The organism is Kitasatospora sp. LaBMicrA B282 (assembly GCF_050325825.1).
Lineage (GTDB): Bacteria > Actinomycetota > Actinomycetes > Streptomycetales > Streptomycetaceae > Kitasatospora.
On the sequence record NZ_JBNQTI010000027.1, the window covers coordinates 1 to 57,671 of the forward strand.

Consider the following 57,671-nt stretch of genomic DNA (forward strand, 5'->3'; position numbering starts at 1 on the left):
CGCGCCGCCGAGCAGGTCCGCGATGCCCTGGTGGACACCGTGCGGACCCTGCCCACCCACCTGGTCCGGTCGCTGACCTGGGACCAGGGCGCCGAGATGGCCGCCCACGGCTCGTTCACCGTCGCCACCGGCATTCCGGTCTACTTCTGCGACCCGGCCAGCCCATGGCAGCGCGGGTCCAACGAGAACACCAACGGCCTGCTACGGCAGTACTTCCCCAAGGGCACCGACCTGTCCGCCCACGGCCCGGAACACCTCGCGGCTGTCGCCGCCGAGCTCAACGGCCGCCCACGCAAAACGCTCGGCTGGGAAACCCCAGCCGAGCGCCTGCATAAACTGCTCGCAGCTTGATCAACCAGCCACGTGTTGCAACGACCCCTGGAAACCACCACCCGGTCACGGGGGCGTCGGCGTTCCCGCTCCCTGGCGGTCCGTCTGCTCTGCCCGTTTCCGCAGGTCGGAGTCGTATAGCTGCCGCATAGGCCTCGGATAGGGGCTGCCCCGACGCTGGGTCGAGGCAAGTCTCCCGCCCCCGGGAGCCGATGAAGGGAGCAGACCGATGGACGCTGGCGACCGGCGAGCGGTCTTCGACGCCGGCGTCACGCATGTCTGGCACGGCACCACCGGCGGCCCGCTGGGCGCCGACGACCTCGCGGTGCTCTCGGCGGCCGAGCGGGACCGGGCCCGGCAGATGGCGGAGCAGCCCGGCCGGTACTACGCGGGCGCGCACGTCGCCGTCCGCCGGATCCTGGCCGGCTACCTGGACACCGAGCCCGCCGGACTGCGGATGGGGCGGCTGCGCTGCCCCGAGTGCGGCGGCACCGACCACGGTGCGCCCTGCGTGGTGTGGCCGCAGAGCGAGTTGAGCTACAGCCTCTCCCGCTCCGGCCCGCACTGGCTGCTGGGGATCACGCTGGGCCGCCAGCTCGGCGTGGACCTGGAGGCCGCCCTGACCTTCGTGGACGCCGAGCAGGTGGCGCCCATGGTGCTCTCCGCGAGCGAACTCGCGCACCTGCGCGCCCAGCCCGACGAGGACCGCCGGTTCGGTGAGTTCCTGCGCTGCTGGACCCGCAAGGAGGCCGTGCTCAAGGCCAGCGGCATCGGCCTGATGGCCGACGTGAGCGCGGTCGACGTGCAGCCGGCCCAGCCCGGCCCCGTGCTGGTCCGGCACTCCGCCGTGACCGGCCCCGGGGTCTGGGCGGTTACGGACCTGCAGATCGGCGGCGGCCGTTGGGCCGCCATCGCCCGCGAGCCCGCGGGCGCCGGCGAACTGGTGGTGCGCGCCTACACCCAGGGCGCCGCCACCGCGACCGCCGCCACCCCGAGCGGCCGCACCCCGGCCGGCCGCACCCCGAACGACCCGACAGCAGACGCGCACCCGGCGGCCCGGCGGACGCCCGTGCGCGCATCGTGACAACCGACCCGACCCACCAGATCTCTGAGTGAGCAGCACCGGAGAAGAGGAGATGGCCGTGCCGACCCCCGTCGAACGGACTGACCGTCATGCCCGACCCCACCACAGGCCGCCGCTGATCGAGCGGGTGACCGGCTGGTCCGCCAGGCACAGAAAAACCGCCCTGTTCGGCTGGCTCGCCTTCGTCGTGCTGGCGCTCGCCGTCGGCTCGGTGCTGGGCGGCAAGGGCCCGAAGAGCTACGACCCGGGCGAGTCCGGGGTGGCCCAGCGGATGATCGACCAGGCCGGCCCCAACTCCCGTCCCCCGGCGGAGAGCGTGCTGATCCAGGCCGGCGCGGGCAGTGCGGGCTTCGCCTCCGACACCGCGATGCGCGCGGCCGCCGGCGAGGTCGCCGCCGCGCTGCGGGCGCTGCCCGCCGACACCCTGACCAACGTCCAGGACCCGACCGAGCCGGCGAACAAGGGCCTGATCGCGGCCGACGGCCGTTCGGTGCTGGTCACCTTCCAGCTGGCCGGTTCGGGCTACGGCTGGGACAACGCGGACACCACGGTCGCGCAGGCCGAGCAGGCGGTGGCCAAGGTGGCCGCCGCGCACCCGCAGGTGAAGATCGTCGAGGCCGGTGACGCGAGCGTCAACCAGGCCGTCTCCAAGGCCACCGCGAAGGACTTCGCGCAGGCCGAGCAGACCTCGGTGCCGCTGACCCTGCTGGTGCTGCTGGTGGTCTTCGGTGCGCTGGTCGCGGCCGGCATCCCGGTGGTGCTGTCGATCACCGCGGTGGCGGCGGCGCTCGGGCTGATGCACCTGGCCGGCCGCTGGGTGCCGGTCAACAACTCGGCCGCCTCGGTGGTGCTGCTGGTCGGCATGGCCGTCGGCGTCGACTACTCGCTCTTCTACCTGCGCCGGGTCCGGGAGGAGCGGCTCGCCGGCCGCAGCCCGGAGCAGGCGCTGCGGATCACCGCGGCCACCTCGGGCCGGGCGGTGGCGGTCTCCGGCCTGACCGTGATGGTCTCGATGGCCGGGCTGCTGTTCACCGGGATCGACACCTTCACCGGGATGACGCTGGGCACCATCATGGTGGTGCTGCTGGCCGTGGTCGGCTCGCTGACCGCGCTGCCCGCCCTGCTCTCGATGCTCGGCAAGCGGATGGACGCCGGCCGGCTGCCCTGGCTGGGCCGTCGCCGGGCCGCCGCCCGCGACTCGCGGATGTGGGCCTCGCTGGTCGGTCAGGTCGTCAAGCGGCCGCTGGCCTGGGGCGGTGCGGTGCTGGCGCTGCTGCTGGTCGCCGCCGTGCCGGCACTGAACATGCGGCTGGCCGACCCGAGCCTGCAGGACGAACTGCCGCGCAGCGTCCCGGAGATCGCCAACATGGTGGCCATCCAGGACGCCTTCCCCGGCAGCCCCGCGCCGGCCATCGTGGTGGCCCGCGGCGCCGTGATCCACACCCCGCAGTTCGACCAGGCGGTCGCCGCCCTGCACCAGCAGGTCGCCGCCAGCGGCGGCGCGCTGCACGAGCCGGTGGCCGTGACGCCGGTCGGCGAGCCCGGCAACAACACCGTGGTGATCTACGTGCCGCTGGCCGGCAACACCAGTGACGCGCCAGCCGTGGCGGCCCTGAACACGCTGCGCCAGCAGGCCCTGCCGGCCAGCCTCGGCAAGGTCTCCGGCCTGAAGTACGCGGTGACCGGCGAGACCGCCGTCTCGGACTTCGCCGGTGCGGTGCGCAGCAGCATCCCGGTGGTCTTCGCCTTCGTGCTCGGCTTCGCCTTCCTGCTGCTGGTCGCGGCCTTCCGCTCGCTGGCGGTGCCGCTGGTCTCGATCCTGCTCAACCTGGTCTCGATCGGCGCCGCGTACGGCGTCATGACCTGGATCTTCCAGGACGGGCACGGCAGTTCGCTGATCGGCTTCCACCCCTACGGCGGCGTGATCAGCTGGCTCCCGCTCTTCATGTTCGTGATCCTCTTCGGCCTCTCGATGGACTACCACGTCTTCATCCTGAGCCGGATCCGCGAGCTGCACCTGCGCGGCGCGGACGGCCGACTGGCCGTCACCAAGGGCATCTCCGGCAGCGCGGGCGTGGTGACCAGCGCGGCGGTGGTCATGATCGCGGTCTTCTCGATCTTCGGCACGCTGTCGCTGGCCGACTACAAGATGCTCGGCGTCGGTATGGCCGTCGCGGTGCTGATCGACGCCACGCTGGTCCGCGGCATCCTGCTGCCCTCGGCGCTCGCGCTGCTCGGCGAGCGGGCCTGGACGCTGCCCGGCTGGCTGGCCTGGATGCCGAGCCTGTCGGTGGAGGGCGAGGTGGACGCCGAGGACCTCGCCGACGCCCCGGCCGCGGACGACACCGCGGACACCGCCACGGACACCGACCCGGACACCGCCGAGGAGTTCGCCGTGCCGGAGTACGACATCGCGGTCCTCGAGACCCAGCACGAGCCCGCTCGGGTCTGAGCCCCGAGCCCGGACATACCCCAAGGGCCCGCCGTGGCTGCCCCAGGCAGGCGGCGGGCCCTGCCGCTGATCCCGACCGGTTCCCGACCGATCCCCCCACCCTCCGCCGACCGCCCCGTTTGGACGAACCCTCAGGAGCACGCCGTGGCCGCACGCCACCTCATCTCTCTCGACGACCTCACCGATGCCGACCTGCACTCCGTGGTGGCCCGGGGGGCCGCCTTCGCGGACGGGCGGGGCGGGCCGGCGCGTCCGCTCGACGGGGCGGTCACCGGGATCTACTTCCGCAAGACCTCGACCCGGACCCGGACGGCCTTCTCCGCCGGGGCGCTGCGCCTGGGCGGGGCGATCGTCGGCTACGGCCCGGACGACCTCCAGCTGAACACCGGCGAGACCACCCAGGACACCGGGCAGGTCTTCTCCCGGATGCTGGACGTCCTGGTCGCCCGGACCGCGGGCGAGACCGCCGAACTGCGGGCCTGGGCCGACCAGGACCGGATGTCGGTGGTCAACGCGATGAGCGCCGACGAGCACCCCACCCAGGGCCTGACCGACCTGACCACGCTGCTGCGTCGGTTCGGGCGGATCGAGGGCCTGCGGGTGCTGTACGTCGGCGAGGGCAACAACACCGCGGCGGCCCTGGCGCTCGGCCTGATGCGGTTCGCCCGGGTCGAGTTGGAGCTGCGCACCCCGCCCGGGTTCGGCCTCGCCGAGGAGATCCGGGCCACGGCGCTGGCGCACGCGGCGCGGACCGGCGCCACCCTGGTCGAGCGGCACGACATGGCCGAACTGCCGCAGGACGTGGACGCCGTCTACACCTCGCGCTGGCAGACCACCGGCACCTCGAAGGGCGACCCGAACTGGCGCGAGGCGTTCGCGCCGTTCCAGGTCACCGCCGCGCTCTGGGAGCGGAGCCCGAAGGCCGCCTTCCTGCACGACCTGCCCGCCCACCGCGGCGAGGAGGTCACCGCCGAGGTGCTGGACGGTCCGGCCAGCATCGCCTTCGACCAGGCGGCCAACAAGATGTACAGCGCCATGGCGGTGCTGGAGTGGTGCCGCACCGGCGCGCTCTGCGACCTGAACGGGGAGGCGCTGCGATGACCACCGCCACGGTCGTGGCCCCGCCCGCGGCGCCGGCCGAACCGCTGCGCCGCAACCGGGACTTCCTGCTGCTCTGGATCGGCGCCGGTGTCTCGATGCTGGGCCTGCGGGCCGGCACCGTCGCCTACCCCCTGCTGGTCGTCTGGCAGGGCGGCTCGCCGGTCACCGCCGGTCTGGTGGGCTTCGCCGCCGTGCTGCCGCAGCTGCTGGTGCAGCTGCCGGCCGGGGTGGCGGTGGACCGCTTCGACCGGCGCCGGGTGATGCTGGGCTGCGACCTGGTCGGCCTGCTGGCCATGGGCTCGGTGGCCGCGATGGTGCTGCACGGCGGGCTCTGGCTGCCGCTGCTGATGGTGGCGGCCTTCGCCGAGGGCAGCGCGGCGCTGGTCTACCGGCTGGCCGAGCGGGCGGCGGTGCGCAACCTCGTCCCGCCGGACCAGCTCTCCTCCGCACTCGGCCAGAACGAGGCCCGCGGGCAGGCCGCCGGCCTGGTCGGTGGGCCGGCCGGCAGCGGGCTGTTCACCCTGGCGGGCTGGGCGCCGTTCGGCGTCGCGGCGCTGGCGCACCTGGTGGCGCTGGTGACCCTGATGCTGATCCGCAAGGACCTCCAGGAGACCCGGACCGTCGAGCCGCGGCGGCTGCGCACCGAGGTCGGCGAGGGGCTGGCCTGGGTCTGGCAGCAGCGGTTCATGCGGGCCGCGGTGGTGCTGATCGCGGGCAGCAACCTGCTCTTCCAGGTGCTGGCGCTGGCGCTGGTCCTGGTGGTGCGCCGGCACGGCGGCTCGCCGCTGACCATCGGGCTGGTCGGCATGGCCTCCGGCGTGGGCGGGGTGGCCGGGGCGCTGGCCGGGCCGCGGTGCATGCGCCGGGTGCCGATGTCGGTGCTGATCTGCGGCACCCTGGTGGCCTGGGCGCTGCTGGTGCTGCCGGTCGCCTTCACCAGTGCGCCGGTGCTGCTGGGCGCGCTCTTCGCGGGCATGAGCTTCGCGGGCGCGCTGGTCAACGTGGTGGCCGGGGTGCACCAGGTCCAGGTCACCCCCGACCAGTTGCAGGGGCGGGTGACCAGCGTCTTCGCGCTGGCGAGCTCGGGGATGAACTCGGCCGGGGCGCTGGCCGGCGGCGTGCTGCTGGCGGCGCTCGGCACCCGGACCACCGTGCTGGGGGTGGCGGCGGCGATGGCGGTGATGGCCGTCGCGGCGGTGCTCACCCCGGCGGTCAGGAGCAGCGGCACCGCGGCCTGACCGGAGGACGACCGGAGTCGGTCGAAGAGCTGACGGGCGGCCCGTCGGAGACGTCGAGGAGACGTGCTCCGGCGGGCCGTCGTCGTATGTCCGGGTCGTAGCGGTCGAAGAGCTTCCGTATAGACCCGCCCCCGAGGCTGGTCGCAACGCAGAGACCGGCCGGGGCCGCAGCGCCCTGCACCGGACCAGAACACGACTCGTGAAGTCTGAGGAGAACCCCATGTCCAGTGCACAGACCGCCACCGCGCCGTCCTTCCACGTGGTGCTCAACGACGAGGAGCAGTACTCGATCTGGTCCGCGGACCGCGAGCTGCCCGCCGGCTGGCGCGCCGAGGGCTTCACCGGCACCCGTGAGGAGTGCCTGGCGCACATCGCCGAGGTGTGGACCGACATGCGCCCGCTGAGCCTGCGCCGGCGGATGGAGCAGACCGCCGCCGCTGCCTGACCCACCCGGCACCACCCACCCGACACCACCCACCGGGCACCACCCACCCCCACCTCCCCACCACCCAGCACCTCGACCCCGCCCATCGGCAGCTGCCGACCGTATGAGGAGTACCTATGAAGTCCGAGTCGTGGTCGAACGGCTCAACCGGCGAGTTCACCCCCGTCCACGAGCTGGTCGCCCGCCAGGCGGCCGCCACGCCGGACCGGGTCGCCGTGGTCGACGGGCGGGTCGAGCTCAGCTACGCCCAGCTCGACGCGCGGGCCAACCGGCTCGCCCACTTCCTGCGGGCCGAGGGCGTGGGACCGGACCGGGTGGTCGGGATCTGCCTGCGCCGCAGCGCCGACCTGGTGGTCGCGCTGCTCGCGGTCTGGCGGGCGGGCGGTGCCTACCTGCCGCTCGACCCCGACCAGCCGTTCGCCCGGCTCGACTGGATCGTCAAGGACGGCGGCGCCTCGCTGGTGCTGACCGAGGACGCGGTGGCCGGGGTGTTCGCCAACGCGGGCGTGCCCGCGGTGGCGATCAGCGGCCTGGCCGAGCGGGTCGCCGACCTGCCCGCCACCGCCCCCGTCGCCGTGGCGGACCCCGCGGCGATCGCCTACGTCATCTACACCTCCGGCTCGACCGGCACGCCCAAGGGCGTCGTGGTCACCCAGGCCGGCATCGGCAACCGGGTCGGCTGGCTGCTCAGCGGTCCGGGCCTCGGCGCGGACGACCGGGTGCTGCAGAAGACCGCGCTGACCTTCGACGCGCACTGCTGGGAGGTCTTCGCCCCGCTGATCGCCGGTGGTGCGGTCGTGCTGGCCCCGGCCGGGGCCGAGCGCGACCCGGCCGTGCTGCTGCGGGCGGCGGCCGAGTACGGGGTCACCGTGCTCCAGGTGGTGCCCTCGGTGCTGCGGCTGCTGGTCGAGGAGCCGGGCTGGGCGGAGTGCGGCTCGCTGCGGCTGCTCTTCTCGGCCGGCGAGGCGCTGCACGCCGAGCTGGTGCAGCGGGTGCTGGGCCTGGTGGACGTCGAGGTGTGGAACACCTACGGCCCGACCGAGTGCTCCATCGACGTCACCGCGCACCGCTTCGACCGCGCCCAGCTGACCGGCCCGGTGCCGATCGGCCGGCCGCTGGAGAACATGCGGGTGCTGGTGGCCGACGCCAACGGCCGCCCGGTGCCGATCGGGGTCGCCGGCGAGCTGTGCGCCGGTGGCGTCGGCGTCGCCCGCGGCTACCTGGGTCGCCCGGACCTCACCGCCGACCGCTTCGTGCCGGACGCCTTCGCCAAGGACGGCTCCCGGCTCTACCGCACCGGCGACCGGGTGCGCTGGCGCAAGGACGGGGTGCTGGAGTACCTGGGTCGCGCCGACGACCAGGCCAAGGTCAACGGCGTGCGGATCGAGCCCGGCGAGGTCGAGTGCGCGCTGGTCGCCCACCCGGGCGTCGGCGGCGCCATCGTCACCACCTTCACCGCCCCCGACGGCGGCCTGCGCCTGGCGGCGTACGTGCAGACCCGGGGCGGCGACATCCTCGGCGAGCTGCGCGGCTTCCTGCGCGAGCGGCTGCCCGAGACCCACGTCCCGGCCACCTTCATCGAGGTCGAGGAGTTCCCGCTGACCTCCAGCGGCAAGGTCGACCGCAAGGCGCTGCCGGCCCCCGGCCTGGACGCCGGCGGCACCCGCACCGCCTACCGGGCGCCGCGCACCGAGACCGAGCAGCGGATCGCCGAGGTCTGGCAGGAGCTGCTGAAGGTCGAGCAGGTGGGCCTGGACAACGACTTCTTCCACCTCGGCGGCACCTCGCTGCAGCTGACCCGGCTCGCCAACCGGCTCGGCCGGCTCTTCGGCTGCGAGGTCAAGCTGCGGGCCCTGCTGGCCGCCAGCACCGTCGAGGCGCAGGCCCAGCTGATCGCCCCCGCGCGCACCGGTGCCACCGCCGCGATCGAGCCGGTCGCCGACCGCACCGCCGGCCTGCCGCTCTCCTTCGGCCAGCAGCGGCTCTGGTTCATGGACCGGATGAACCCGCAGAGCGCCGAGTGGGTCGCCGGCATGTTCCTGCGGCTGCCCGCGGACACCCCGGCCGCCCGGGTGGGCGGCGCGGTGGACGCGCTGGTCGCCCGGCACGAGGTGCTGCGCACCCGGTACGCGGTGGTCGACGGCGAGTCGCTCCAGTTCGTCCGGCCGCCCTTCCCGGTGGAGCTGCGCGAGCTGGACGTGGACCGGGCGGAGCTGACCGAGCTGCTCAGCGCGGAGTTCGCCCGCGGCTTCGACCTGGAGCACGGTCCGCTGCTGCGCGCCCTGCTGGCCCGGCTGCCCGGCGAGGAGCAGGTGCTGGTGCTGACGATGCACCACATCGTCACCGACGGCTGGTCCTCCGCGATCCTGGAGCGCGAGCTCACCGAGCTGCTCGCGGCCGCCGCCGAGGGGCGCGAGCCGCAGCTGCCTGAGCTGGCCGTCCAGTACGCCGACTACGCGAGCTGGCAGCGCGCGCAGCTCTCCGAGGAGCTGCTGGGGGGCGAACTCGCCCACTGGCGCGAGGTGCTGGCCGACCTCACCCCGCTGGCCCTGCCGACCGACCGGCCGCGCGCCGCGGTCCGCGACGGCCGGGGCTCGGCGGTCTTCTTCACCATCCCCGAGCAGACCGTCAGCCGGCTCACCTCGCTCGGCCGCGCGCACGGCGCGACCCCGTTCGCCACGCTGCTGACCGGCTTCGCCACGCTGCTCGCCCGCCAGGGCAACCAGTGGGACGTGCCGATCGGCACCCCGGTCGCCGGCCGGGACCGCGCCGAGGTGGAGAACGTCGTCGGCTTCTTCCTGAACAGCCTGGTGCTGCGCTGCGCGCTGGACGGCGGCCTCGGCTTCGCCGACGCGCTGGACCGGGTCAAGGCGGTCTGCCAGGACGCCTTCGGCCACCAGGACCTGCCCTTCGAGCGCCTGGTCGACGAGCTGGCGCCGGTCCGCGACCTCTCCCGCACCCCGCTCTACCAGGTCGCCTTCGACCTGCACGACGAGGAGTTCAACGGCGCCACCGAGCGGGCCGAGGACCAGGACACGCTGGCCGCCCTCTGGGGCCTGGCCCACACCGACCTCACCCTCTACCTGCGCCGCAGCGCCGACGGCACGATGTCCGGCCAGCTGGAGTACGCCACCGCGCTCTTCGACCAGGCCACCATCCAGGCGCTGGCCGACCGCTTCGTCCGGCTGCTCACCGCGGTCGCCGCGGACCCGCAGCTGGCGCTCGGCGAGATCGACCTGCTGCCCGCCGCGGAGCGCGCCACGCTGCTCGAGGAGTTCGCCGTCAACCCGGGCGACCCGGTCGAGCTGACCACCCTCCAGCGCTTCGAGCAGCAGGCCGCCCGCACCCCCGAGCGGGTCGCGGTGGCCGAGGACGGCCGGCAGACCAGCTACGCCGAACTGGACGCCCGGGCCAACCGCCTGGCGCACCACCTGCGCGGGCTCGGGGTCGTCGAGGAGTCCGAGGTCGGCGTGCTGCTGGACCGGGGTGCGGACCTGCTGGTCGCGCTGCTCGCGGTCTGGAAGGCCGGCGCCGCGTACGTGCCGATGGACCCGAGCTGGCCGGCCGGTCGCGTCGCGACCATGGCCACCGACGCCCAGGCGCCCGTGGTGCTCACCCGGACCGACTACGCCGATCGCTTCGCGAGCCGTTTCGCCGGCCCGGTGGTGCGCATCGACGCCGTGGCCGAGCAGCTGGCCCTGCTGCCCGCCACCGCCCCGCAGCTGACGGCCGACCTGGACCGCCTGGCCTACGTGATCTACACCTCCGGTTCGACCGGCAAGCCCAAGGGCGTCGCCGTGCCGCACCGCGGCCTGGCCAACCACCTGCAGTGGGCGGTCGCCGAGCTGGCCGCGCGGGGCACCGGCGGTGGCGCGGTCTTCTCCTCCGTCGCCTTCGACCTGGTGGTGCCCAACCTGTGGGCGCCGCTGCTCTGCGGCCAGCGGGTGACCATGCTGCCGCAGGACCTGGACCTCTCCGAGCTCGGTGCGCGCCTGGTCGCCGCCGGACCGTTCAGCTTCCTCAAGCTGACCCCCGGGCACCTGGAGATCCTCTCCCGCCAGGTGACGCCGGAGCAGGCCGCCGCGCTGGCCGGTGTGGTGGTCGTCGCCGGCGAGGCCCTGTCGGGCACGCTGGCCGAGCAGTGGGCCCAGTGGCTGGGCGACGGCCGGCTGGTCAACGAGTACGGACCGACCGAGGCCTCCGTCGGCACCTCGATCCACCCGGTGCACCGCGGTCGCGGAGCGGGCGTCGTGCCGATCGGCAGCCCGCTGCCCAACCTGACCATGTACGTCCTCGACCAGGGCCTGCGCCCGCTGCCCGTCGGCGCGATCGGCGAGCTGTACGTCGGCGGCATCAGCGTCGCCCGCGGCTACGCCGACCAGCCGCGGCTGACGGCCGAGCGCTTCCTGCCCGACTCGTTCGGCACCCCGGGCAGCCGGCTCTACCGCACCGGCGACCTGGCCCGCTGGCTGCCCGAAGGGGCGGTCGAGTTCCTCGGCCGGATCGACAACCAGGTGAAGATCCGCGGCTACCGGATCGAGCCCGGCGAGGCGCAGGCCGCGCTGGTCCGCCACCCGGACGTCGCCGAGGCCGTGGTCGTCGCCCTGGTCACCGAGACCGCGGGCCAGGCGGCCGACGCCCGACTGGCCGCCTACGTCGTCCCCGCGGCCGGTGCCACGGTCACCGCCGCCGAACTGTCGGCGCACTGCGCCGAGTACCTGCCCGGCTACCTGGTGCCGAGCAGCTTCACCCCGCTGGCCGCCCTGCCGCTGAACGCCAACGGCAAGGTCGACCGGGCCGCGCTGCCGGCGCCGGAGGAGGTGCGCGAGGAGGAGCGGACCGCCCCGCGCAACGTCGTGGAGGAGCGGATCGCCGAGATCTGGCTCGACCTGCTCGGCACCGAGCTGGGCGTGCACGACGACTTCTTCAAGTCCGGTGGCAACTCGATCATGGCGATCAAGCTGATCGCCCAGATCCAGGCCGAGTACGAGATCTCGCTGCCCGTCCGGGCCATCTTCGAGGGCCCCACGATCGCCGAGATGGCCGAGGCCGTCGAGGCCGCGATCACCGCCGAGATCGACCAGCTGACCGACTCCGAGCTGATGGAGGAGCAGAGCGCATGAGCACCGCCGAGAACGAGACCGTGAACGCCGCCGCCGCGGCCGCCGCCCGCCGCGCCGAGCTGCTGCGCAGCCGCCTGGCCGGCCGCAAGGGCGCCGGCAAGGCGCCCGCCGGGATCGGCCGCGCCGACCGCAGCGGTGCCCTGGCCCTGTCCGCCGGACAGCAGCAGATGTGGTTCCTGAACCGCCTCGACCCCGAGAGCGCCGAGTACCTGGTGCCGCTGGTGCTGCGGCTGCGCGGCACGCTGGACGCGGCCGCCCTGGAGCGGGCCTGGAACGGGGTGCTGGAGAGACACGAGATCCTGCGCACCCGGTACGCCCTGCAGGGCACCGAGCCGGTCCAGCTGATCGACGAGGCCGCCCCGGTCGAGCTGCCGCTGGTCGACCTGAGCGGCACGGCCGACGCCGAGTCGCAGGTCACCGCGCTGGTCGAGCAGGAGGCCCGCACCCCCTTCGACCTCGCCACCGACCGCCCGGTCCGGGCCCGCCTGTTCCGGCTGGCCGACGACCACCACGTGCTGGCCGTGGTCTTCCACCACATCGCCTGCGACGCCTGGTCGGTGAAGGTCTTCGGCGGCGAGCTCGGCGCCCTTTACACCGCCGCGGTGCAGGGCGGCCCCGCCCCGCTCGCCCCGCTGGAGCTGCAGTACGCCGACTACGCCGCCTGGCAGCGCGAGCAGCTCGCCGGGACCGGTCTGGAGCGCCAGCTCGGCTACTGGCGCGAGCGGCTGAGCGGCAGCCTGCCCACCGAGCTGCCCACCGACCGCCCCCGCCCCGAGCACCGCGACCCGGCCGGCGCCGAGGTCCCGCTGGCCTTCTCGGCCGACCTCGCCGCCCGGGTGCGCGAGCTGGCCACCGCCCACGGCACCACGCCGTTCGCGGTGCTGCTGACCGCCTTCCAGGTGCTGATCGCCCGCTACAGCGGCCGGCCGGACGTCAACGTCGGCACGGTGGTCTCCGGACGCACCCGTCCCGAGCTCCAGCAGCTCATCGGCTACGGCATCAACACCCTGGTGCTGCGCGCCGCCTGGGCCGGCGACCCGGGCTTCGGCGCGCTGCTCGACCAGGCCCGCACCACCGTGCTGGACGCCTTCGACCACCAGGAGGTGCCCTTCGCCCGCCTGGTCGACGAGCTCCAGCCCGAGCGCGACCCCTCCCGCACCCCGCTGCACCAGGTCGCGCTGACCTGGCACGAGGAGCGCCACGACGCGATCTCGCTGCCCGGCGTCCGGGTCGAGACCTTCGAGTGGCAGGACACCATCGCCAAGTACGACCTGCTGCTGCAGGTCGAGGAGCGCACCGACGGCACCCTCGGCGGCCGCCTGCAGTACGCCACCGCGCTGTTCGACGCGAGCACCGCGACCCGGCTGGCGGCCCACCTGGCGGCCCTGCTGGAGCACGCCACCACGGACCCGGCGCTGCCGGTCTCCCGGCTGGAGATCCTCGGCGCCGCCGAGCTCGGCGTGCTGACCGGCGCCCTCGACGGGCACCGCGCCACTGCGCCGGTGCAGCAGACGCTGCACCAGGTCTTCGAGGAGTGGGCGGCCCGCACCCCGCAGGCCGTCGCGGTGGTCGCGGACGGCCGGCAGCTCACCTTCGCCGAGGTCAACGAGCAGGCCAACCGGCTGGCGCACCACCTGCGCAGCCTGGGGGTCGGCCCGGAGAGCCTGGTCGGCGTCTGCCTGGAGCGCGGCCCGGAGCTGGTGCCGATGCTGCTCGGCGTGCTCAAGTCCGGCGCAGGCTACCTGCCGCTGGACCCGGCCAACCCGAGCGACCGGCTCGGCTACGTGCTGGCGGACTCCGGCGCCGCGGTCGCCGTGGTGCACGCCGCCACCCGCCCGCTGCTGGCGGAGGTCTTCACCGGCGAACTGCTGGACGCCGCCCGCTTCACCGAGGCCGGCGAGTCCACCGACGGCACCGGCGCCGACCCGGTCACCAACCCCGAGCCGCTGGCCGGCCCGCAGAACACCGTCTACGTCATCTACACCTCCGGCTCCACCGGCAAGCCCAAGGGCGTGGTGCTCTCGCACGCCAACGTGCTGCGGCTGTTCGACACCACCCGCCCGCAGTTCGGCTTCGGCCCGGCGGACGTGTGGACGATGTTCCACAGCTACGCCTTCGACTTCTCGGTCTGGGAGATCTGGGGCGCCGTGCTGCACGGCGGCCGGGTGGTCATCGTGCCGAGCCTGACCGCGCGGGACCCGGAGCTCTTCCTGGACCTGCTGGTCGAGCAGGGCGTCACGGTGCTGAACCAGACGCCCTCCGCCTTCGCCCAGCTGATCCGGGTCGACGGCCTGCGCCCCGAGCCCGCCGCGCTGTCGCTGCGCACCGTGGTCTTCGGCGGCGAGGCGCTGGACTTCGCCGCGCTGCGCGAGTGGGTCGCGCGCCGCGGACTGGACACGCCCGAGCTGATCAACATGTACGGGATCACCGAGACCACCGTGCACACGACCCACCACCGGGTCGGCGCGGCGGACCTGGCGGCCGGCGCGGGCAACGCGATCGGCCACCCGCTCGGCGACCTCGGCAGCTACCTGCTCGACGAGCACGGCCAGTTGGCCCCGATCGGGGTGCCCGGCGAGATCCACGTCGCCGGCCCCGGCGTGGCGCGCGGCTACCTGAACCGTCCGGAGCTGACCGCCGAGCGCTTCGTGCCCGACCCGTGGGGCCCGGCCGGCTCCCGCCTGTACCGCAGCGGCGACCTGGCCCGGCGCCGCCCCGACGGCAGCCTGGAGTTCCTCGGCCGGATCGACTCCCAGGTGAAGATCCGCGGCTACCGGATCGAGCTCGGCGAGATCGCCAAGGTGCTCCAGGAGCACCCGGGCGTCGCCGACGCGGTGGTGGTCGCCCGCCAGGACACCCCCGGCGACAAGCGCCTGGTGGCCTACCTGGTGCCGGCCGGCGAGGCGCTGCCCACCGGTGGCGAGCTGGCCGGCCACTGCGCCGCCGTGCTGCCCGGCTACATGGTCCCGGCCGCCTTCGTCGCGCTGGACCGCATCCCGCTCACCGTCAACGGCAAGCTCGACCAGCGCGCCCTGCCGGCCCCCGACCAGGAGGCCCTGGGCACCGCCGCGGCCTACGTCGCGCCGCGCACCCCGGTCGAGGAGCAGGTCGCCGCGGTCTGGCGCGAGGTGCTCGCGGTCGAGCGGGTCGGCGTCGAGGACGGCTTCTTCGAGCTCGGCGGCGACTCCATCAAGGCCGTCGCCCTGGTCGGGGCGCTCCGCGAGAGCGGCTTCGACCTGGCCGTGCGCGACGTCTTCGAGCACCGCACCGTGGCCGGGCTGAGCGAGCTGATCACCGGCCGTCCGGTCACCGACCGGGTCCTGGCCACCGTCGAGCCGTTCGCGCTGATCTCCGCGGAGGACCGCGCCCTGCTGCCGGCGGGCGTCACCGACGCCTACCCGCTCTCCCAGGTGCAGCTCGGCATGGTGGTCGAGATGCTGGCCGACGAGGGCCAGAACAACTACCACAACGTCAGCACCGGCCGGATCAAGGACGAGCAGCCCTTCGACCACGCGGCCTTCGAGGCGGCCGTCCGCTTCGTCACCGCGCGGCACGAGATGCTGCGCACCTCGATCCACCTGGGCGGCTACTCCCGCCCGATGCAGCTGGTGCACGCCGCCGCCGAGGTCTCGGCCGGCTGCAGCGACCTGCGGGGCCTGGCCCCCGAGCAGGTGCTGGCCGAGCTGCGCGCCTTCACCACCCGCGAGCGCGCCAACCTGTTCGACCTGACCGTGCCCTCGCTGATGCGCTTCCACGCCCACGTCACCGACCACGGCTGGTGGATCTCGGTCACCGAGTGCCACCCGATCATGGAGGGCTGGAGCCAGCACTCCCTGCTGATGGAGATCCTGCGCGGCTACGGCCGGATCCGCGACGGCCTCGCGCCGCAGTGCCCCGAGGCCCCCGACGCCCGGTTCGCCGACTTCATCGCGGGCGAGCTGGAGTCGCTGGCCGACGAGGACGACCGCGGCTACTGGCGGGGCATCGTGCAGGGCCGCGCCCGGTTCATGCTCCCCACCGGCTGGGGCGAGGCCGACCCGGTCCGCCACACCGTGCAGGCCGGCACCGACCTGCGCGACCTGGAGCCGGCGCTGCGGGCGCTCGCGACCAAGGCGAAGGCCTCCTTCAAGAGCGTGGTCATCGCCGCGCACCTGAAGGTGCTCAGCCAGCTCACCGAGGAGCAGAGCTTCCACACCGGCCTGGTCTGCGACGCCCGCCCCGAACTGCTCGGCGCCGACCGCGTGCTCGGCATGTACCTCAACACGCTGCCGTTCGCGATGGACCGCACCGCGCGCACCTGGCGCGAGCTGGTCGCGCAGACCTTCGCCCACGAGGTCGGCCTGTGGCCGCACCGGCGCTACCCGCTGCCCGCGATCCAGCGCGAGTTCGGCGGCGCCGAGCGGCTGATGGAGGTCTACTTCAACTACCAGGACTTCCACCAGATCGACGGCGACCTGCTCGACCAGGAGACCGAGGCGATCGACGACAGCCCGACCGAGTTCCCGCTCACCGTCGCCTCCCGGGCCGGCCACATCATCCTCACCGCCAACCCGCGCTGCATCAGCCCCGCCAACCTGGAGCGGATGGCCGGGATGTACCGGGCCGTGCTGGAGGCGATGGTCGCCGACCCCGAGGGCGACGCCACCGCGATCCTGCTGCCGCCCGCCGAGCACGCGCTGCTCACCGGCACCGCCGCCGAGCCGGCGACCCCGGTCGAGGCCTGCGTCCACCAGCTCTTCGAGCAGCAGGTCGCCCGCACCCCCGACGCGATCGCGGTCACCGCGGGCGCGGTCTCGCTCAGCTACGCCGAGGTCAACGAGCGGGCCAACCGCCTGGCGCACCACCTGCGCGAGCTCGGGGTCGGCCCCGAGGACCTGGTCGGCATGTGCCTGGAGCGCGGCGAGCTGCTGCTGCCGACGCTGCTGGGCATCCTCAAGTCCGGTGCGGGCTACCTGCCGCTGGACCCGGCGCACCCGAGCGACCGGCTCGGCTACGCGCTGGCCGACTCCGGCGCCAAGGTCGCGGTGGTCTCGGCGAGCACCATGCCGGTGCTGGCGGACGTCTACGCCGGCACCTTCGTGGAGCTCGACCGCGACGCCGAGCGGATCGCCGCCCGCCCGGCGGTGAACCCGGAGCCGGTCTCCACCCCCGACGACGTGATCTACGTGATCTACACCTCGGGCTCCACCGGCAAGCCCAAGGGCTGCGTGCTCACCCACACCAACGTGGTCCGCCTGATGACCACGGCCCACGAGCACTACGCCTTCGACGAGCGGGACGTCTTCTCGATGTTCCACTCCTACGCCTTCGACGTCTCGGTCTTCGAGATGTGGGGCGCGCTGCTCTTCGGCGGCCGGGTGGTCGTGGTGCCGCAGGCCGTCACCCGCTCGCCGGAGGACTTCCTGGACCTGCTGGTCGCCGAGGGCGTCACCGTCCTGTCGCAGACCCCGACGGCCTTCCGCTCGCTGGTCTCCTTCGCGGTCGAGCGGGACGCGCGGCTGGGCAAGCTGGAGCTGCGCGCGGTGGTCTTCGCGGGCGAGAAGCTGGAGGTGCCCGAACTGCGGCCGTGGGTCGACCTGATGGGCCTGGACCGGCCCCAGCTGATCAACATGTACGGCATCACCGAGACGACCGTGCACTCGACCTTCTACCGCATCGAGGAGGCGGACCTTGACCCGCTGGCGGGCAATCGGGTGGGTCGCCCGCTCAGTGATCTTCGCATCCATCTGCTGGACCGCGCGGGCCACTTGGTGCCGATCGGGGTCCCGGGCGAGATCCACGTCGCGGGCCCGGGCGTGGCGCGGCTCTACCTCGGCCGCCCGGAGCTGACCGCCGAGCGCTTCGTGCCGGACCCGTGGGGCCCGGCCGGCTCCCGCCTCTACAGGAGCGGTGACCTGGCCCGGCGCCGGCCGGACGGCGAGCTGGAGTTCCTCGGCCGGATCGACACCCAGGTGAAGATCCGCGGCTACCGGATCGAGCTCGGCGAGATCGCCGGCGTCATGCTGGAGCACCCGGGCATCCGCCAGGCCGTCGTGGTGGTCCACGACGAGCGCCTGGTCGGCTACCTGGTGCCGGTCGGCGACCAGGCCCCGTCGGTGACCGAGCTGCGGGCGCTGCTGGCCCGCTCGCTGCCCGAGTACATGGTCCCGGCCGCCTTCGTCACCCTGGAGGCGATGCCGCTGACCGTCAACGGCAAGTTCGACAAGGCCGCGCTGCCCGCCCCCGACCGGAGCGCGCAGCGGGCGGAGTCCGAGTACGTCGCCCCGCGCACGCCCGTCGAGGAGCAGATCGCCGCGATCTGGCGGCAGGAGCTCGGGGTCGAGCGGGTCGGCGTCGAGGACGGCTTCTTCGAGCTCGACGGCGACTCGATCCGGGCCGTCGCGCTGGTCGGCGCGCTGCGCAAGGCCGGTTTCGACCTCACCGTGCAGGACGTCTTCGCCCGGCGCACCGTCGCCGGCCTGAGCGAGCTGATCACCGGCCGCCCGGCCCCCGCCGAGCCGGTCACCGGGGTCGCGCCGTTCGCCCTGATCGACGCGGCGGACCGGGCCAAGGTCCCGGCGGACGTGGTCGACGCCTACCCGGCGACCCAGGTGCAGCTCGGCATGCTGGTCGAGATGCTCTCCGGCAGCGACGCCGCCTACCACCAGTGCGTCTCCTACGCGGTCCGCGACGAGCAGCCGTTCGACGAGGGCGCGCTGCGCGCCGCCGTCGCCGAGCTGACCCGCCGCCACGAGACCCTGCGCACCTCCTTCGACCTGGTCGGCTACAGCACCCCGCTGCAGCTGGTGCACGCCGAGCTGACCGTGCCGGTCACCGTGCACGACCTGCGCCCGCTGGACGAGGCGGGGCGCCGCCGGGCGATGGAGGACTTCTTCGCCGCCGAGCGCGCCGAGCTCTTCGACCCGGCCACCCCGCCGCTGCTGCGCGTCGCGGTGCACCTGGCGGAGCCCGGCGGCTGGCGCCTGGCCTTCACCCAGCCGCACGCGCTGACCCAGGGCTGGGGCCAGTTCGCCCTGCTCACCGAGCTGGTCGAGGTGTACCGCAGCCACCGCGCCGGCGAGCGGCCGGCCGAGCACCAGGCACCCGCGGTGCGGTTCGCCGACTTTGTCGCCGGCGAGCTGGAGTCGCTCGACTCCGAGGCGGACCGCGGCTACTGGCGCGGCATCGTGGAGCAGCACGCCGCGGTCACCGTGCCGGCGGGCTGGGGCGAGGCCGGGCCGGGCCGGCTGCACGTCAGCCAGGTGCCGCTGGGCGACCTGGAGCAGCCGCTGCGCGCCTTCGCGGCCAAGGCCAAGGTCTCGGTGAAGAGCGTGCTGCTGGCCGCCCACCTCAAGGTGATGGGCCAGCTGACCGAGGACGCCGACTTCCACGTCGGCCTGGTCTGCGACTCGCGCCCCGAGGCGGTGGGCGCCGACCGGGTGCAGGGCATGTACCTCAACACCCTGCCGTTCGCGGCCGGCCGGACCGCGCGGACCTGGCGCGAGCTGGTCGAGCAGGTCTTCGCCCGCGAGGTCGAGCTCTGGTCGCACCGCCGCTACCCGCTGCAGGCGATCCAGCGCGAGGTGGCCGGCGGCCGCCGGCTGATCGACGTGATCTTCAACTACCACGACTTCCGCGGCTTCGACAGCGCGGACATCGACGCGGCGGCCTCCGTCGGCGAGGGCAGCACCGAGTTCGCGCTCAGCGTCGCCACCGGCGGCGCCGGGCTCAACCTCACCGCCGACACCCGGGTGCTCAGCCCGGCCAACGGCGCCCGGCTGGCCGCGATGTACCGGGCCGTGCTGGAGGCGATGGCCGCCGACCCGCAGGGCGACGCCCGTGCCGCCCGGCTGGCGCCGCAGGACGAGCAGCTGCTGGCCGCCTGGACCGCCACCGAGCGGGAGCAGAGCTGGCTGATGGCGGAGGCCGAGTTCGAGCGGCACGCCGCGCTGACCCCGGACCGGGTGGCGATCACCGCCGACGGGGTGCGGCTGAGCTACCGCGAGGTCAACGAGCGGGCCAACCGGCTCGCCCACCACCTGCGCGAGCTGGGCGTCGGGCCGGACACCCTGGTCGGCATCTGCGCCGACCGCTCGCCGGCCACCGTCACCGCGGTGCTGGCCGTGCTCAAGGCGGGCGGCGCCTACCTGCCGCTCGACCCGGAGTACCCGGCCGAGCGCCTGGGCTACATGGCCCAGGACGCGGAGATCGCCGTCCTGCTGACCGAGACCCACCGGATGGCGCCGCTGCTGGCCGCCGCCCCGGGCCTGGCCGCGGTGCCGGTGCTGCTGGACCGCCCCGAGGAGTGGTCGCACCTGCCGGTCACCGACCCGGCCCCGCTGGCCGAGGCCGACGACCTGGCCTACGTCATCTACACCTCGGGCTCCACCGGCCGCCCCAAGGGCGTCCTGGTGCACCGGCGCGGCATGGCCAACCACCTGCTCGCGAAGATCGACGACCTGGGCATCACGGCCGCCGACTCGGTGGTGCAGAACGCCTCGATGGCCTTCGACATCTCGGTGTGGCAGATGCTCTCCACCCTGGTGGTCGGCGGTTCGGTGCGGGTGGTCGGCGCCGACACCGCGGTCAACCCGCTGGAGCTGATCCCGCGGGTGGACGCCGAGCGGGTGACCGTCCTGGAGGTGGTCCCCTCGCTGCTCCGGGCGGCGCTGGACGCCTGGGACGCGGGCGCGCTGGACGCCCGGCTGCCGCACCTGCGGCACCTGGTGGTCACCGGCGAGGCGCTGCCGCCGGACCTGTGCACGCGCTGGTTCGCCCGGTTCCCGCAGGTGAAGATGGTCAACGCCTACGGCCCGACCGAGTGCTCGGACGACGTCACCCACGCGGTGCTGCGCGCCGGGGACCCGATCGGCGAGGCGCGGGTGACCATCGGCAAGTCCGTCCGCAACACCCAGCTGCGGGTGCTGGACGCGGTGATGGAGCCGGTGCCGGTCGGCGTGGCCGGCGAGCTGTACGTCGGCGGCGTGGGCGTGGCCCGCGGCTACGGCGGGCGGCCCGAGCTGACCGCCGAGCGCTTCGTGCCGGACCCGTGGGGCCCGGCCGGCACCCGGCTCTACCGGACCGGCGACGTGGTGGCCTGGAACGACGAGGGCGGCCTGGAGTTCCTCGGCCGGGTCGACCACCAGGTCAAGATCCGCGGCGTGCGGATCGAACTCGGCGAGATCGAGGCCGCGTTGACCCGCCTGCCGTACATCGCCGAGGCGGTCGCCGCGGTCCGCGAGGACCCGCACGGCCACCAGCGGCTGATCGGCTACCTGGTCCCGGTGGGCGGCCGGCCGGCGCCGGCCCGGGAGCTGCGCGAGCTGCTCGCCCAGGAGCTGCCGGACACGATGATCCCGCAGGTCTTCGTGGAGCTCGACACCATCCCGCTGACCGCCAACGGCAAGGTCGACCGCAACATCCTGCCCGACCCCGAGGTGTGGACCACGGCCGACCACGCGTACGTCGCCCCGCGCACCGCCACCGAGCAGCAGCTGGCCGCGATCTGGGCCGAGGTGCTCGGCGTGCCGCAGGTGGGCACCGAGGACAGCTTCTTCCGCCTCGGCGGCGACTCGATCCTGGTGATCGCGGTGATGGCCGCCGCCCGGCGGGCCGAACTGCCGCTGACCCTGTTCATGCTCTACCAGCACGACACCCTGGGCCAGTTGGCCGCCGCGCTGGACCTGGCGGCGGGCACCGCCCCGCGGGCCTACGACAGTGCGGGCCCGCTGCCCGCGCCGGCCGCCGTCGACCGCGCCGCGCTCTCGCTGGACTCCCTGCTGGGCGTGCTGGCGGCGAACGAGGTGCCGGGCGCCAGCATCGCGGTGGTGGAGAACGGCGAGCTGGTCGCGCTGAAGACGCTGGGCACCCTGGCGGCCGGCAGCGCCGAGCCGATCACCCACGACACGCTGTTCCAGGTCGGCTCCTGGGGCAAGCACGTCACCGCGTTCGCGGTGCTGCGGCTGGTCCAGCAGGGCCTGATCGACCTGGACACGGACGTCAACAGCTACCTGAGCTCGTGGCGGCTGCCCGGCACCGTGACGGTGACGGTCCGCCAGCTGCTCAGCCACACCGCCGGGCTGACCCAGACCCCGCGCCGCGGCGTGCGGCGCGGGCAGCGGGTGGCCACCCCGGTCGAGCTGCTGCGCGGCGAGGTCCAGCCGGCCACCGGGCCGGTGCGCCAGGAGCAGGCCGGTACCTTCCGGCAGTCCAACGCGCACTACACGGTGCTGGAGCAGATGCTCACCGACCTGACCGGCGAGGAGTTCGGGCAGCTGGTGGAGCGCCTGGTCTTCGCGCCGCTGGGCATGCGGCACAGCAGCTTCGACCAGTACTACCCACAGCTCGCCGGGCTGCCGGTCGCGCTCGGGCACGACGAGCTGGGCCAGGGCATCGAGGGCGGCTGGCTGCTGCACCCGGAGCGGTCCGCGGCCGGCCTGTGGAGCACCGCGGCCGACCTGGCCAAGCTGGAGCTGGAGATCCGGCGCAGCTACCTGGGCCGTCCGCTGGCGCTGCTCGACCGCGAGCTGGCCGAGCAACTGCTGACCCCGCACAGCACCAGCTTCTTCGGCCTCGGCACCATCGTCGACAACAGCGGCCCGGACGTGGAGTTCGGCCACGGCGGCTCGCCCGGCGGCTACCAGGCGGTGTCGATGTTCACCGTGCACGGCGGCACCGGCCTGGTGGTGCTCACCAACGGTGAGTCCAGCGCCGAGGTGGTCAAGGCCGCCTCGGCGGCGCTGAAGCCCGGCGCCGGCCCGGACACCCGCCTGACGGACTGGCGGTGACGCCCTGACGAGCGCCTGACGAACCGTCCCCGTCGAAGAGAAGAGCCCTGCCCCCGCCGTTCCCCCGGCGAGGGCAGGGCTCTTCGCGCGTCCGGCCGCCGGTGGCCGCGCGCGCCGGGGCATGGCCGACGACCGGCCGAAATATAGGGCGGTCCCGGAGATTGGTCACTGCCGGACATGTGTACTCCGGCGCCGGGCGCCGGCGGGTGCTCGCCGAATCGGTTGAAAGGCTCCGATGATCGCCCAGACCACGGCGGAGACCGCCCGCTGGTTCCGCACCCCGACGCCCCGGCCGCACGCCCGCGTGCGGCTGGTCTGCTTCCCGCACGCCGGCGGCTCCGCCGGCGCCTTCCGCGCGCTCGCCGGCGACCTGCCCGCCGACGTCGAGCTGGTGGCCGTCCAGTACCCGGGCCGCCAGGACCGCTACGGCGAGTCGCCCGCGACCGACCTGGACACCCTGGCCGGCGACATCGCGGCCGCGATCGAGCCGCTGCTGGACCGCCCGGTGGCGTTCCTCGGGCACAGCCTGGGCGGCACCGTCGCCTTCGAGACCGCCCGCCGCCTGTCCTCGCGGCACCGCCCGGCGCTGCGTCACCTCTTCGCCTCCGCCCGCCGCGCCCCCTCGGTGCCCAACCCCTTCCCCCCGCTGCTCGACGAGGCGGGGGTGCTGGCGTACGTGCGCACCCTCGGCGGCGTCGGCGCCCAGCTGCTGCAGGACGCGGAGCTGCGCGAGATGGCGCTGCCGGTGCTGCGCGCCGACTTCCACCTGGTGGACACCTACCGCTACCGGCCCGGCGCCCCGCTGCTCTGCCCGATCACCGCCGTCGTCGGCCGGGACGACGAGGCCTGCCGGCCCGAGGACGCCCGCCGCTGGGCCGAGTGCACGGCCGGCGGCTTCGAGCTGCGCACCGTCGCGGGCGGCCACTTCTACTTCGAGTCCACCACCACCGAGCTCGTCGCCCTGCTGACCGAGCGGCTCGCACCCCTGACGCCCCGGTTCTGACCGGTCCTCACCCGAAGGAGGAGACATCCCATGACGGACCCGTTCAACGACCCGACCGGCCGTTACCGCGTGCTGGTCAACGAGGCCGGCGACTTCTCGCTCTGGCCCGCCTTCGCGGCGGTCCCGGCCGGCTGGACGGTGGCGCTCGAGCCCGCGAGCCGCACCGAGTGCATCGACCACATCAACCGCAACTGGACCGCAGGCCACACGACCGCGAGGGTGAAGAGCAATGTCTGAGAAGCGTCAGGAGAGACTGCCGCTGTCGGCCGCCCAGACCGGCATCTGGTTCGCCCACCAGCTGGACGCCTCCGGCTGCCGGTACAACATCGCCGAGTACAAGGACATCCGCGGCGCGGTCGACCCGCGGCTGATGGACGCCGCCTGGCGCCGGCTGCTCGACGAGGCCTGGGCCTACCGGGTGACGGCGGTGCGCGAGGAGTCGGACGGGCTGGTCCAGTACGTCGACCCGGACGCCGCGGACCGCCACCTGCCGCTGGTCGACGTGTCGGCCGAGCCGGACCCGCAGGCCGCCGCCAAGGCCTGGATGGACGCCGACCTGACCGCGCCGGTCGACCTGGCCGCCGGCCGGGTGACCAGCTTCGCGCTGCTCAAGCTCGCCGAGGACCGCTACTTCTACTACCAGCGCGCCCACCACGTGACCATCGACGCCTACGGCGGCTCGCTGGTCGGCACCCGGATCGCCGAGATCTACACCGCCCTGGCCGCCGGCGAGGACCCGGGCCCGGGCGGCTTCGGCGCGCTCGACGAGCTGCTGGCCGAGGACGCCGCCTACCGCCGCTCGCCGGCCGCCGAGGCCGACCTGCGCTACTGGGTGGAGAAGCTCGCGGACCGCCCCGAGCCGCGCCGCCTGGTCGAGCGCGCCGCCGAGCCGGGGCCGGACCGTCCGGCGATCGGCTACTTCCGCCGCACCGTCACGCTCTCCCAGGAGCACACCGACCGGCTGCGCGAGACCGCCCGCGGCCACCGCGCGCCGTGGTCCATCCTGCTGATCGCGCTGACCGGCGCCTACCTGCAGCGGATGACCGGTCAGCAGCGGCAGATCCTGGGCCTGCCGGTCACCGGCCGGGCCACCCCGCTGGCCCGCCGCACCCCCTCGATGGCCTCGAACTGGGTGCCGCTGCTGCTGGACGTGAGCCCGGAGCAGAGCGCGGCGCAGCTGGTCCGCCAGACGGTCGGCGAGGTGCGCGGCGGCCTCAAGCACCAGATGCCGCGCTACGAGGACGTCTGCCGCGCGCTCGGCCTGACCGGCTCGGACGACGGCCTGGTCGGCCCGACCGTCAACATCATGTCCTTCGACACCGAGCTGCGCTTCGGCGACCACCTCGCCTTCGGCAACAACCTCTCCAACGGCCCGGTCGACGACCTGTGCATCGCGGTCTACGACCGCGCCGACGGCCAGGGCCTGACCATCGACTTCGACGCCAGCCCCGAGCTCTACCAGGAGCACGAGGTGGCCGAGCACCAGGACCGCTTCCTGCGCTTCCTGCAGGGGGTGCTGGACAACCCGGAGACGCCGCTCGGCCAGATCGACCTGCTCACCGCCGAGGAGCGCCACCGGCTGCTGACCGAGTGGAACGCCGCCGCCCTGCAGCCCCCCTACGCCCTGGACGCGCTGGCCGGGGTCGAGGCCCAGGCCGCGCGCACCCCCGAGGCGCCCGCGGTCCGCTGCGACGGCGTCGCGCTGAGCTACCGCGAGCTGGACGAGCGCGCCAACCGCCTGGCCCACCACCTGCGCGACCGCGGCGCCGGCCCGGACCAGGTGGTCGGCGTGCTGCTCGACCGCACGCCGACGCTGCTCACCAGCCTGCTCGGGGTCTGGAAGTCCGGCGCGGCCTACCTGCCGATGGACCCGTCCTGGCCGGCCGCCCGGATCGAGGGCGTGCTGCGCGACGCGGGCGCGGTCGCCGTCGTCACCGACCGCGAACTCGCCTTCGACGGCGCCGTGGTGGACCCGGCCGCGGCGGACGGGGAGCCCGCCACCCGCCCGGCGGTCGACCACGACCCGGACCGGCTCGCCTACGTCATCTACACCTCCGGCTCCACCGGCAAGCCCAAGGGCGTCCAGATCGGGCACCGCAGCCTGGCCAACTACCTCGGCTGGGCGGTCGCGGACTACACCGGCCAGGGCGGCGGCGCCGCACTCTTCTCCTCGGTCGCCTTCGACCTGGTGGTGCCCACGCTCTGGGTGCCGCTGCTCACCGGCGCCCCGGTCACGCTCTTCCCGCACGGCCGCGACCTGGCCGAACTGGGCGCATTCCTGGTCGAGTCGGGCCCCTTCGACTTCCTCAAGCTGACCCCGGGCCACCTGGAGATGCTCTCCCACCAGCTCACCCCGGCCGAGACCGAGGGCCTCACCCCGGTCCTGGTGGTCGGCGGCGAGGCGCTGCTCGGCCAGGTCGCCGAGCGCTGGTGCGAGTGGCTCGGCGGCGGCCGGGTGGTCAACGAGTACGGGCCGACCGAGATCACCGTCGGCAACTGCGTCTTCGACGTCGAGGGCCCGCAGCCCACCGAGGTGGTGCCGATCGGCCGTCCGATCCCGGCCACCAGCATGTACGTGCTGGACGCCGCGCTGCAGCCGGTGCCGGTCGGCACCGTCGGCGAGCTCTGGATCGGCGGCGCCGGCCTGGCCCGCGGCTACCTGGGCCAGCCCGCGATGACCGCCGAGCGCTTCGTGCCGGACCCGTTCGGCGCCCCGGGCGGGCGGCTCTACAAGACCGGCGACACCGCCCGGGTGCTGCCCGACGGCAACGTCGACTACCTCGGCCGCGGCGACGACCAGGTCAAGATCCGCGGCTACCGGGTCGAGATCGGCGAGATCGAGGCCGCCCTCGGGCGCCACCGGGCGGTGGCCCAGGCCGTGGTGCTGGTCCGCGAGGACCGCCCGGGCGACCGCCGCCTGGTCGCCTACGTGGTGCCCGCCGCCGGCCCCGACGCCGCCGAGCTCGACACCGCCGACCTGCTCGGCTTCGCGGGCACCCTGCTGCCCGAGTACATGGTCCCGGCCACCGTGGTGACCCTCCCCGCGCTGCCGCTGACCGCCAACGGCAAGGTCGACCGCGCCGCGCTGCCGGCCCCCGAACTCCCGTCCGCCGAGGCGGCCCGGGCCCCGCGCACCCCGCGCGAGGAGCTGTTCTGCGGCCTGCTCGCCGAGGTGCTCGGCCTGGACCGGGTCGGCCCCGACGACTCGTTCTTCGACCTGGGCGGCGACAGCATCATGTCGATCCAGCTGGTCGCCCGGGCCCGCCGGGCCGGGCTGACCATCACCGCCCGGGACGTCTTCACCCGCCGCACCGCCGCCGCTCTGGCCGAGGCCGCCCTCGACCTGCCGCAGGCCGCCGTCGAGGCCCCGGGCGCGGGCCTGGGCCCGCTGCCGCTCACCCCGATCGCCCACTGGCTGGCCGAACACCCCGGCACCGTCGACCAGTTCGACGCCTACAACCAGGCCATGACGCTGCAGGTGCCGGCCCTCACCGAGCCGGAACTGCTGACCGCCCTGCAGGCCGTGCTCGACCACCACGACGCGCTGCGGCTGCGGATGACCGACGACTGGGAGCTGACCGTCACCGCGCCGGGCACCGTCGCGGCCGCCGACTGCGTGCGCCGGGTCGACGCCACCGGTCTCGACGAGCGGGCGCTGGCCGCGCTCCGCGCCGAGCAGGGGCTGGCCGCCCGCGGGCGGCTCGCGCCGCGCGAGGGCGTGATGGTGCAGGCCGTCTGGTTCGACCGGGGCGCGGCCGAGTCCGGCCAACTGCTGCTGGTGCTCCACCACCTGGTGGTCGACGGGGTCACCTGGCGCCTGCTGGTGCCGGACCTGGCCCAGGCCTGGCAGGCGGTCGCCGAGGGCCTGGTCCCGGCCCTGGACCCGGTCGGCACCTCGTTCCGCAGCTGGGCGCAGCGCCTGACCGCCGAGGCCCAGCGCCCCGAGCGGGAGGCCGAACTCGGCTGGTGGCAGAGCACCCTGGCGGGTGCCGAGCCGCTCTGGATCAACCCGGTGCGGGACACCCACGGCAGCGCCGAGCGGCTCACCCTGCGGCTGCCCGCCGAGGTCACCGAGCAACTGCTCACCACGCTGCCCGCCGCCTACCACGCGGAGGTCAACGACGTCCTGCTCACCGGCTTCGCGCTGGCCTGCGACGGCGAGGCGCTGGTCGACCTGGAGGGCCACGGGCGGGAGAGCGACGCGCTCGGCGGCGGCGACCTGTCGCGCACCGCGGGCTGGTTCACCAGCCTCTACCCGGTGCGGCTGACCGCGGGCCCGCTCGACCTCGCCGAGGCGCGGGCCGGCGGCGCGGCGGCCGGCACCCTGCTCAAGCGGGTCAAGGAGCAGCTGCGCGCGGTGCCGGACAAGGGCATCGGCTACGGCCTGCTCCGCCACCTGAACCCGCGCACCGGTCCACTGCTGGCCGAACTGCCGCGCCCGCGCTACGGGTTCAACTACCTGGGCCGGTTCGCCGGGGCCACCGCCGACTGGGCGGTGCTGCCCGAGCTGGAGGGCCGGGTGCCCGGCGCCGACGAGCGGATGCCGCTCGCCCACGGCGTGGAGCTCAACGCCCTGGTCCAGGACGGCCCGCAGGGCCCCGAGCTGGTCGCCGAGTGGAGCTGGGCGCCGCGGCTGCGTTCCGCCGAGAGCGTGCGCGAGCTGGCCGAGGGCTGGTTCGCGGCGCTGCGCGCGCTGGCCGCGCACGCCGCCGCCCCGGACGCCGGTGGTCGCACCCCGTCCGACCTGGCGCCGGCCGAGCTGACGCAGGCGGAGATCGAGCAGCTGGAGTCCCAGGTCCCGGACCTGGTGGACGTGCTGCCGCTCTCCCCGCTGCAGCAGGGCCTGTTCTTCCACGCCCTGTACGACACCGGGGAGACCGACGTCTACCTGGCCCAGCTGGAGCTGGACCTGGTCGGCGAGCTGGACGCCGGCGCCCTGCGGACGGCCGCGGCGGCGCTGCTGGACCGCCACGCCAACCTGCGCGCCGGCTTCCACGGCGGCCTGCGCCACCCGGTGCAGGTGATCCCGGCCGGCGTCGACCTGCCCTGGCGCGAGGTCGACCTGACCGAGGACCCGGAGCGGGCCGAGCAGCTGGCCGCCGAGGAGCGCGGCCGCCGCTTCGACCTCGACCGCCCGCCGCTGCTGCGCTTCGCCCTGCTGCGGCTGGCGGCCGACCGGCACCGCCTGGTCCTCACCAACCACCACCTGCTGCTGGACGGCTGGTCGATGCCGGTGCTGATCCAGGAGCTGCTGGCGCTCTACGCGGCCGGCGGCGACGCCACCGCGCTGCCCCGGGTCCGCCCCTACCGCGAGCACCTGGAGCACCTGGACGCCCAGGACCGGATGGCCGCCCGCGCCGCCTGGCAGGCCGCGCTCGCCGGGCTGGAGGAGCCGACCCGGGTGCGCGCGGTGCCGCCGGGCCGGGTGCCGACGGTGCCGACGCGGCTGGAGTTCCGCGCCCCGGCGCAGCTCGGCACGGCGCTGGCCGAGCAGGCCCGGGCCCACGGGCTGACCCTCAACACCCTGCTGCAGGGCGCCTGGGCGATCACCCTGGGCCGCACCACCGGGACCACCGACGTCACCTTCGGCGTCACCGTCTCCGGCCGCTCGGCCGAACTGCGCGGCTCCGAGGGCATGGTGGGCCTGTTCATCAACACCCTGCCGCTGCGGCTGCGGCTGGACCCGGCCGAGTCGCTGGCCGAGCTGCTGGGCCGGCTGCAGGGCGAGCAGGCCGGGCTGCTGGAGCACCAGCACCTGGGCCTGGCGGAGATCCAGGAACTGGCCGGGGTCGGCGAGCTCTTCGACACCGCGATGGTCTTCGAGAACTACCCGCTGGACGCGGCGGCGCTGCACGCGCCGGTCGGGGGAGTGCGACTGGCCGACGTGCGGGTGCACGACGCCGTGCACTACACCTTCGGCCTGATGGCCGTGCCGGAGGGCGACACCCTGGCCTTCCGGATGGACTACCAGACCGACCTGGTCTCCGCCGCCGAGGCGCAGCAGGTCGCCGACCGGCTGCTGCGGGTGCTCACCGCGCTGGCGGGCGACGCGGCGCTGCCGCTGGGCCGGCTGGACGCGCTGGCGCCCGAGGAGCGGCACCGGCTGCTCACCGCCTGGAACGACACCGAGGTCGCGGTCGCCGCCGATCCGCTGCCGGTGCTCTTCCAGGCCCGGGTGGCGGCGGCACCCACGGCGGTGGCGCTGGCCTTCGACGCCGAGCGGCTGAGCTATGCCGAGCTGAACGAGCGGGCCAACCGGCTGGCCCGGCTGCTGGTGGAGCGGGGCGCGGGCCCGGACGGGTTCGTGGCGATCGCCCTGGAGCGCTCGATCGAGCTGGTCGTCGCCCAGCTGGCGGTGCTCAAGGCCGGTGCGGCCTTCCTGCCGCTGGACCCGCGCTACCCGGCCGACCGGATCGCCTACATGCTCGCCGACGCCGACCCGGCGCTGGTGATCACCACGGCCGACGTGGCCGCCGAGCTGCTCACCGGGAGCACGGTGCCGCGGGTGCTGGTGGAGCGGACCGACACCGCCGGCTATCCGGCCGGCGACCTCACCGACGCGGAGCGCACCGCCCCGCTGACCGCCGCCCACCCGGCCTACGTGATCTACACCTCCGGGTCGACCGGCCGCCCGAAGGGCGTGGTGGTCACCCACACCGGCCTGGCCTCGATGGTCGAGAGCCAGCGCACCGGCCTCGCGGTCACCCCGGACAGTCGGGTGCTGCTCTTCGCCTCGCCGAGCTTCGACGCGGCGGTCTGGGAGCTGGGCATGGCCCTGCTCACCGGTGCCCGCGCGGTGCTCTCCGACGCCGAGCGGCTGCTGCCCGGCCCGGCGCTGGTCGAGCTGATCGCCGAGCAGGGGGTCACCCACGTCACCCTGCCGCCGACCGCGCTGGCCGTGCTGCCGCCGGACGCGCTGCCGGTGGGCGGCACCCTGGTGGTGGCCGGCGAGGCCTGCCCGCCCGACCTGGTCGAGTACTGGTCCGGGCGGTTGCGGATGGTCAACGCCTACGGCCCGACCGAGTCCACGGTCTGCGCCAGCATGAGCGAGCCGCTGCACGGCCGGGTGCAGCCGCCGATGGGCCGCCCGGTCGCCAACACCCAGCTGTACGTGCTGGACGGCAGCCTGCAGCCGGTCCCGGCCGGTGTGGTCGGCGAGCTGTGGATCGCGGGCGCCGGTCTGGCCCGGGGCTACCTCAACCGCCCCGACCTGTCGGCCGAGCGCTTCGTCGCCAACCCGTTCGGTGCGCCCGGCAGCCGGATGTACCGCTCGGGCGACCTGGTCCGTCGGCAGGCCGACGGCAGCCTGGAGTACCTGGGCCGGGCCGACCACCAGGTCAAGGTGCGCGGCTTCCGGATCGAGCCCGGCGAGATCGAGGCCGTGCTCGCCCAGCACCCCGCGCTGGCCCAGGTGTTCGTGATGGTCCGGGAGGACCGCCCGGGTGACCGGCGGCTGGTCGGCTACGCCGTCCCGCAGCCGGGCGAGCGGGTCGACGCGGCGGCGCTGCGCGCCTTCGTCGGCGAGTCGCTGCCCGACTACCTGGTCCCGGCCACCGTGGTGGCGCTGGACGCGCTGCCGCTGACCGCCAACGGCAAGGTCGACCGCAAGGCGCTGCCGGCCCCCGACCCGGGCCGCAGCGGCCCGCGCACCGCCCCTGCCGACCCGCAGCAGGCCGCGCTCTGCGCGAGCTTCGCCGAGGTGCTCGGGCTGGACGAGGTGGGCGCCGACGAGTCGTTCTTCGACCTGGGCGGCGACAGCATCCTGGCGATCCGGTTCGTCGCCCGGGCCCGGGCCGCCGGGCTGGTGGTCACCGTCCGCGAGGTCTTCCAGCACCGCACGGCGCAGGCGCTGGCGGCCGTCGCCCGCCCGGTCGAGGCGGCGGCGCAGCAGGTCCACTCGGTCTTCGCCGACCCGGAGTCCGAGCGGGAGGCCGCCGAACTGCTGGCCGCCCGGCCGGAGCTGGCGGACGCCCTGCCGCTCTCCTCGCTGCAGGAGGGCTTCCTCTTCCACGCCCTGCTGGCCGACGGTGAGGTCGACGTCTACACCACCCAGGTCCACTTCGACCTGCACGGCGACCTCGACCTGCCGCGGCTGCGGACCAGCGCCGAGCAGCTGCTGGCCCGGCACGCCGGGCTGCGGGCCGGCTTCCACCGGACGGGGCTGGGCAGCCCGCTCCAGCTGGTCCACCGCACGGTCGCACTGCCCTGGTACGAGGACGACCTGACCGGGGACGCCGCGGCGGTCGCCGCGGCCGAGCGGCTGGCGCTGGCCGACCGGCTGCGCCCGTTCGACTTCGAGCGCCCGCCGCTGCTGCGGCTGCGGGTCGCCAAGCTGGACGCGCAGCTGCACCGGGTGATCCTGACCGGTCACCACATCCTGTGGGACGGCTGGTCGGTGCCGGTGCTGCTGGAGGAGCTGTTCACGGTCTACCGCCAGGGCGGCGACGCGAGCGGCCTGCCCGAGCCGACGCCGCTGCGTGCGTACCTCGGCTGGCTGGCCGGCCAGGACCAGGCGGCGGCCCGGGCGGCCTGGGCCGGGTCGCTGGCGGGGCTGCGGCCCACGCTGGTGGCGCCGGAGGCCGCGCACCGCGAGCCGGTGCAGCAGGACTCGGTCGGCGTCGAGCTCTCGGAGCAGGTCACCGAGGAGCTGCGGGCCGCCGCGCGGGCGCACGGCATCACCCTCAACACCGCGGTGCAGGGCGCCTGGGCGCTGGTGCTGGCCCGGCTGACCGGGGAGTCGGACGTGGTCTTCGGGGCCACCGTCTCGGGTCGCCCGGCCGAGGTCCCCGGGGTCGAGCGGATGATCGGGATGTTCCTGAACACCCTGCCGGTCCGGGTCCGGCTCGACGACGAGGAGCCGCTGGCCGAGCTGCTGGTGCGCCTCCAGGACGAGCAGGCGGCGCTGCTGCCGCACCACCAGCTGGGGCTGAGCGAGATCCGACAGCTGGTCGGCGAGAAGGTGCTGTTCGACACCACGACGATCCACCAGAACGCGCCGCTGGACGCGGCCGAGCTGGCCGCGGGGCTGGACGGCCTGCGGCTCGGCGACGCCGCCAGCGTCGACGCCACCCACTACCCGCTGCGGATGCAGGCGGTGCCGGCGCTCTACGGCTCCGGGCTCGAACTGCGGCTCGGTTACCGCCCGGACGTCTACGATCACGCGGAGGCGCAGCGCCTGATCGACCAGGTCCACCGGGTCCTGGACACGCTGCTGACCGACCCGCGGACCCCGGTGGGCCGGCTGGAGCTGGTCTCGGCGGAGGAGCAGGCCCAGCTGCTGGCCGGCTGGGGTGGCTACTGATGGTGCGCCAGGGACGGCGCTCGGACCACCTGACCACCTGGTAGGAAGATGATCATGATAGACAGCAACGACGTCGTACGGCTGGAGCGGGTCAGCCGCAGCTACGGCACCGGACCCAACGCCGTCACCGCGCTGGACGGCGTGACGGTCGGCTTCGCCCGGGGCACCTTCACCGCGGTGATGGGCCCCTCCGGGTCGGGCAAGAGCACCCTGCTGCAGTGCGCGGCCGGGCTCGACCGGCCGGACGCCGGCACGGTGGTGGTGGACGGGGTGGACCTGGGCGGCCTGACCGAGACCGCGCTCACCGAGCTGCGGCGCGAGCGGCTCGGGTTCATCTTCCAGTCCTTCAACCTGCTGGGCGCGCTCACCGCCGAGCAGAACGTCGGGCTCCCGCTGCGCCTGGCCGGGCGCAGGCCCGATGCGGACCGGGTGCGGACCGCGCTCGCCCAGGTCGGCCTGGGCGAGCGGGTCGGCCACCTGCCCTCCCAGCTCTCCGGCGGCCAGCAGCAGCGGGTCGCCATCGCCCGGGCGCTGATCTCGGCCCCCAAGGTGCTCTTCGCCGACGAGCCGACCGGCGCACTGGACAGCACCAGCAGCCGCGAGGTGCTCACCCTGCTGCGCTCGCTGGTGGACGGTCAGGGCCAGAGCACCATCATGGTCACCCACGACCCGGTCGCCGCCTCGTACGCGGACACCGTGCTCTTCCTGGCCGACGGCCAGGTGGTGGACCACCTGGTGGGGCCCGACCCGCAGACCGTCGCCGAGCGGATGACCGGCCTGGAGGCGGCCCGGGGCGGCGGTGCCCGGCGATGAACGCCACCCTGTTGCTCCCCGTCGCCGCCGCCTCGCTGCGGCGGCGGTGGCCGGCCTTCCTCGGCTCCTTCGTCGCGCTCGCCCTCGGCGTGGCCGTGATGTCCGCGGCCGGGGAACTGCTCAACACCACGATGGGGCAGGACTCGCTGCCCGGTGCGCCCTCGCTGCACAAGCTGGTCGGCTTCATGGCGGCGATGGCCGGCTTCGTCTCGGTCTTCGTGGTCTCCAGCACCTTCGCCTTCGCCGTCGCCCAGCGCCGCCAGGAGACGGCGATGCTCCGGGCGGTCGGCGCGACCCCACGTCAGGTCCGGCTGCTGGTGCTCGGCGAGGCCCTGGTGGTGGCGCTGGCCGCCGCCGTGGCCGGCTGCCTGCTGGGCCTGGCGGTGGCGCCCGCGATCGCCTCCTGGCTGATCGCCAAGGGCGCCGCCCCGGCCGGCTTCCAGGCCCAGGTGGCGCCGGTGCCGCTGCTGCTCGCCGGGGCGGGCGGCCTGCTCGTCGCGCTGCTCGGCGCCTACACGGCGGCCCGCCGGGCCGGCCGGGTGCGCCCGGTGGAGGCGCTGGGCGAGGTCGCCGTGGACAAGAGGGTGATGCCGCCGCTGCGCTGGGTGGCCGCGCTGCTCTACCTGGGCGTCTTCGGCTACACCCTGCAGACCTTCATCTCGATGCCCGCCTCGATGCTGGCCGACCCGACCTCGCGCGACCCCTCCACCACCCCGCAGTGGGCGCTGCTCTTCGACGTGATGGCGGTGCTGGCGATCGTGCTCATCGCGCCGGTGCTGGTGCCGCCGTTGGTGCGGCTGTTCACCGTGGTGGTGCCGCTGCTGCCCGGCGCCGCCGGGCTGATCGCCCGGCAGAACGCGCTCGCCGCGATCCGCCGCACGGTCTCCACCGCCACCCCGGTCTTCCTGGTGATCGGCCTGGCCGGCTCGGTGGTCGGCGGCACGGTGGCGTTCAGCGACGCGATGGCCGCCCAGGGCAGGGCCGCGCTGCGGGCCGGGTACGTGGTCGAGCCGAGCGGCACCGGTGCCGCCGTGCCGGCCGACGCGCTGCACCGGCTGGCCGCGCTGCCCGGCGCGCAGCTCACCACGGCCGCCGACGTCCAGATCAACAGCCTCACCGACACCACCCAGCGCCTGGCCCCCGGCCGCCCGACCGATCTGCCGATCCCGGAGACCGGCCTGGCCGTGGACGGCGACCTGCGCACCGCCTGGAACCTCTCGGTGGACGACGGCTCGCTCGGCGACCTGCACGGGCGCACGATCGCCGTCTCCGCCGACATGGCCCGGGTCTTCGGCTGGCAGGTCGGCGACACCCTGAACGCCACCTTCGCCGACGGCAGCACCGCACCGCTCAAGCTGGTCGCCGAGGTGCACCACCTGCTGCCGCAGCTGCCGGAGGTGGTGGTGCCGCGCGAGGCGGTGACCGGCTCCTCGGCGGTCTCGGTCGCCTACCTGGGCGTGGCCGCGGGCACCGGGCCGCAGCAGGTCACCGCGGCGCTCGGCAGCCCGGCCGCGGCTACGGCCACCGCCGGCGGCGCCTGGGTGGATGCGCACAACGCGCAGACCACCCGCAACGGCTGGATCGCCATGCTGGCCATCCTCGGCCCGGCCCTGCTCTACGCGCTGCTCGCCATCGTCAACACGATGATGATGTCCACCGGCGACCGCCTGCGCGACTTCGCCACCCTGCGCCTGACCGGCGGCACCCGCCGCCAGGTGCTGCGCGTGGTCGCGGGCGAGACCGTGCTGGTGGTGGCCACCGCGGCGGCACTCGGGCTCATCGTCACGCTGCTCACCCAGTACGCCACCGTGCTGCTGATCGAGAACCGGATCCTGAACGCCAGCCAGCACGCCGCCTACCAGGTCCCCTGGTCGACGCTGGCCGGCTCGGCGGGCCTCTGCCTGGTGCTGGCGCTGGTCGCCAGCCTGGTCCCGGCCCGCCTGGCGCTGCGGATCCGCCCGCTCGACCTGGTGGCCGGTCGGCAGTAGCCGAGCAGGGCACACGAGAAGGGGTCCGGCTCGATGAGCCGGACCCCTTCTCGTCGTCGCCGCTGTCCGTCGGACAGCGCCCGTCCGTCGACAGCACTTGTCCGCCGGGCAGCGCCTGTCAGTCGGACATCGCCACCAGCACGCGCCGGCTGCCGGTGAACGGGCGCCGCCCGTGGCCGACCAGCACGTTGTCGATCAGCAGCACGTCGCCCGGGCGCCAGTCCACGTTCACGGCCTCGTCCAGGCCGCGGTCACGGATCTGCTCGACCCACTCGGCCGGGATCGGCGAACCGTCGGCGAGGGTGACGGACTGCGGCAGGTCCTCGACCGGCATGATGCTGGCCAGCGTCGCGGCGGTCTCGTCGCCGAGGCCGGCCGGGTGCCACTGGTCGGCCTGGTTGAACCAGACCTCGGTGCCGGTCACCGGGTGCCGGGTGGTGGCCGGGCGCAGCTGCGCCACCCGCAGGCCGCCGTCCTTCTTCCACTCCCAGGTCGCCTCGGTCCCGGCGAGGAACGCCTCGACCTCCTCGCGGCTGTCCGTCTCGAAGGTCTGCTGCCAGCTCTTGCCGAAGCCGTAGCCGTCGTGCAGGTTCTGCAGGTAGCGCACGCCGCCGGCGAAGGCCTCGCGCACCTCGGGGTCGAGCGCCGCCAGCCAGCGCACCCCGTCCACCACCGGGGTGGCGCCGCCGGTCTCCGCCGCGACCTCGCAGTAGAAGGCGAGCCGGGCCGGCCACTGGTGCGCGTAGGACATCTCGTTGTGCATCGAGATGGTGAACTCCTGCGGGTACTCCGTGGAGGTGTAGAGGTTCTGGCCGACCTTGGTGCGCGGCGAGTTGCCGTGCACGTAGGCCAGGCGGTTCGGCAGCAGCAGGTCGAAGACCTTGTCCAGCTCGCCGGGGGTGACCCCGAAGCCGCGGAAGACCAGGGCCTTCTCGCGGGTCAGCAGCCCGGTGAGGTCCTCCAGCCGCTGGAGGTGGTCGATCAGACCGTACGGCGTGGCTTCGGCGCCGACGTCCGCCGGGCCGATCTCGGTCGGAATCCAGTTCTGTTCTGCGCCCATGGGACAGCTCTCTCGGTAGGAGGGGTCAGGCCTGGGCCACTCTCACCGGTTCGCCCATGCGGGTTCACTAAGGGTTCTATATCCCCGCCGAAAATCACTGAGGGTCATGGGGGGAGCGCTGCGGAGTGTCCGACGGGTACTGTGATCGTTTGGTGGCGGAGGACTGCGTTCCGGCTTCCGCACCGGCAGTACGGGCGTCCTCAAAAACAGGGGAGGGACGCCCGATGAACGGGGGATTCGGTTGGACGTTCAGCTGGACTTCTGCTTGCTGGGCCCGCTCGCGGTCGCCGCGGACGGGCGCCGGATCGCCGTCGGCGGCCCGCGGCAGCGCACCATCCTGGCGCTGCTGCTGTTGTCACCCGACGCGATCGTCTCGGTCGACGCCATGGTCGAGGCGGTGTGGCACGGGGAACCGCCCGCGACCGCGCGCACCCAGGTGGCGATCTGCGTCGCCGGGCTGCGCAAGATCTTCCGCGCCGAGGGGTGCAGCGACGACCTGATCGCCACGGTGCACCCGGGCTACCAGTTCAACACCGGCCACCACCGGATCGACCTGCTGGTCTTCCAGGAGCTGGTCGCCGCGGCCGAGCAGGCCGCGGCGCAGGGCCGGACCGCGGAGGCCGCCGAGCTCTACGAGCGCGCGCTCGGGCTCTGGCGCGGCCCGGTGCTGGAGGGCGTCTCCGGGCGGCCGGTGGAGGACGAGGCCGCCCGCCTCGACGAGGTCCGGCTGGCCTGCTACGAAGCCTCCGTCGAACGCCAGCTCGCCCTCGGCCGGCACCTGGAGGTGATCGGCTCGCTGGCCGCGGTGGTGCGCGAGCACCCGCTGCGCGAGCGGGCCCGGCACGCCCTGATGCTGGCCCAGCACCGCGCCGGGCGAAGAGCCGACGCGATGGAGACCTTCCGGGAGGGCCGGCGACAGTTCATCGACGAACTCGGCCTGGAACCCGGCACCCCCCTGATCCAGCTGCACGACGCCATCCTGCGCGACGACCCCGCGCTCGTCCTGCCGGAGCGGCCCGCCACCGAGCCGGCCGCGGAGCCGGCGCTCCCGCCGGTCGCCGACCGGCGCCCCACCCCGTCCTTCCTCCCGCCCAACGTGCCCGGCTTCACCGGCCGCGGCGCGGAGCTGGCGCTGCTCGACCAGCTGGTGGCGGACGAGCGCTCGGCGGAGCAGCCGCCCGGCATCGGCTTCGTCACCGGCGTCGCCGGGGTCGGCAAGACCGGCCTGGCGGTGCACTGGGCGCACCGGGCCTCCGGCCACTTCCCGGACGGCCGGCTCTACGTCGACCTCTGCGGCCACGACGACACCCACGAGCCGACCAGCGCCGCCGACGTGCTCAGCCGCTTCCTGCGCGCCCTCGGCGTGCCCAGCGAGCAGATCCCGGCCGACCCGGGCGAGCGCACCGCGCTCTACCGCAGCCTGCTCGCCGACCGCCAGGTGCTGCTGGTGCTGGACAACGCCCGCACGGTCTCGCAGATCCAGCCGCTGCTGCCGAGCAACGGCAAGTGCTGCGTGATCGTCACCAGCCGCGAGCCGATGGAGCAGCTGATGCTCCGCTACGGCGCGGTCCGGGTCCAACTCGGTCTGCTGCCGATGCCCGAGGCGATCGACCTGCTCGCCCGGATCGTGCCCGACGACAAGATCGCCGCCGACCCGGTGCAGGCCGAGCGGCTCGCCGAACTCTGCGACCGGCTGCCGCTGGCGCTGCGGATCGCCGGCGCCCGGCTGGCCTCCAAGGCGCACTGGTCGGTCAAGCACCTGGTGGCCCGGCTGGCCGACGAGCGTCGCCGACTGGACGAGCTCAGTCAGGGCGAGTCCCAGGTCCGCGCCGGCTTCGCGCTCAGCTACCGCTACCTGCCCTCCGACGCGGCGCGGCTCTACCGCCGGCTCGCCCTGCTGGAGGCCCCCGACGTCACGGTCTGGGCCGCGGCCGCCCTGCTGGACGCGCACCCCTTCGAGGCCGAGCGGCTGCTGGAGCAGCTGGTCGACGTCCAGCTGCTGGAGGTGACCGGCACCGACGGCACCGGCCAGCTCCGGTTCCGCCAGCAGAACCTGCTGCGGCTCTTCGCCCGGGAGCGGGTGCAGGCCGAGGAGGAGGCCGCCGAACGCGAGGCGAGCCTGGACCGGGCGCTGCGCGCCTGGCTGACCATCGCCGAGCAGGCGCACCGGCAGGAGTACGGCGGGGACTTCTCGCTGATCCACGGCAGCACGCCGCGCTACCCGGTGGACGACCTGCTGGTCGAGGAGCTGGTGGCCAGCCCGCTGGACTGGTTCGAGGCCGAGCGGCTGTCGCTGCTCGCGGCCGTCGACCAGTCCGCCCGGCTGGGGAAGGACGAACTGGCGTGGGACCTGGCGGCCTCGGCGACGGTCCTCTTCGAGACCCGGGACTACCCGGAGGACTGGCGCTTCTGCTGCGAGACCGCGCTGGCGGCCACCCGGTCGGCGGGGAACCGGCGCGGTGAGGCGGCGATGCTCGAGTCCCTGGGCGCGCTGCAGATCCGCACCCGCCGCCTGGACGAGACCAGTGAGCTGCTGCAGACCGCGCTGGCCCGATTCGACGAGGTCGGCGACGAGCACGGCCGGGCCCTGACGCTGCGTTCCCAGGCGCTGATGGACCGGGCCCTGGGCAACGTCGAGTCGGCCGGGGTCCGGCTGCGGGAGGCGGCGGACCTCTTCCGCAAGGTCGGCGACCTGTCCGCGGAGTCGCACGCCCTCGGCTACCTGGCCCAGGGCGAGTTGGACTTCGGCCGGGCCGAGGAGGCGCTGCGGCTCGGACTGGAGTCGGTCGAGGTGTCCCGACGGATCGGGGAGACCCGGGGGCTGGCGCAGGCCGTGTTCCGGCTCGGGCGGGCCTACCTGACGCTGAGTCGGTTCGACGAGGCGGAGGAGTCGCTGCGCGAGGTGGTGCGGATCGTGACCGCCAAGCGCGACTCCCTGGGCACGGTCTACGCCCTGCTCGGCCTGGGGGAGACGGAGCTCCGGCGCGGCCGACTGGACCGCGCGGAAGCCGAGTTGCTGGCGGTGCTGGTGGAGGCCGAACAGCTCGACAATCCCCTGGCGGAGGCCCGCATCCACCAGGCGCTCGGTCAGGTCAGCCGGGCCGGCGGCGACACGGAGGAGGCCCGGCAGCGCCTGGGCCGGGCCGCCGAGCTCTTCCGGACCGCCGGTGCCCAGCGCGACCTGAGGCTGGTCGAGGAGGAACTGGCCGCCCTCTGACGCCGCGGCCGGACCCCGGCCCAGTGGCCGGACCCCAGCCCCGTGGCGGGCACCCCATCTTCCCGGAAGGGGTGACCGCCACGGGGTTTCCATATTTCTCCGGGATATGTGCGATTGATAGCCGGGATATGACTTCCTGCTAGATCCTCTGCATAGATTTCAATGGCGCGAACGAAGAAGTCGCAGAAGCCGAAGCATGGAGCCAGAAATGTCCACAAGCAGTGTCGTCCCCCCCTTCGCGGTCATTTCCGGCGCGCAGGTCAACGGTGTGCTGGAAGGGCGCCAGAAGGAGGTCGTGGACATCGTCGAGCAGGCGTACCGGATCCACGGCGAGGGTGCGACGGTCAACCCGCCGTCGTACTTCCTGAAGTTCCCCGACCGGCCCAGCTCGCGGATCATCGCGCTGCCCGCCTCGATCGGGGGCGAGGTGCAGGTGGACGGGCTGAAGTGGATCTCCAGCTTCCCGGAGAACGTCGAGGCGGGCATCCCGCGCGCCTCGGCCGTGCTGATCCTCAACGACCACGCGACCGGCTACCCGATCGCCTGCCTGGAGAGCTCGATCATCAGCGCGGCCCGCACCGCCGCCTCCGCCGCGCTGGCCGCCGCCAAGCTGGCCGAGAGCCGCGGCGAGCGCCCGCGCCGGGTCGGCTTCGTCGGCACCGGCCTGATCGCCCGCTACCTGCACAGCTACCTGGCCGGCACCGGCTGGGACTTCGACGCCGCCGGGGTGTACGACCTGTCGGCCGAGTACGCGGCGGGCTTCGCCGACTACCTGGAGCGCTCCGGCGGGGCCGGCGAGGTCACCGTCCACGACAGTGCGCAGTCCCTGATCGCCGCCAGCGACCTGGTGGTCTTCGCGACCATCGCGGGCACCCCGCACGTCCACGACCCCGCCTGGTTCGCCCACAACCCGCTGGTGCTGCACGTCTCGCTGCGCGACCTGTCGCCCGAGGTGATCCTCGCCGCTACCAACATCACCGACGACGTCGAGCACTGCCTGAAGGCCGACACCTCGCTGCACCTGACCGAGCAGCGGCTCGGCCACCGCGACTTCGTCGACGGCACCCTCCACGACGTGCTGACCGGCAAGGTCCGCCCGGCCGCCGACCGTCCGGTGATCTTCTCGCCGTTCGGGCTCGGGGTGCTCGACCTCGCGGTCGGCAAGCACGTCCTGGACTCGGTGCGGGCGAGCGGTGAGCTGGCCGTGGTCGAGGACTTCTTCCACGAGCTGCGCCGCCACGGCTGATCCGCTGCCGCCCCGGCTCTGCCGGCTATCCACCAGCACCACCAGCACCACCAGCACCACCGGCTCCACCCGGCCTCACCCCGGCCCCCGAAGTCTCCGGCCCCACCCCCGGCCGGCCCCCACCGTGCAGCACTCACCCTCAGCGTCCAGCCCCGTCCGTATCCGGGAGGCACCCATGCCGATCATCTCGGCACCGCACGATTTCAACGAACACGACCTCTTCATCGACCTGAGGTCGAGCCTGGGAATTCCGCTGCACCTGAAGTGCGAGGGAATGAACTTCGCCGGGTCGATCAAGCAGAAGGCGGCCGTCGGGATGATCGAGGCGGCCGAGCGGGCCGGCCGGCTGCGACCGGATTCCATCCTGGTGGAATCGTCCTCCGGAAATCTGGGCGTGGCGCTCAGCATGATGGCCGCCAGCAAGGGCTACGGATTCCTCTGCGTCACCGATTCGCGCTGCAACCTGAACACCAGACGCATGATGGAGGTCTTCGGCGCGAGAGTGCACACCATCACCGAGGCCGACCCGGTGACCGGGCTGCTCGGCGCCCGACTGGCCTACGTCCGGCGGCTGCTGGAGAGCGACGACCGGTACGTCTGGCTGAACCAGTACCAGAACCCGGACAACTGGGGCGCCCACTACCGCTGGACGGCCCCCGCCATCGCCCGGCAGTTCCCGGACCTGGACGTGCTCTTCGTCGGCGCGGGCACCACCGGCACGCTGATGGGCTGCGCCCGCTGGTTCAAGGAGCACCGGCCGCAGGTGCGGATCGTCGCCGTCGACAGCGTCGGCTCGGTCAGCTTCGGGCAGCCGGCGGCACCGCGCTGGATCCCCGGCCTCGGCTCGGGGGTGCGGCCGGCGATGCTCGACGAGCGGTACGTGGACGACGTGCGGATGGTCGAGGAGATCGACACGGTCCGGATGTGCCACCGGCTCGCCGCCCGGGGCTTCCTGTTCGGCGGTTCGACCGGCACGGCTGTCGCGGGGGCAGCCGCCTGGTTGGCCGAACACGACCCCGCGGGCCGGCTCACCGCCGCCACCATCGGGCCGGACCTCGGGGAGCGCTACCTCGACACCGTGTACCAGACCAACTGGGTCCAGGACATCTACGGCAGCGAGGCGCTGGAGCAGTTGGCGACCCCCGTCGGGATGCCGTCCGCGGTGGCCGTCAAGGCCCCGGACGCGCTCCCGCTCGCGGCCTGATATCGGCCGCTGACCTGCGGTTTTCTTCTCCCCTGCCCGGTCGATATCGGTCCGGGCCGGAGCCCATAACAGATCGATAAGGGATCGAAGTCGCGCCTTCCTACTGTCTTCCACGTCAGCAGGAAACACCGGACAACACCGGACACTCCGACAGGAATGGTCGAAATGCGCCTCATCGGTATCAACTTCGCGAAGCAGCTCGCCGTCGTCGCCCTCGGCACCGCCGCGGCCCTCGGCACTGTCGTCGCCACCGAGTCGGCCGCTGTCGCCACCCACCAGTCGACCGTCGCGGCCGCCGCGCCGGCTCCGGGTTCGGTCGCTCCCGCCAGCAACGAGTGGGGCTGGTAACTCCCCCTCAGCTGTCCGCCCCCACGCGCCCCCACGCGCCCGAAGGCCGCCGCGACACCCGTCGCGGCGGCCTTCGCCGTTCCTGCCCTCTCCCTACCTCCGGTGCGTCACGCGGCCAGCGTCCGCAGCGGCGCGTTCACCGCCTCCGGCACCTCCTGCCCGGCCAGCACCCGGCGCACCGCCTCGGCCACCGAGACGCCCGCCTTCTCCTGCGCCTCGACCGTCCCCGCGCCCAGGTGCGGGGTCACCACGACCCCGGGCAGGCCGAAGAGCGGGGAGTCGGTGCACGGCTCGGTCGCGAACACGTCCAGCCCGGCCCCGGCCACCCGGCCGGACCGCAGCGCCTCGGCCAGGGCCGCCTCGTCCACGATCCCGCCACGGGCGGCGTTGACGATCCGGACCCCCGGCTTGACCGTGGCCAGCTCCGCGGCACCCAGCAGGCCCACCGTCTCGGCGGTCCTGGGCAGGTGCACGGTGACGAAGTCGGCGGCGCCGAGCAGTTCGTCCAGCGGGACCGAGCGGACGCCCAGCTCGGCGGCCCGGGCCGGGGTCACGTAGGGGTCGTAGGCGAGCACCTCCATGTCGAAGGCCTGCATCCGGCGCGCCACCAGCGAGCCGATCCGGCCCAGTCCGAGCACACCGAGCACCTTGCCGCCCAGCTCCACCCCGGTGAACCGGCTGCGCTGCCAGGAGCCGCCCTTGAGCGAGGCGTCGGCCTGCGGGATGTGCCGGGCCACCGAGAGCAGCAGCCCGATCGCCAGCTCGGCCGCGCTGACGATGTTGGAGGTCGGCGCGTTGACCACGAGCACGCCGGCGGCCGTCGCGGCGGCCACGTCCACGTTGTCCAGCCCGACGCCGGCCCGGGCGATCACCCGCAGCCGGGTGGCCGCGGCGATCGCCTCGGCGTCCATCCGGGTCGCGCTGCGCACCAGCACGGCCTCCGCCCCGGCGAGGGCGGCCAGCAGGGCGGTGCGGTCGGCGCCGTCGCAGTGCCGGACCTCGACGTCCGTGCCGAGGACCGCGACGGTGGCGGGGGAGAGCTCCTCGGCGAGCAGCACGACCGGGCGGTGCTTGGGAGCGAGCGGGTGGATGTTCATGCTTCTCTACCTCTGGACTCTGGTTGACGGAGGCTCGGTTGACTGCCGCTCGGGTGTCACTGGGCCGTTGCTCGGGCTCGGTCGCTGCTGGGCTCGGTCGCCGCTGGGCCGGGTCGCGGGTTCAGCCCGCCGGGAGGACGGAGACGTCGCCGCCGTCGCTGTGCACCGTGACCTTGTGCGGCGCGGCCGGGTCGGTGCGGACCCTGACCTGCGGGCTGCTGCCGTCGGCGCTCGCGTCCACCGCGTAGACGCCGTCCGGGAGCTGGGTCAGCACGTTGCCGCCGGCCGAGTGCAGGTCCACCAGGTCCGGGGCGGCGGCGAACTGCGCGTTCACGCCGGCGCCGTCCGAGCGGGCGGTGACCTGCTTGGACGTCACGCCGCTGAGCTGCACCGCACCGCCGTCGCCGATCAGGTCGAGGGCTCCGGCCAGCCCGGTGACGGTCACGCCCCCGCCGGTGTTGCGGACCGTCACGGCGACGTCCTTGGGCACCTCGACCCGGTAATCGACCTGGCAGACCTGGTGGGTGACGCTCGAGGCGCACTCGGCGGCGGTCAGCGACAGCGCGCCGTCGGCCGTCGTGTGGTCGACCTGGGGCTTGGCGCCGTCGTAGCGGACGGTCTCTTTGACCTCGACCGCGGGCCCGTTTCCCGCCAGCACCTGGACGGTGCCGCCCGGGGTCCGCACGGTGAGTGTCGAGATCCGATCGGCGACCTGGTAGGAATGGACGTCGGTGGTCACCTTGCCACCACACCCCGTCAGTGACCCGCCCAGCGCGGCGATGAGGACGACAGGGGCGACGACACCGCCGATCCGGGTCGTGCTCCGGTGGCTGGTCTGACGGGACGACTGCACGGCTTCACCTTCGCTCGTGGCGGTGGGACTCTCGGGCCCCAGCGTTCACGGCGTCGTCATACCGTTCCCATACTCCGACCATGACTCCGACCATCATGCGGACCGTCGAGGTGTTCGCGGATCGTCGATGTGATCTCCGGCCTACGGGTACTACGTCAGGTAGCACTACCCTGAACTCCGAGTATCGGGGAAACATAGAACTCTCAGGCAGAGTCGGACCCACAGACCCATCCCCGAAGGAGGCAGTGATGGCCAGCCATTCCGGGCCGCGCCCTGCCGACGAGCCGACCGCGCTCGCTCTGCCCGTCCCCGACGCCACCGCGGCCGCGGCCGGCGGCCCGGACAACCACGAGGAGTTGCTCCGCCGGCACCGCGCGGTGCTCCGGCAGGACCCGGCCGCCACCGGCGCGGCCGAGCTCTCCCGTCAGGTGCTCGGCTGGGCGCGGAGCCTCGACCTCGGGGAGCGCACGCTGCGCGAGGTGGCACGCGGTGCCGGGCACGGTGTCAGCAGCCCGGCCGCCGACCTGGGCGTCGACCCGGCCGACTTCCCGCTCGACGCCGATCACGATCCCGTCCTCGACGGCGATCCCGTCCTCGACGGCGATCCCGTCCTCGATGTCGATCCGGTCCTCGCGGCCGAGGGCCCCCGGACCCGTCAGGCCGTCGGCCGGGCCGCCGCCCTGTTCGGCGCGGCCGAGGCCGCCGCCGTGCTGGCCGCCCGCAGCGCGCACACCCTCACCGCCGAGTCGGGGCTGACCGCCACGCTCGTCTCCGCCCTGGTCCCGGCCCTGGTCGGCGAACTGACGGCGCAACTGGGCCGCCCGCTCGCCGCCGATCCGGAGGTCGAGCGCCGGCGCGGCGTGGTCGTCGCCCAGTTCCCCTGGCTGGTCCACGGCTTCGCCATGGAGACGGTGGACCGGGCCGGGCTGGCCGAGGCCGTCCGTCGTGGCGCCCCGCTGGCCGAGCTCGACGCCGAGCGGCTGACCCCGCTCTCCCGCGGCGGCTGCAGCCCGGTCCAGGCGCTGCCCGGCCTGATCGGCAGCCCCGAACTGACCGCGGCCGGTGACGAGCTGCAGGGCCTGGCCAAGGCCGTGCTCGCGGCCGGCGACGAGCTGCACCGCCGGATGGCCGAGGTCCCGGAAACGCCGCAGAGCGCCCCGGGTGACCGTCGGCTGGCGGCCGCCTACGAGGCGCTGTACGCGGCCGCGGCCGCGCTGGAACTCTGGATCGCCGGGGCGGCCGACGCCCGGGCGGACGAATTCTGGCTGCAGGCCACCCTGCGCGGCCTGCTGCTGCGCCTGCACCGACTGCTGGACGAGCCGGCCCCGGCCCTGGACACCGCCGCCGTCGAGGAGGCGCTCGCCGACCGGATCGCCGAACTGGCCGCCGCCGGTGCACCGCTCTCCCCGTTCGCGGGCTGAGCGGTTCGTTCCCGCACCGACCGGCTGCCCTGCTGCCGGTCGGTCCTGTGGCTGTCCACCGTCCCTCTTCCCGCTTCCCTCTTCCCTCTTCCGGGCCGGCGGTCAGAGGTTGAGCTGGTGCGGCATCACGGTCCGCACCTCGCCGCTCAGGATCGCCTCGTAGGTGCGGGCGAGCAGCCGCCCCGGCTCCACCCCCAGCTCGTCCGCCAGGATCCGGCGGCCGTCCAGGTAGAGCGACATCGCCTCGGCCTGCCGCTCGGACCGGTAGAGCGCGGTCATCATCAGCGCCCGGAAGCGTTCCCGCATCGGGTGCTGGGAGACCAGCCCGGTCAGCTCGGGGATCAGCTGGCGGTGCCGCCCGAGGATCAGGTCGACCTCGATCCGCGCCTCCAGCGCCTCCAACCGCGCCTCGTTCAGCTGCGGCCGCTCCGCGAAGACCAGGTGGTCGGTGACGTCTGCCAGGGCCTCGCCGTTCCACAGCGCCAGCGCGGCCCGCAGCAGCTCCGCCGCCAGCTCGTACCGCTGCTCGCGCAACGCCTTGAACCCGTTCTGCGACAGCTCGGTGAACCGGTTCAGATCGCACGGAACCTGCTCGGCCAAGAGTCTGTACCCGGTGCGGATCCGCAGCAGCGGTACGTCCGGCCCGATCCGCCGCCGGATCCGCGAGGCGTACGTGTGGATCTGCGCACCCGCCGTGTTCGGCGGGTTCGTGTCCCAGAGCATCCTCCCCAGGTGCTCGTCCGAGAGCGCCCGCCCGCCCGCGAGCACCAGCGCGGCGAACATCGTGCGCTGCTTGGTCCCGCTCAACGCGTCCTCCACCCCGTCGGTCAGGATGTGAACCGGGCCCAGAAGCCGGAACTCCATGATGTACGTCCTCCCTCGCACTACGCTGCGGCGCCGGCTACCGAGTCCGAGACCGCTTGACGATGGGAACGCTAGGAGTCCGTCACATCGCCCTGATATTGCCTCGATATCGATCCCCCGGGACACCCACCCGCGCTGCGCCGTCACTGCCGAGCCGCCGCTCGACTGCGATACTGCCCCCCATGGTGAACCGTCTGGCCGACGCCACGTCCCCTTACCTGCAGCAGCACGCCGAGAACCCCGTGGACTGGTGGGAGTGGTCCCCGAGGCGTTCGCGGAGGCCGACCGGCGCGGGGTGCCGGTGCTGCTCTCCGTCGGGACGCGGCCTGTCACTGGTGGCACTGACATGGGCCGGCGATCTCGCCAACCCGCCCGCCGTCGGCGGTGCCCCAAACGGGTTTCACACTCGTCAAGGGCCCGCCAGTGCGCTGGTGGCCGCCTGCTCCTACTCCAACCAGGGCGCCACCCCGATCCCGCGCGGCCGTACAGCTTCGGCACGGCCGAGCAGGCGCTGAGCGCCGACACCGGTGCCACCGTGAACTACTGCCAGTTCACCCAACCTCGGCCAGCTCTGCACCAGCAGCACCGCTGGCGCCGACCTGCAGTCGCACGGCTACCGCGCCTCCGCTACGGCGCCTGTGGCGAATCTGTCCACTGAACCCCGTCCGAGCAGCCGGCTGCCGGACGGCCCCAGTCCGCTCAGTACCCAACTCAGTACCCGACGGTGAACCTGCGCTGCACGAACCGCGGCAGCTCTGCCGCGTCCTCGGCCGAGATCCGGCTGAGGCCGTCGGTGTCGAGGACCGGCTGGTCGCCGCCGATCCGGAAGCGCCCGGTGCGCTCGCCGGGGGCGATCTGCTCGGCGGGGCTGAAGTAGGTCCAGAGCCGGTTCGAGGTGCGCAGCACGTTGAACGCGTCGCGCCGGCCGCGGACGGCGGCGTACTCCCGGGGCAGGCCGAGTTCGTCGAGGGCCTCGTGCAGCAGCTCGTCGCGGTCGGCGCGGCCCCCCGGCGCCAGCTTCAGGCTGGCGGTGCCGCCGATGACGACGAGCCGGGTGCGCGGGTGACTCTCCAGCGTCTTGAACAGCGCCCGGGCGGCAGTGGCGTGGACAGCCGGGTCGGCGATCGAGCGCTGGATGGTGTCGATGATGTCGTTCGCGCCGTTGCCGGGCTGGAAGCCGCTGAACAGGACGTCGAGGCCGGGCAGGGCCGCCGCGATTCGCGGAGCTGGAGGGAGCGAGTCCTGTCAGCCGTGGTGACGTGCCAGCAGAGCGTCGGGGATCGCTGCCGTGATGGGGGGCTCGTGTGTTCCTTGATGGGTGAAGTGCAGATCCTCGCGGGCTCGGGTGCAGAGGACGAGGAAGCGGAGGCGCGCCTCGACACCGGTCGGGTCCTCGGTGTAGCTGTCCAGGTCGGGAACGAAGACGCTGTCGAACTCCAGGCCCTTCATGCTGACCGTACTGACGATCCTGATGGGATGGGTCGAGAAGTCCATGGCGCCCCGATAGCGGTCGTCGAAGACGTACGCCTGGGTCTTCTTCGCGAGCCCACGGGACGCCAGCCCGCCCTGGATTTCTCGGATCATCCGGACCGACCTGCAGATGATTCCGATGCTCCGGTCCTGATGGGCGTTGAAGTACTGCGCGATTCCGGTGAGGAGACCGTCGAGGGACGGAACCCGCATGACGACGGGCAGGCTGCCGGAACGCGTCGGCAACGGCAACCCGGTTCGGTTCTCCACGCGGAACTCCGATGCCAGCATGGCGATCTCACGGCTGCTCCGGTGATCCTGCCGCAATTCCAACGGAGCAGCCAGTGCACCGAGCGTTCGACAGGCCTCGGACAGTGTCGTTTCCTCCGTACCGATGCGTTGGTTCTCGTCCGCGAAGACCGTGACATCGACATCGAGGATGCGGCAGAGGCGGTAGAAGCCGAGCGGTAGATTCTGGCCTTCGTCGACGACGAGGTGCGCTGTCACCCTGACGCCCCGCAGCACGCAGCTCCGCTGCATCTCGACCCAGTCGTAGCGCCGCTCGTCCTCGGCGGACCGTGGCGGTTCGCTTTCGAACTTCTCCCGCCACAAGGCCTTGAGCCACCGAGCGCACGTGGTCACGCGTGGCGTCCCGGTCAGCTCCGGGGCCAGTTGCGCGATGTACTGGTGCAGCAGGTTGTAGCGGGTGAGGAGGACGACCTCGCGGCCGGCCGTGGCCAGCGCCCATGCGCGGTAGACGGCCATCACGGTCTTTCCTCCGCCGGGGGGACCGGTGACGACATGGCTTCCCCGGAACGGCAGTTCAACCACCGCCCGTTGGTCGCCCCCGAGTTCCAGCAGCGAAGGGAATCTCATGACCCTTCCACTGCCTCGGCCGACTCCAGCAGGGCCGCCCGCAGAACCTCCTGGAAGAAGCCGGGAACCTCGTTGCCGCCGATCAGCAGAGTCCGGTCCAGGAGGGAGTTGTCGATCTCGCAGCAGGTCTCCGGGAGCAACGTGCAGGCGTGGCACGCCGCGCGGTTCAGGTTGGCCAGCGACCGGCCCGTCGAGTCGGCGCACAGCGGATCCTGCGAACACCACTGGGCCGATTCGAGCAGGCGGATCAGGGTCTCCCCCAGATACGGTGGCCGACCCTGACGGACGAGCCCGCCGAGGGTCCCCTCGGTGTCCCCGGCGGCCGTGTAGATGAACACGCCGGCCTGTGGCGGGTACGTGCTGTCCGTGGGGTGGCTCCGGGCGTAGACGCGCTCCCGCAAGGACGCCGCGTTGTAGCCACTGTCGTAGGACAGCTGACGGATGAAGTGGTGGGCCAGCGTGTGCAGCATGACGAAGCGCGGCAGCAGCACTGGTCCCGACTTGTCCCTCAGCCGGTCGACCTTGAACGAGGCATCCAGGTCCCGCTCGATCCGTCGGGTCCAGAGGCGGACCGGTTCGAGTTGCTCCCAGGCGCTCAGGCGTTCCTCGTCCAGGGAGACGAAGATCCCTTCGCCGTAGGTCTCCACAGCGGGCAGCCACTTCGCCCGCCTCGCGGTGTCGACCGAGACGAGTCGACCGCCCTCGTCGTTGTCGCCGGAGCTGGGTTCGTAACGGGAGAAACCCTCGAGCGCCCGGACCTCGCGCACCCTGTCCGCCACGACGACGGAGGCGACCCTCCGATCCAGCTCCTGCATCGAGTGCGGGGCGGTGCCCGCGATGTCGAGACGCGTCCGGCGCACGGAGAACGTCTTCGACCCGGGCACGGACTCCGGACCGGAGAACGCCGCCCATTCGGCGATGCTGAGGTGCTCGTCCGAGCCGAACGGCGACGACGGGGCGCCCTGCTCGGAGGCGCGGCGCCCGATCGCTTCGACGAATTCCTCGGAAACCTCGCACTCGGCGGCGATGATGGCCCGGAAGCTGTCGGCGATCGGACTGCCGTAGCGGTCGCGGTAGTCGGGCCAGAAGCGGCTGTCGACGACCAGTTGAATCGCGGGGTCGTGCTCCGACGAGCCTCTCGGGGTCGGGATGTCGATTGCGGAGTGGACGACCGGGAAGTAGACGTTGGCAGCACCGCGCTGTACTGCCTGAGGGGTCTCCTCACAGGAATCCGGCTCGTCGGTCTCGTACTGCCAGGGATGGGTCCCGGGGCAGTTCATCCCCAACTTCCGCAGGACGTTCTTGTGGCTGATTCCCGAGAGATCCCGCCGGGCGCGGCAGGTCTCGCACACGACGTGCAGGGCCTCGAGACCGGACGATTCGGGGGTGGCGAGGAACCGGAGCCGACCGGCCCGGCACTGTCGTTGATCGTGCCCCTCGCTCGCCGAATGAGCCCAGCGAAACCAGTTGATGTCGGCCAGGTGACCGGCCCGACAGACCTGGATGAAACGCATGGGCGCCAGTTTCGGCCTGCCTGGGCAGCGCCCACAGGTGGGAACCCGGTCCTTCTCCTCGAGCGAGGTCTTCCAGAACGCCATCGCCCGGCAGAGGGGGCAGAAGAGCCACTTCGGGAAACGCACGTACGTGGGCCCGTTGCGGCTGGTGTAGGCCGCTTTCCCCGACGGGATGACGGGAGCCGAACGGAAATCGTCCACGCGCAGTTTCGCCGCGAGCCGGGGGGACTCCACCCGTTCGGCGGTCTTGGCCCAGCTACGGATGTCTGCGGCCACGAACGATTCGCCCCGGAGATCGATGATCCCGCCGACCCCGAACGGAACGATGGTTTGCGTCCTGCGGACCTTGCGACGGATGTCCTTCACAGCGTTCACGCCCCCCTGACGACGACGAGGCAGTCGCGGTCGACATTGCGCATCGATTGTGCGGTCTCCCACAGACCCTCCTGCCTGCCGAAGTCGGTCAGGAGGGAGCTGAACGTGCGGCCCTGGGGACGGTAGTACAATCGCCCGCCTTCGCCCCGCGCGCTCTCGGCCTCCTGCTGCCACTCGTCGATCCGCCTGTCCAAGTGTTCCGCCGTGGCTTCGGCCTCGTCCGGGTCGGCACGCCGTACGTGGTCGACGATGAGATCCCTGATCCGGGCGACCTCGTCCATGTGCTCCAGGATTTCTCCGGCCTTGTTTTCGGCGGCGAGCCCGATCCCGTGGCGCACGAGGATGGTGAGCACGGCGTGCAGGGCACGATCGCGGGAGGGGAGCGACCACGGGGTGACGCTGGTGGGTTCGACGTGGCGGTAGAGCGAACGGTGGTAGACGCCGAACGACTCGTAGTGGGAGCGGTCGCGAGGCTTGGTCGATCGGAACAACGTGACGATCAGTCCCGGTACGTCGCGTCGGCCCACACGACTGGTGGCCTGGATGTACTCGGAAGTCGTCTTGGGCTGTCCGTTCATGAGCATCAGGCCGAGCCGGGGAACGTCGACACCGACCGACAGCATGTTGGTGGTGGCGAGGAAGGAGACACTGCCTTGTTCCCCGAACCGCTTTCCCAGCCGATCGAGCAGCCGCGGTTGGTCGGCTCGCGGGACGTTGCTGGTGAGTTCGACCACCGAGTCGTCGTTCAGCCGGCGGCGTCGGGATTCGTCCTTGGTCAGGTGCTCCAGCCGGGCCGGGATGTCGTCCCTCGCGATCGTGACGGTCCGGCCGAGTTCCCTGAGGCTGTTGTGGTAGGCCACCATGGTCCAGTAGGCGTCCCGCCGTGCCTCGTCGTCTCCCAGGTCCATCGGCGCCTGGAGGCCGGCGGCGCCCACGTGGACGGTCGCCGTGGAAGCGGTGTGGCCCTGGGCCATCACGCCGATGTACAGGCGCCCGGGCTTCTCGTCGTCGGGTGAGGCGAAGTAGGAGCGACCCGCCTCGAGACCTGCAGGTGGGAACAGCTGCACGGGACGACCGTAGAGGCTTCGGATCTGGTCCTGCGAGCGCCGGATCGTCGCCGTGGACGCGATGACCTTCGGTGCCGTGCCCTGCCAGGAGCAGAGTTCGAGGACGGCGGATTCGTACAGCCCGACCGTGGTCCCCAGAGGACCCGCCAGCAGGTGCAACTCGTCCTGGATCACCAGGGACGGCGCCCGCCTGCCGTCCCTGCCGAAGAGGTTGCCGGCCTCGGACTCCCAAGCCAGGCGGGCGAACTTGTCCACGGTGCCGAGCACGAAGGTCGGCGGTTCCCGATAGATCTGCTCGTCCACCACGGCGACGGGCAGCCGCTCGTGGAAGACGCACGACCGCCGCGGACAGAAGAACCAGGTCTCACGCCCGTCTGCGTGGATGCCGAAGTCCTGGCCCTGACCACTGCGTTCGGGGACGATCTCGGTGCCGCACCAAGGGCAGCGCTCCAGCAGGAAGCGGTCGTCCGGTTCGGGTGACTGCTTCAGGGCGTCGAGTTCCTGCTCGGCGGCGGAGTTCCGGTTCGGCGTCGTCTCCTGGCCGACCCAGAGCCCGATACTGATGGGTTCCTGCCCGAGGTCGTGGTGCAGCCCACCGTCGTGCCCGGCTCTGATGTACTCCAGCGCGCAGATCGCGGTGGCCGTGCGCTGGAACTGCTGCGTGGTCAACAGACTGAGCGTGTATCGGCTCAGCACCGCGGTACCGCCGCCCGCGACACCGTACTGGAGCCGACGGCGGAGGATCTCGAAACAGGCGGTGAGCAGGTAGGTCTCGGTCTTGCCGCCACCGGTCGGGAACCAGATGAGGTCGACCGTCCGTCGGTCCTCGTGGTCCGGGATCATCAGGCTCTCGGCCACGAGCAGGAAGTAGGCGAGCTGGAACGGGTGCCAGGCGTAGTCGGTGGGAGGTTCGGTGAGCTCGATCACCTCGCTGTTCCTGCGCCTGCGACTGCCCGCCAGCTCGGGACGGCTGTGGAGCATCTGGAGCGCCATGGCCCGGTTGGCCAGGCGGAAGGCCTCCCGCGCCCGCTCCCCGGTGGGCGTCGACGAGGTGAGCGCGGTCACTCCGGAGGCCATCCGGTCGAGCGCCGCGCCGACCCGGCCCAGCAGGCGCCCGGCAGGAGCGGCGGCCCACCGCGGCAACGACTCGGCCTCGGACTGCTGGGTTTCGAACCACTTGCGGTACCCGAGGACGAACGAGCTCAGCCCGTCCCGCAGATCCTCGACCGTGAGCTCGGGATTCGACAGGTGCGCGAGGTTGAGGACCGGCAGGTCCCGGGGACCGTCGGGCTTGATGTGCGCGACGATCTGCTCCGGCATGACCTCCGTACGCAGGGTGGTCACCGGGCCGGAGCTGTCGTCCCAGACGACGGCACATCCGTGGCCCACGGCACGGGTGATGATGTGCCGGTACTGGACACGCAGCTCCTGCTCTTCCTCGTCCCGGCTGTTGAGGCGGGTGCTCGGGTATTCGAGCACGGTGCCGTCGCTCGTGGTGGTGCGGAGCGAGACCTGGAAGAGCATCAGCTCCCGGTCCTTGTGACGGCTCTCCTCCTCCTTGTGCGCGTTGGACAGTACGCAGGTGACGAGGTGCCCGGCGCCGAAGCTGCGCCAGCGGACGTGGAGCAGGCCATGTCCGTCCAAGCAGGAGACTGGCGAGTCGGATCCGAGCTCCACAGTCTCGGTCGTCGACAGCCGCCGCTGGCGCTTCCAGCTGCGTCGCCCGCCTTCACGGAGCGTCAGGTAGCGCGAGGCCTCGCAGACGACCTCGATCCGACGGGCGTCGGTGAAGAAGGAGAAGCCGAGGGAGGAGGGGAGCCAGGCGTTGGCCTCGGCGACCGGATCGTCGGCGAAGCCGTCCTCCTCGCCCGACCCGGCCTCGGACTCGTCGAAGCTCTCCTCGCCCTCGGCCACCGCGTGTTCGAGCATGGAGGAACCGCGCGGGTACAGCGTGCCCATCAGGTAGCGACGGTCCGGCGGATCGACGAGGTGTTCCTCCTCCTCGGGCCCGGGACCGACCAGTTGACGGCGAAGATAGGAAACGTAGGTGTCCCGGTGGGCGGAGAGCGACGGCTCGGCGTCGGTCACTTCGGTGCTCCCCCTCGCGTGATCACGGCCATTCCCAGATCGCCCAGCATCTTCCTGACGCCTGGTCGGCATGCGACCCAGAGCTGGGCGCGAGCCCTGGTGCAGGCGACGTAGAGCGTATCGAGCCGGCCGTCCAGGTGCTGGGGCTCGAGGTCGACAAGACAGACGACGTGGTTCTCGTGCCCCTTGAAGTCGGCGACGGACGACCAGGTGAGCCTGCGCCTGGTACGAGCGGAGCCGACCACGTCGGTGAAGCGTTCGATCTTGGACACACGCTGGGACAGGCGGGCGGAGCTCGACTCCCAGTTGCCCGCGACCGACAGCACTGTGATGTCCTGTGGGGAGACCTCCTGCTGAAGGAGGTCGTTCACGTAGGCATCGAGGAGCGCGGCCTCGTCCCGGACGTCCTGGACGTTCTGGAACAAGGGGCGCTCCCCTTCACCGGCCGAGGCGACACCCAGGTCGGCGCCCGTGTACGCCTGGACCTCCTTGACGATCTGCACGGTGTTGCGGCAGTTGCGCTTCATCGGCCCGTATACCGTGCCCATGCCGCGCAGGTAGTCCCATGCCTCGGGGTCGAAGGTCGTCGGAGCAAGCAGCTGGTTGTTCTGGTCCAGCATGAAGGTCCACCGGCCCTGTTCGAGCCCGCCCGCCGACAGACCGTCCAGGACACCGAGACTGTCGAAGGTCATCAGGTCCTGGGCCTCGTCGACGATCAGGTGGTCGAAGGTCCGACCCCGGACCTCCGCCAACCGATCGAACGGCAGGACCGTGACCGGGTGGTCGGAGAGTATCCCCGTCAGGTGGGTGGTCAGGGTAGGGCTCACAGCGGTGAAGAGGACGCTGCCGGTGGCTGAGCTGCGTCGTGCGGCCTCGGCCGCGAGGAATGTCTTCCCGGTGCCGGCACCTCCGGTCCAGACGAGACGGGGGTTCGACTCCAGCTCGTCGAGTCTGTCCAGTTGCTCCTCGGTGAGGCGCTCGAAAGCCACGTCCAGGTCCGTCAGCCGGGCGCGCAGATTCGGGACGAGGTCGAAGTCCGGGCGTACCGCCTTGAGCATCTTCTCGCGCAGCGGCGCCGGTACGGGGGTCTTCGCCCACCAGTTGCGTGTGCGCCAGAAGCGGGTGGCCCGGGCGATGCCCTCGGCCAGCCCGCGGCCGCCGTTGTAGGCCTTGCTGCCCAGGTACTGTTCGGGCTCGAACTCGGTGGTTCGGCCGAGATCGACGTCCGGCGTGATCACCAGGTATCCGCTCGGGACCTCCAGCGTGCGCAGATCGCCGACCCGCTCGCCGAGCTGTCGCTCGAACGCGTGCATGCCCCCGCTGGCCTGTGCGAAGGGGCTCTCGCCGGGACGCTCACCCGCACCGGACGGCCCGTAGTACCACTTGCCGTCCCGTTGGCCGACCCGGCCGCCCTTGACCTCGATGAAGAGCAGCAGCTCCGGCATGATGACGACGAAGTCGATCTCACCGACGCGCTTCCGGGCGTGTCGCGGGAGGTGGACCGAGTGCAGGGCGACGCTCTGGGCGTCTGGGACGGCCTTGAGCGCGGCGAAGACGCTGCGCTCCGCCCGGCTCCGCGTGCTGTTCGAGATCTCGCTCGGGATGATCCGCATCAACTCTCCCCACCCTCACCGACAGATCATCAACATACCGACTTCCGGCCTTCGAGTGCGGGCAGTGGCGAGGAGTCGCTGGCAGTAGTGGTCGGTTGAGTGATGAACTACGGGCAGACACGGGCGAGCGGACGAGGCGATCATGGTGAACGGTGGTGCATCCGGTGAGCGCCTGCATGGCATCGAACGGGACTTCCTCGTCGGTCTGATCGGTCGGTTCGACGCGGAAGGGGTGGACGCCAGGTCCGCGCTGGCACAGGTGGTGCGGGCCGCGCGCCTCGGCGAGGAACAGGCTGTCGACCTGTGGCAGTCGGTCCTCAGGAGCCGGGTGGACTCCTTCCCCGACGAGGGGGAGCGGTTCGGGGCCGGGCCGGTCGACCGGTCCGAAGCGGTGTCCGTCGAGGGCGTGGAGGACGCCGCCGAGTTCGGCCTCCCCGACGACGAGGAGGAGACCCCGGATCTCGACCAGTTCCGGGGTACGGTGCGTGTCCACGACCTGGAAGCGGCACGCCGCCTGGGCCGGGTCGTGCTCCGTGCCGATCGAAGGCGACTGCACCCGGACGCACACCTTTTGAGCGCGGAGGAGGAGGTGGGACTCTGCCTTCTGTTCCGCGACGGCATCGCGTCGGAGGAAGAACTGCCGGAGGGCTACCTCGCGGTTCTCGCACGCGACGGCGAGCCGTATCAGGCCTTTTCCGCGATGATCGCCCACAACCGCCGGCTGGTCGTCAAGACCGTTCTGACGCTGGGGTACCGGGCGGATCACCCCGACCACGAGGATCTCGTGCAACACGGAATGATCGGTCTGATCCGGGCCGTGGAGAAGTTCGACATCTCCGTCGGGTGCAAGTTCTCGACCTACGCCACCTGGTGGATCCGCCAGCGCATCACGCGCGCAGTGGCCGACGAAGGGTCGGTCATCCGGCTTCCGGTCTACATATGGACCGAGATCGACAAGCTCCGGCGGAGAGAGCGGGAGTTCCTCGAGAGAGGAGTCCGGCCGACCGTCCTCGATCTCTCGCTCGCATGTGACCTGCCCCTGGAAAAGGTGACCGAGTACCTGCGGCTCGGTCGGCGGACGGTCTTCTCGATGGACCAGCCCGCCGGTGAGGGGGTGACACTCGGACAGTTGATGGTCGTCGACACGGCATCGGTCCCAGGGCCGGAGCACGCGCTGTGGTCGCGGTTCCAACGCCAGGAGCTCCTGCAGTGGTTCGAGGACTGCGGACTGGAGGAACGGGACCGCGAAGTGCTGTTTCTGAGGTTCGGATTCGTCGACGGTCGGCAGTGGACTTTGGACGATATCGGCAAACGGTTCAAGGTCACACGCGAACGCATTCGACAGATCGAGGGCAGGGCGCTGAAGGACCTCGGGATCCTACTCGGCCTGCGGCCGGACAACGCCTCTTCCGAGCGGCGGCGGTCGAAGGCGGCCGCGAAGCGGGCGGCCCTCGAACAGACTGCGCGGGGCGTGACCCCGGGGCGTCGCGGCACGGTCGGCGAAGCGGAAGCAAAGCACAGTTCCGAGGGGAGAGAGGGAACGGTGACCTCGAAGGAGATCGAGCCCGGTCCGCAGACGGTCGGGCCGGCAGGTGAGCACGGTGTCGATGCCACGGACCTCAGGGTGCCGATGTCGCCGACCACGGTGGAGGGTTCTTCGGGTGGCGTCGGTGTGCCGCCCGTCTGGTACCACCGGCCTGGTCACAAGGACGGT

The 57,671-nt window shown here is 73.1% G+C and carries 26 protein-coding genes and 4 pseudogenes (1 of these 30 running past the window's edge); 21 read left to right on the forward strand and 9 right to left on the reverse strand.

From position 1 onward, the window contains the following. The 13 genes from ACQRUO_RS10480 to ACQRUO_RS10540 form a co-directional block, all read left to right on the forward strand. On the forward strand, window positions 1-351 hold a 351-nt coding region (locus tag ACQRUO_RS10480; protein ID WP_428315512.1), incomplete at its 5' end, for an IS30 family transposase. 208 nt (window positions 352-559) lie between these two features. Next, window positions 560-1,414 (forward strand): 4'-phosphopantetheinyl transferase family protein, encoded by an 855-nt coding sequence (locus ACQRUO_RS10485; RefSeq protein WP_428315513.1) that lies wholly within the window; start codon window positions 560-562, stop codon window positions 1,412-1,414. Between the two features lie 127 nt (window positions 1,415-1,541). Further along, on the forward strand, window positions 1,542-3,866 hold the full coding sequence (locus tag ACQRUO_RS10490; protein ID WP_428315514.1) for an MMPL family transporter: 2,325 nt from the start codon (window positions 1,542-1,544) through the stop codon (window positions 3,864-3,866). 144 nt (window positions 3,867-4,010) lie between these two features. Continuing rightward, window positions 4,011-4,967 carry an ornithine carbamoyltransferase gene (locus ACQRUO_RS10495; RefSeq protein ID WP_428315515.1) on the forward strand — a complete coding sequence of 319 codons (957 nt, stop codon included), beginning with the start codon at window positions 4,011-4,013 and terminating at the stop codon, window positions 4,965-4,967. Next, window positions 4,964-6,205, forward strand: a complete 1,242-nt coding sequence (locus tag ACQRUO_RS10500) for an MFS transporter (protein ID WP_428315516.1) — start codon at window positions 4,964-4,966, stop codon at window positions 6,203-6,205. The genes ACQRUO_RS10495 and ACQRUO_RS10500 overlap by 4 nt, the downstream gene beginning before the upstream one ends. 220 nt (window positions 6,206-6,425) lie before the next feature. Continuing rightward, window positions 6,426-6,650 (forward strand): MbtH family protein, encoded by a 225-nt coding sequence (locus tag ACQRUO_RS10505; protein ID WP_428315517.1) that lies wholly within the window; start codon window positions 6,426-6,428, stop codon window positions 6,648-6,650. A 116-nt stretch (window positions 6,651-6,766) separates the two neighbouring features. Beyond that, window positions 6,767-11,773 carry an amino acid adenylation domain-containing protein gene (locus ACQRUO_RS10510; RefSeq protein WP_428315518.1) on the forward strand — a complete coding sequence of 1,669 codons (5,007 nt, stop codon included), beginning with the start codon at window positions 6,767-6,769 and terminating at the stop codon, window positions 11,771-11,773. Continuing rightward, window positions 11,770-22,539 (forward strand): amino acid adenylation domain-containing protein, encoded by a 10,770-nt coding sequence (locus tag ACQRUO_RS10515; RefSeq protein ID WP_428315519.1) that lies wholly within the window; start codon window positions 11,770-11,772, stop codon window positions 22,537-22,539. Before ACQRUO_RS10510 ends, ACQRUO_RS10515 begins: the two co-directional genes overlap by 4 nt. Before the next feature lie 235 nt (window positions 22,540-22,774). Then, entirely contained in the window at window positions 22,775-23,542 is a 768-nt protein-coding gene (locus ACQRUO_RS10520) for a thioesterase II family protein (RefSeq protein WP_428315520.1), read from the forward strand. Between the two features lie 30 nt (window positions 23,543-23,572). Beyond that, the gene (locus ACQRUO_RS10525; RefSeq protein ID WP_428315521.1) at window positions 23,573-23,779 is read left to right on the forward strand and encodes an MbtH family protein; all 207 of its coding nucleotides are present in this window, start codon (window positions 23,573-23,575) and stop codon (window positions 23,777-23,779) included. Further along, a complete protein-coding gene (locus ACQRUO_RS10530) occupies window positions 23,772-32,843 on the forward strand; it encodes an amino acid adenylation domain-containing protein (protein ID WP_428315522.1) in 9,072 nt (3,023 codons plus the stop codon). Before ACQRUO_RS10525 ends, ACQRUO_RS10530 begins: the two co-directional genes overlap by 8 nt. Before the next feature lie 54 nt (window positions 32,844-32,897). Then, window positions 32,898-33,656 (forward strand): ABC transporter ATP-binding protein, encoded by a 759-nt coding sequence (locus ACQRUO_RS10535; RefSeq protein WP_428315523.1) that lies wholly within the window; start codon window positions 32,898-32,900, stop codon window positions 33,654-33,656. Next, window positions 33,653-35,644 carry an ABC transporter permease gene (locus ACQRUO_RS10540; RefSeq protein ID WP_428315524.1) on the forward strand — a complete coding sequence of 664 codons (1,992 nt, stop codon included), beginning with the start codon at window positions 33,653-33,655 and terminating at the stop codon, window positions 35,642-35,644. The genes ACQRUO_RS10535 and ACQRUO_RS10540 overlap by 4 nt, the downstream gene beginning before the upstream one ends. 118 nt (window positions 35,645-35,762) lie before the next feature. Here the strand turns inward: ACQRUO_RS10540 and ACQRUO_RS10545 are convergent, their stop codons facing one another. Further along, window positions 35,763-36,704 (reverse strand): TauD/TfdA family dioxygenase, encoded by a 942-nt coding sequence (locus tag ACQRUO_RS10545; RefSeq protein WP_428315525.1) that lies wholly within the window; start codon window positions 36,702-36,704, stop codon window positions 35,763-35,765. Between the two features lie 241 nt (window positions 36,705-36,945). Here ACQRUO_RS10545 and ACQRUO_RS10550 point away from each other — a divergent pair, with 241 nt between their 5' ends. From ACQRUO_RS10550 to ACQRUO_RS10565, 4 genes are all read left to right on the forward strand, one after another. Continuing rightward, complete coding sequence (locus ACQRUO_RS10550; protein ID WP_428315526.1) at window positions 36,946-39,921, forward strand: BTAD domain-containing putative transcriptional regulator; 2,976 nt, start codon at window positions 36,946-36,948, stop codon at window positions 39,919-39,921. A 208-nt stretch (window positions 39,922-40,129) separates the two neighbouring features. Continuing rightward, window positions 40,130-41,167: a 2,3-diaminopropionate biosynthesis protein SbnB gene (gene sbnB, locus ACQRUO_RS10555; protein WP_428315527.1), complete on the forward strand. Its 1,038-nt coding sequence runs from the start codon at window positions 40,130-40,132 to the stop codon at window positions 41,165-41,167. A 175-nt stretch (window positions 41,168-41,342) separates the two neighbouring features. Further along, entirely contained in the window at window positions 41,343-42,371 is a 1,029-nt protein-coding gene (gene sbnA, locus ACQRUO_RS10560; RefSeq protein WP_428315528.1) for a 2,3-diaminopropionate biosynthesis protein SbnA, read from the forward strand. 165 nt (window positions 42,372-42,536) lie between these two features. Beyond that, the gene (locus ACQRUO_RS10565) at window positions 42,537-42,719 is read left to right on the forward strand and encodes a hypothetical protein (protein WP_428315529.1); all 183 of its coding nucleotides are present in this window, start codon (window positions 42,537-42,539) and stop codon (window positions 42,717-42,719) included. A 134-nt stretch (window positions 42,720-42,853) separates the two neighbouring features. On the opposite strand, the pseudogene ACQRUO_RS10570 reads toward ACQRUO_RS10565, so the two are convergent. Both ACQRUO_RS10570 and ACQRUO_RS10575 read right to left on the reverse strand, forming a co-directional pair. Further along, window positions 42,854-43,816 (reverse strand): annotated as a pseudogene (locus ACQRUO_RS10570) (hydroxyacid dehydrogenase); the annotation flags it as partial. Between the two features lie 121 nt (window positions 43,817-43,937). After that, a complete protein-coding gene (locus ACQRUO_RS10575) occupies window positions 43,938-44,669 on the reverse strand; it encodes a hypothetical protein (protein WP_428315530.1) in 732 nt (243 codons plus the stop codon). 248 nt (window positions 44,670-44,917) lie between these two features. On the opposite strand from ACQRUO_RS10575, the gene ACQRUO_RS10580 reads away from it, so the two are divergent. Beyond that, the gene (locus tag ACQRUO_RS10580) at window positions 44,918-46,090 is read left to right on the forward strand and encodes a hypothetical protein (protein WP_428315531.1); all 1,173 of its coding nucleotides are present in this window, start codon (window positions 44,918-44,920) and stop codon (window positions 46,088-46,090) included. Window positions 46,091-46,192: 102 nt separating this feature from the next. Here the strand turns inward: ACQRUO_RS10580 and ACQRUO_RS10585 are convergent, their stop codons facing one another. Beyond that, window positions 46,193-46,954 (reverse strand): AfsR/SARP family transcriptional regulator, encoded by a 762-nt coding sequence (locus ACQRUO_RS10585; RefSeq protein ID WP_428315532.1) that lies wholly within the window; start codon window positions 46,952-46,954, stop codon window positions 46,193-46,195. A gap of 182 nt (window positions 46,955-47,136) precedes the next feature. Between ACQRUO_RS10585 and ACQRUO_RS10590 the strand changes: the two are divergent. Continuing rightward, window positions 47,137-47,296: pseudogene (locus ACQRUO_RS10590) on the forward strand (DUF255 domain-containing protein); the annotation flags it as partial. A 369-nt stretch (window positions 47,297-47,665) separates the two neighbouring features. On the opposite strand, the gene ACQRUO_RS10595 reads toward ACQRUO_RS10590, so the two are convergent. The 5 genes from ACQRUO_RS10595 to ACQRUO_RS10615 all read right to left on the reverse strand — a co-directional run bounded on the left by ACQRUO_RS10595 (window position 47,666) and on the right by ACQRUO_RS10615 (window position 55,957). After that, the gene (locus ACQRUO_RS10595) at window positions 47,666-47,860 is read right to left on the reverse strand and encodes a hypothetical protein (protein WP_428315533.1); all 195 of its coding nucleotides are present in this window, start codon (window positions 47,858-47,860) and stop codon (window positions 47,666-47,668) included. A gap of 339 nt (window positions 47,861-48,199) precedes the next feature. After that, the gene (locus ACQRUO_RS10600) at window positions 48,200-49,189 is read right to left on the reverse strand and encodes a hypothetical protein (protein ID WP_428315534.1); all 990 of its coding nucleotides are present in this window, start codon (window positions 49,187-49,189) and stop codon (window positions 48,200-48,202) included. 107 nt (window positions 49,190-49,296) lie between these two features. Further along, complete coding sequence (gene drmB, locus ACQRUO_RS10605) at window positions 49,297-51,189, reverse strand: DrmB family protein (protein WP_428315535.1); 1,893 nt, start codon at window positions 51,187-51,189, stop codon at window positions 49,297-49,299. After that, entirely contained in the window at window positions 51,186-54,344 is a 3,159-nt protein-coding gene (locus ACQRUO_RS10610) for a helicase-related protein (protein WP_428315536.1), read from the reverse strand. Before ACQRUO_RS10610 ends, drmB begins: the two co-directional genes overlap by 4 nt. Then, on the reverse strand, window positions 54,341-55,957 hold the full coding sequence (locus ACQRUO_RS10615) for an NERD domain-containing protein (protein ID WP_428315537.1): 1,617 nt from the start codon (window positions 55,955-55,957) through the stop codon (window positions 54,341-54,343). Before ACQRUO_RS10615 ends, ACQRUO_RS10610 begins: the two co-directional genes overlap by 4 nt. 700 nt (window positions 55,958-56,657) lie before the next feature. On the opposite strand from ACQRUO_RS10615, the pseudogene ACQRUO_RS10620 reads away from it, so the two are divergent. Both ACQRUO_RS10620 and ACQRUO_RS10625 read left to right on the forward strand, forming a co-directional pair. Then, window positions 56,658-57,317: pseudogene (locus ACQRUO_RS10620) on the forward strand (sigma-70 family RNA polymerase sigma factor); the annotation flags it as partial. A 309-nt stretch (window positions 57,318-57,626) separates the two neighbouring features. Then, window positions 57,627-57,671: pseudogene (locus ACQRUO_RS10625) on the forward strand (transcriptional regulator); its annotated part runs 1,860 nt beyond the window's last position; the annotation flags it as partial.

Excerpts from the sequence above, each read along its gene's own strand:
- ACQRUO_RS10510 (WP_428315518.1), top strand. The coding sequence starts at position 6,767 with ATGAAGTCCGAGTCGTGGTCGAACGGCTCAACCGGCGAGTTCACCCCC.
- ACQRUO_RS10540 (WP_428315524.1), top strand. The coding sequence starts at position 33,653 with ATGAACGCCACCCTGTTGCTCCCCGTCGCCGCCGCCTCGCTGCGGCGG.
- ACQRUO_RS10585 (WP_428315532.1), bottom strand. The coding sequence starts at position 46,954 with ATGGAGTTCCGGCTTCTGGGCCCGGTTCACATCCTGACCGACGGGGTG.
- ACQRUO_RS10580 (WP_428315531.1), top strand. The coding sequence starts at position 44,918 with ATGGCCAGCCATTCCGGGCCGCGCCCTGCCGACGAGCCGACCGCGCTC.
- ACQRUO_RS10500 (WP_428315516.1), top strand. The coding sequence starts at position 4,964 with ATGACCACCGCCACGGTCGTGGCCCCGCCCGCGGCGCCGGCCGAACCG.
- ACQRUO_RS10515 (WP_428315519.1), top strand. The coding sequence starts at position 11,770 with ATGAGCACCGCCGAGAACGAGACCGTGAACGCCGCCGCCGCGGCCGCC.
- ACQRUO_RS10520 (WP_428315520.1), top strand. The coding sequence starts at position 22,775 with ATGATCGCCCAGACCACGGCGGAGACCGCCCGCTGGTTCCGCACCCCG.
- ACQRUO_RS10600 (WP_428315534.1), bottom strand. The coding sequence starts at position 49,189 with ATGGCCGTCTACCGCGCATGGGCGCTGGCCACGGCCGGCCGCGAGGTC.
- ACQRUO_RS10615 (WP_428315537.1), bottom strand. The coding sequence starts at position 55,957 with ATGCGGATCATCCCGAGCGAGATCTCGAACAGCACGCGGAGCCGGGCG.
- ACQRUO_RS10530 (WP_428315522.1), top strand. The coding sequence starts at position 23,772 with ATGTCTGAGAAGCGTCAGGAGAGACTGCCGCTGTCGGCCGCCCAGACC.
- ACQRUO_RS10525 (WP_428315521.1), top strand. The coding sequence starts at position 23,573 with ATGACGGACCCGTTCAACGACCCGACCGGCCGTTACCGCGTGCTGGTC.
- ACQRUO_RS10535 (WP_428315523.1), top strand. The coding sequence starts at position 32,898 with ATGATAGACAGCAACGACGTCGTACGGCTGGAGCGGGTCAGCCGCAGC.
- ACQRUO_RS10485 (WP_428315513.1), top strand. The coding sequence starts at position 560 with ATGGACGCTGGCGACCGGCGAGCGGTCTTCGACGCCGGCGTCACGCAT.
- ACQRUO_RS10505 (WP_428315517.1), top strand. The coding sequence starts at position 6,426 with ATGTCCAGTGCACAGACCGCCACCGCGCCGTCCTTCCACGTGGTGCTC.
- ACQRUO_RS10565 (WP_428315529.1), top strand. The coding sequence starts at position 42,537 with ATGCGCCTCATCGGTATCAACTTCGCGAAGCAGCTCGCCGTCGTCGCC.
- sbnA (WP_428315528.1), top strand. The coding sequence starts at position 41,343 with ATGCCGATCATCTCGGCACCGCACGATTTCAACGAACACGACCTCTTC.
- sbnB (WP_428315527.1), top strand. The coding sequence starts at position 40,130 with ATGTCCACAAGCAGTGTCGTCCCCCCCTTCGCGGTCATTTCCGGCGCG.
- ACQRUO_RS10545 (WP_428315525.1), bottom strand. The coding sequence starts at position 36,704 with ATGGGCGCAGAACAGAACTGGATTCCGACCGAGATCGGCCCGGCGGAC.